The 57,671-nt window shown below is 52.1% G+C and carries 44 protein-coding genes, 1 tRNA gene and 3 pseudogenes (2 of these 48 cut by a window edge); 24 read left to right on the plus strand and 24 right to left on the minus strand.

Annotated features, from left to right (window positions below):
• Both ACP4QI_RS02140 and ACP4QI_RS02145 read left to right on the plus strand, forming a co-directional pair.
• Positions 1-738: the 3' portion of a lactonase family protein gene (locus tag ACP4QI_RS02140; protein WP_426495446.1), read on the plus strand. It extends 399 nt beyond the left edge of the window; only the last 738 of its 1,137 coding nucleotides appear in the window; its start codon lies off the left edge, out of view; the stop codon is at positions 736-738.
• Between the two features lie 19 nt (positions 739-757).
• Positions 758-2,668, plus strand: a complete 1,911-nt coding sequence (locus ACP4QI_RS02145; protein ID WP_426495447.1) for a BglG family transcription antiterminator — start codon at positions 758-760, stop codon at positions 2,666-2,668.
• 2 nt (positions 2,669-2,670) lie between these two features.
• Here ACP4QI_RS02145 and nrdG read toward each other — a convergent pair whose 3' ends face one another.
• From nrdG to treR, 5 genes are all read right to left on the minus strand, one after another.
• Positions 2,671-3,135, minus strand: a complete 465-nt coding sequence (gene nrdG, locus ACP4QI_RS02150; RefSeq protein WP_142488011.1) for an anaerobic ribonucleoside-triphosphate reductase-activating protein — start codon at positions 3,133-3,135, stop codon at positions 2,671-2,673.
• Between the two features lie 106 nt (positions 3,136-3,241).
• A complete protein-coding gene (gene nrdD, locus ACP4QI_RS02155; RefSeq protein WP_426495448.1) occupies positions 3,242-5,380 on the minus strand; it encodes an anaerobic ribonucleoside-triphosphate reductase in 2,139 nt (712 codons plus the stop codon).
• Between the two features lie 373 nt (positions 5,381-5,753).
• Positions 5,754-7,409 (minus strand): alpha,alpha-phosphotrehalase, encoded by a 1,656-nt coding sequence (treC, locus tag ACP4QI_RS02160; RefSeq protein WP_426495449.1) that lies wholly within the window; start codon positions 7,407-7,409, stop codon positions 5,754-5,756.
• Positions 7,410-7,457: 48 nt separating this feature from the next.
• Positions 7,458-8,876, minus strand: a complete 1,419-nt coding sequence (gene treB / locus ACP4QI_RS02165; RefSeq protein WP_185902406.1) for a PTS trehalose transporter subunit IIBC — start codon at positions 8,874-8,876, stop codon at positions 7,458-7,460.
• A 125-nt stretch (positions 8,877-9,001) separates the two neighbouring features.
• Positions 9,002-9,949, minus strand: a complete 948-nt coding sequence (treR, locus tag ACP4QI_RS02170; protein ID WP_156262781.1) for a trehalose operon repressor TreR — start codon at positions 9,947-9,949, stop codon at positions 9,002-9,004.
• 194 nt (positions 9,950-10,143) lie between these two features.
• Between treR and mgtL the strand changes: the two genes are divergently transcribed.
• The 3 genes from mgtL (at position 10,144) to ACP4QI_RS02185 (ending at position 15,581) form a co-directional block, all read left to right on the plus strand.
• Positions 10,144-10,197 carry a mgtA regulatory leader peptide MgtL gene (gene mgtL / locus ACP4QI_RS02175; RefSeq protein ID WP_426495585.1) on the plus strand — a complete coding sequence of 18 codons (54 nt, stop codon included), beginning with the start codon at positions 10,144-10,146 and terminating at the stop codon, positions 10,195-10,197.
• Between the two features lie 142 nt (positions 10,198-10,339).
• Positions 10,340-13,042 carry a magnesium-translocating P-type ATPase gene (gene mgtA / locus ACP4QI_RS02180; protein WP_426495450.1) on the plus strand — a complete coding sequence of 901 codons (2,703 nt, stop codon included), beginning with the start codon at positions 10,340-10,342 and terminating at the stop codon, positions 13,040-13,042.
• A gap of 154 nt (positions 13,043-13,196) precedes the next feature.
• A complete protein-coding gene (locus ACP4QI_RS02185) occupies positions 13,197-15,581 on the plus strand; it encodes a beta-N-acetylhexosaminidase (RefSeq protein ID WP_426495451.1) in 2,385 nt (794 codons plus the stop codon).
• Positions 15,582-15,707: 126 nt separating this feature from the next.
• Here ACP4QI_RS02185 and gbpA read toward each other — a convergent pair whose 3' ends face one another.
• The 5 genes from gbpA to ACP4QI_RS02210 form a co-directional block, all read right to left on the minus strand.
• The gene (gbpA, locus tag ACP4QI_RS02190; protein WP_285127516.1) at positions 15,708-17,168 is read right to left on the minus strand and encodes an N-acetylglucosamine-binding protein GbpA; all 1,461 of its coding nucleotides are present in this window, start codon (positions 17,166-17,168) and stop codon (positions 15,708-15,710) included.
• 183 nt (positions 17,169-17,351) lie between these two features.
• Positions 17,352-17,738, minus strand: a complete 387-nt coding sequence (gene ridA, locus ACP4QI_RS02195; protein ID WP_142488020.1) for a 2-iminobutanoate/2-iminopropanoate deaminase — start codon at positions 17,736-17,738, stop codon at positions 17,352-17,354.
• 72 nt (positions 17,739-17,810) lie between these two features.
• On the minus strand, positions 17,811-18,272 hold the full coding sequence (gene pyrI, locus ACP4QI_RS02200; protein ID WP_142488021.1) for an aspartate carbamoyltransferase regulatory subunit: 462 nt from the start codon (positions 18,270-18,272) through the stop codon (positions 17,811-17,813).
• 12 nt (positions 18,273-18,284) lie between these two features.
• The gene (gene pyrB / locus ACP4QI_RS02205) at positions 18,285-19,217 is read right to left on the minus strand and encodes an aspartate carbamoyltransferase (protein ID WP_142488022.1); all 933 of its coding nucleotides are present in this window, start codon (positions 19,215-19,217) and stop codon (positions 18,285-18,287) included.
• 34 nt (positions 19,218-19,251) lie between these two features.
• Positions 19,252-19,356 carry a pyrBI operon leader peptide gene (locus tag ACP4QI_RS02210; RefSeq protein ID WP_156262787.1) on the minus strand — a complete coding sequence of 35 codons (105 nt, stop codon included), beginning with the start codon at positions 19,354-19,356 and terminating at the stop codon, positions 19,252-19,254.
• Positions 19,357-19,559: 203 nt separating this feature from the next.
• Between ACP4QI_RS02210 and ACP4QI_RS02215 the strand changes: the two genes are divergently transcribed.
• The 3 genes from ACP4QI_RS02215 (at position 19,560) to ACP4QI_RS02225 (ending at position 23,092) form a co-directional block, all read left to right on the plus strand.
• Entirely contained in the window at positions 19,560-20,012 is a 453-nt protein-coding gene (locus ACP4QI_RS02215; RefSeq protein ID WP_426495452.1) for a YhcH/YjgK/YiaL family protein, read from the plus strand.
• Positions 20,013-20,201: 189 nt separating this feature from the next.
• A complete protein-coding gene (locus ACP4QI_RS02220) occupies positions 20,202-21,110 on the plus strand; it encodes a dihydrodipicolinate synthase family protein (RefSeq protein WP_426495453.1) in 909 nt (302 codons plus the stop codon).
• A gap of 14 nt (positions 21,111-21,124) precedes the next feature.
• Positions 21,125-23,092, plus strand: a complete 1,968-nt coding sequence (locus ACP4QI_RS02225; protein ID WP_426495454.1) for a YjhG/YagF family D-xylonate dehydratase — start codon at positions 21,125-21,127, stop codon at positions 23,090-23,092.
• 33 nt (positions 23,093-23,125) lie between these two features.
• Here the strand turns inward: ACP4QI_RS02225 and ACP4QI_RS02230 are convergent, their stop codons facing one another.
• Positions 23,126-23,884, minus strand: coding sequence for an IclR family transcriptional regulator (locus ACP4QI_RS02230; protein WP_426495455.1), 759 nt, complete (start codon positions 23,882-23,884; stop codon positions 23,126-23,128).
• 244 nt (positions 23,885-24,128) lie between these two features.
• On the opposite strand from ACP4QI_RS02230, the gene ACP4QI_RS02235 reads away from it, so the two are divergent.
• The gene (locus tag ACP4QI_RS02235; RefSeq protein ID WP_142488028.1) at positions 24,129-24,512 is read left to right on the plus strand and encodes a hypothetical protein; all 384 of its coding nucleotides are present in this window, start codon (positions 24,129-24,131) and stop codon (positions 24,510-24,512) included.
• A gap of 84 nt (positions 24,513-24,596) precedes the next feature.
• On the opposite strand, the gene argF is transcribed toward ACP4QI_RS02235, so the two are convergent.
• Complete coding sequence (gene argF, locus ACP4QI_RS02240; RefSeq protein WP_285111039.1) at positions 24,597-25,601, minus strand: ornithine carbamoyltransferase; 1,005 nt, start codon at positions 25,599-25,601, stop codon at positions 24,597-24,599.
• Positions 25,571-25,876, minus strand: coding sequence for a putative translational regulatory protein ArgL (gene argL / locus ACP4QI_RS02245; RefSeq protein WP_426495456.1), 306 nt, complete (start codon positions 25,874-25,876; stop codon positions 25,571-25,573). Before argL ends, argF begins: the two co-directional genes overlap by 31 nt.
• Here argL and rraB point away from each other — a divergent pair.
• From rraB to ACP4QI_RS02280, 7 genes and pseudogenes are all read left to right on the plus strand, one after another.
• On the plus strand, positions 25,766-26,188 hold the full coding sequence (rraB, locus tag ACP4QI_RS02250; RefSeq protein WP_142488030.1) for a ribonuclease E inhibitor RraB: 423 nt from the start codon (positions 25,766-25,768) through the stop codon (positions 26,186-26,188). The genes argL and rraB overlap by 111 nt on opposite strands.
• A gap of 45 nt (positions 26,189-26,233) precedes the next feature.
• A complete protein-coding gene (gene miaE / locus ACP4QI_RS02255) occupies positions 26,234-26,992 on the plus strand; it encodes a tRNA isopentenyl-2-thiomethyl-A-37 hydroxylase MiaE (protein WP_426495586.1) in 759 nt (252 codons plus the stop codon).
• A gap of 34 nt (positions 26,993-27,026) precedes the next feature.
• Entirely contained in the window at positions 27,027-27,758 is a 732-nt protein-coding gene (locus ACP4QI_RS02260) for a topoisomerase II (protein ID WP_426495457.1), read from the plus strand.
• 104 nt (positions 27,759-27,862) lie between these two features.
• Positions 27,863-27,947 (plus strand) — tRNA-Leu (locus ACP4QI_RS02265).
• 189 nt (positions 27,948-28,136) lie between these two features.
• Positions 28,137-29,387 (plus strand): annotated as a pseudogene (locus ACP4QI_RS02270) (tyrosine-type recombinase/integrase).
• Positions 29,388-29,498: 111 nt separating this feature from the next.
• A pseudogene (locus ACP4QI_RS02275) lies at positions 29,499-29,990 on the plus strand (DUF6387 family protein); the annotation flags it as partial.
• 549 nt (positions 29,991-30,539) lie between these two features.
• Complete coding sequence (locus tag ACP4QI_RS02280; protein ID WP_103826217.1) at positions 30,540-32,897, plus strand: DUF262 domain-containing protein; 2,358 nt, start codon at positions 30,540-30,542, stop codon at positions 32,895-32,897.
• A 49-nt stretch (positions 32,898-32,946) separates the two neighbouring features.
• On the opposite strand, the gene ACP4QI_RS02285 is transcribed toward ACP4QI_RS02280, so the two are convergent.
• From ACP4QI_RS02285 to ACP4QI_RS02295, 3 genes are read right to left on the minus strand one after another with little or no spacing between them, the layout of a single operon-like run.
• On the minus strand, positions 32,947-33,783 hold the full coding sequence (locus ACP4QI_RS02285; protein ID WP_045341602.1) for a phosphoadenosine phosphosulfate reductase family protein: 837 nt from the start codon (positions 33,781-33,783) through the stop codon (positions 32,947-32,949).
• 2 nt (positions 33,784-33,785) lie between these two features.
• Positions 33,786-37,085 (minus strand): ATP-binding protein, encoded by a 3,300-nt coding sequence (locus ACP4QI_RS02290; protein ID WP_426495458.1) that lies wholly within the window; start codon positions 37,083-37,085, stop codon positions 33,786-33,788.
• On the minus strand, positions 37,085-38,035 hold the full coding sequence (locus tag ACP4QI_RS02295; protein WP_045341606.1) for a DUF4007 family protein: 951 nt from the start codon (positions 38,033-38,035) through the stop codon (positions 37,085-37,087). The genes ACP4QI_RS02290 and ACP4QI_RS02295 overlap by 1 nt, the downstream gene beginning before the upstream one ends.
• A gap of 358 nt (positions 38,036-38,393) precedes the next feature.
• Between ACP4QI_RS02295 and ACP4QI_RS02300 the strand changes: the two genes are divergently transcribed.
• A complete protein-coding gene (locus ACP4QI_RS02300; RefSeq protein ID WP_045341607.1) occupies positions 38,394-40,760 on the plus strand; it encodes a sensor histidine kinase in 2,367 nt (788 codons plus the stop codon).
• Entirely contained in the window at positions 40,760-42,646 is a 1,887-nt protein-coding gene (locus ACP4QI_RS02305) for a hypothetical protein (protein ID WP_426495459.1), read from the plus strand. Before ACP4QI_RS02300 ends, ACP4QI_RS02305 begins: the two co-directional genes overlap by 1 nt.
• Positions 42,647-42,941: 295 nt before the next feature.
• Here the strand turns inward: ACP4QI_RS02305 and ACP4QI_RS02310 are convergent.
• Positions 42,942-43,811, minus strand: a pseudogene (locus ACP4QI_RS02310) (phosphorothioated DNA-binding restriction endonuclease); the annotation flags it as partial.
• Positions 43,812-44,341: 530 nt separating this feature from the next.
• Between ACP4QI_RS02310 and ACP4QI_RS02315 the strand changes: the two are divergent.
• Positions 44,342-46,009, plus strand: a complete 1,668-nt coding sequence (locus tag ACP4QI_RS02315; RefSeq protein ID WP_426495460.1) for a DnaJ-like cysteine-rich domain-containing protein — start codon at positions 44,342-44,344, stop codon at positions 46,007-46,009.
• Between the two features lie 111 nt (positions 46,010-46,120).
• On the opposite strand, the gene symE is transcribed toward ACP4QI_RS02315, so the two are convergent.
• Both symE and ACP4QI_RS02325 read right to left on the minus strand, forming a co-directional pair.
• Positions 46,121-46,453 carry an endoribonuclease SymE gene (gene symE / locus ACP4QI_RS02320; RefSeq protein WP_426495461.1) on the minus strand — a complete coding sequence of 111 codons (333 nt, stop codon included), beginning with the start codon at positions 46,451-46,453 and terminating at the stop codon, positions 46,121-46,123.
• A 212-nt stretch (positions 46,454-46,665) separates the two neighbouring features.
• On the minus strand, positions 46,666-47,037 hold the full coding sequence (locus ACP4QI_RS02325) for a hypothetical protein (protein ID WP_426495462.1): 372 nt from the start codon (positions 47,035-47,037) through the stop codon (positions 46,666-46,668).
• Positions 47,038-47,164: 127 nt separating this feature from the next.
• On the opposite strand from ACP4QI_RS02325, the gene ACP4QI_RS02330 reads away from it, so the two are divergent.
• From ACP4QI_RS02330 to ACP4QI_RS02340, 3 genes are read left to right on the plus strand one after another with little or no spacing between them, the layout of a single operon-like run.
• Entirely contained in the window at positions 47,165-47,698 is a 534-nt protein-coding gene (locus ACP4QI_RS02330) for a hypothetical protein (protein ID WP_426495463.1), read from the plus strand.
• On the plus strand, positions 47,691-48,158 hold the full coding sequence (locus ACP4QI_RS02335; protein WP_426495464.1) for a helix-turn-helix domain-containing protein: 468 nt from the start codon (positions 47,691-47,693) through the stop codon (positions 48,156-48,158). Before ACP4QI_RS02330 ends, ACP4QI_RS02335 begins: the two co-directional genes overlap by 8 nt.
• Entirely contained in the window at positions 48,142-49,488 is a 1,347-nt protein-coding gene (locus ACP4QI_RS02340; RefSeq protein WP_426495465.1) for a type II toxin-antitoxin system HipA family toxin, read from the plus strand. The genes ACP4QI_RS02335 and ACP4QI_RS02340 overlap by 17 nt, the downstream gene beginning before the upstream one ends.
• A 58-nt stretch (positions 49,489-49,546) precedes the next feature.
• On the opposite strand, the gene csiR is transcribed toward ACP4QI_RS02340, so the two are convergent.
• Genes csiR through glaH form a run of 5 tightly spaced genes read right to left on the minus strand, consistent with a single transcriptional unit; the run spans position 49,547 to position 55,303 of the window.
• Entirely contained in the window at positions 49,547-50,230 is a 684-nt protein-coding gene (csiR, locus tag ACP4QI_RS02345; RefSeq protein ID WP_426495466.1) for a DNA-binding transcriptional regulator CsiR, read from the minus strand.
• A gap of 45 nt (positions 50,231-50,275) precedes the next feature.
• Positions 50,276-51,559 (minus strand): 4-aminobutyrate--2-oxoglutarate transaminase, encoded by a 1,284-nt coding sequence (gene gabT / locus ACP4QI_RS02350; RefSeq protein WP_426495467.1) that lies wholly within the window; start codon positions 51,557-51,559, stop codon positions 50,276-50,278.
• 14 nt (positions 51,560-51,573) lie between these two features.
• Complete coding sequence (gene gabD / locus ACP4QI_RS02355) at positions 51,574-53,022, minus strand: NADP-dependent succinate-semialdehyde dehydrogenase (RefSeq protein WP_426495468.1); 1,449 nt, start codon at positions 53,020-53,022, stop codon at positions 51,574-51,576.
• 23 nt (positions 53,023-53,045) lie between these two features.
• Positions 53,046-54,314, minus strand: coding sequence for an L-2-hydroxyglutarate oxidase (gene lhgO, locus ACP4QI_RS02360; protein ID WP_426495469.1), 1,269 nt, complete (start codon positions 54,312-54,314; stop codon positions 53,046-53,048).
• Positions 54,315-54,325: 11 nt separating this feature from the next.
• The gene (gene glaH, locus ACP4QI_RS02365; protein ID WP_426495470.1) at positions 54,326-55,303 is read right to left on the minus strand and encodes a glutarate dioxygenase GlaH; all 978 of its coding nucleotides are present in this window, start codon (positions 55,301-55,303) and stop codon (positions 54,326-54,328) included.
• Positions 55,304-55,652: 349 nt separating this feature from the next.
• On the opposite strand from glaH, the gene ACP4QI_RS02370 reads away from it, so the two are divergent.
• Both ACP4QI_RS02370 and patD read left to right on the plus strand, forming a co-directional pair.
• On the plus strand, positions 55,653-57,134 hold the full coding sequence (locus tag ACP4QI_RS02370) for an APC family permease (protein WP_231313190.1): 1,482 nt from the start codon (positions 55,653-55,655) through the stop codon (positions 57,132-57,134).
• Positions 57,135-57,166: 32 nt separating this feature from the next.
• Positions 57,167-57,671, plus strand: partial view of an aminobutyraldehyde dehydrogenase gene (gene patD, locus ACP4QI_RS02375; protein ID WP_426495471.1) — the 5' portion only. Its footprint extends 920 nt past the window's final position; 505 of the gene's 1,425 nt are visible here — the first part of the coding sequence; it begins with the start codon at positions 57,167-57,169; its stop codon lies off the right edge, out of view.

Below are 57,671 nucleotides of genomic sequence, written 5' to 3' on the forward strand. Positions count from 1 at the left end.
CCGATCAATGCAGACGGCAGCCTGGGTGATGCCACCGATAGACATCAGGATCGGGGCGAGCCGGGTGCCGCAAAACCCGAAGCGGCAGCCGAAGGCAGTTTTGCCATCAGCGATCACAACGGTCCCCATGCGCACATGATCGCCGCCGATCCGAGCGGGAAATTTGTCTTTTCCACCGATCTGGGGCTGGATCGCATCTATCAGTACCGTTTTGACGATCGAAGCGGCAAGCTGACCCCGAACGATCCGCCGTTTATCAGCGCCTCCTCGAAAGGCGCCGGGCCGCGCCACTTCGTCTTTACGCCAAAAGGCGATGCCCTGTGGCTGATTAACGAAGAGGCGTCTTCGCTCACCCATTATGCCATGCAGGCCAACGGCACGCTGAAAGAGGGCAGGACGATCTCTGCGCTGCCGGAAGGGTATAAAGGCACCAGTTTTGCCGCCGGGCTGGCACTCAGTGCCGATGGAAAGCAGCTGTATGTCGCTAACCGTTTGCATAACAGCATCGGGCACTTTACCGTAACGGCGGATGGCACGCTGACGCATCGGGACGATGTCTGGACGCGTGGCGATTACCCGCGCACCCTGACGCTGGATAAACAGGGACGCTGGCTGTACGTCATGAACCAGCGCAGCGATAACATCACCCGTTTCCGCGTGGCGCAGGACGGCAAGCTGAGCTTCGAGCCAGACTATACCCCGGTCGGCAGCCCATCCCAGATGGTCATTTCACCTTAAGCAGTAAGAGGACAACCCCGTGCGATTTCCCAACCAACGTTTAGCGCAACTGTTTGAAATGTTGCAGAACGAGACGCTGCCTCAGGACGAACTGGCGCAACGGTTGTCGGTATCCACGCGTACCGTCCGGGCTGACATTACCGCGCTCAACGCGCTGCTGGCGGGGAACGGGGCGCAGTTTATCCTCAGCCGCGGGAACGGCTATCAGCTGAAAATTGACGATCAGGCCCGCTACCAGCAGCTGCAGGATTCCCACCCGCGGATGCTGCGGATCCCACGCACCGGCCCGGAGCGGGTGCACTACCTGGTGGTGCGCTTTCTCACTTCGGCGTTCTCCCTCAAGCTGGAGGATCTGGCCAACGAGTGGTTTGTCAGCCGCGCCACGCTGCAAAGCGATATGGCGGAGGTGCGCGAGTGGTTTCACCGCTATCGCCTGACGCTGGAGACCCGCCCGCGCCACGGCATGAAGCTGTTTGGCAGCGAGATGGCGATCCGCGCCTGCCTGACCGATCTGCTGTGGCAGCTGGCGCAGCAGGACAACCTCAATCCGCTGGTCACCGAAGTGGCGCTGAATGCCGGCGTGCCGGAACAGCTCGCCGCCGTGCTGCATGAGACCTTCACCCGCCACCATATTCGCCTCACCGACGAAGGCGAGCTGTTTTTACGCCTCTACGGCGCGGTGACGGTGCGGCGCATCAGCGAAGGCTATCCGCTGCCAGAATTTAACGCCGAAGAGGTGGCTGAGAACGTGCGCGATGCCGCGCGGGACATCGCCAGCGCCATCGCCCGGCTGGCGGATAAGACCCTTTCGCCTGCGGAAGAGACCTGGCTGGGGGTGCATATCGCCGCCCGCCAGGTGCAGGAGATCTCCCCCAGCGCCATCAACGCCGATGATGAAGAGGCGCTGGTGAACTACATCCTGCGCTATATCAACACCCACTTTAACTACAACCTGCTCGACGACACTCAGCTGCATGCGGATCTGCTGACCCACATAAAAACCATGATCACCCGCGTGCGCTACCAGATCATGATCCCCAATCCGCTGCTGGATAACATCAAGCAGCACTACCCGATGGCGTGGGACATGACCCTTGCGGCGGTCTCCAGCTGGGGAAAATACACCCCCTATGTGATCAGCGAAAACGAGATCGGTTTCCTGGTGCTGCACATCGGCGTCGGTCTGGAGCGCCATTACAATATTGGCTATCAGCGCCAGCCGCGGGTGATGCTGGTCTGCGACGCGGGCAACGCGATGGTGCGAATGATCGAGGCGGTATTGCAGCGTAAATACCCGCAAATCGAGGTGACGCGCACCCTGACCCTGCGGGAGTACGAGCAGTGCGAAAGCATCAGCGAAGATTTCGTGATTTCCACCGCGCGGATCGCGGAAAAAGCCAAGCCGGTGGTGCTGATCGCCCCGTTCCCGACCGACTATCAGCTGGAGCAGATCGGCAAGCTGGTGCTGGTGGACAGAACGCGCCCGTGGATGCTGGAGAAGTTCTTCGACGCCAGCCATTTCCGCGTCATCGATCGCCCCATCGACCAGCAGACGCTGTTCCGGGAGCTGTGCGACCAGCTGCAGGAGGAGGGATTTGTAGACGCGGAGTTTCTCGACTCGGTGGTGGAGCGCGAGGCCATCGTCAGCACCCTGCTCGGCGACGGTATCGCCCTGCCGCACTCCCTCGGATTGCTGGCGCAAAAAACCGTGGTCTATACCGTGCTGGCCCCGCAGGGCATCCAGTGGGGTGATGACACCGCGCACGTGATCTTCCTGCTGGCGATCAGTAAAAGCGAGTATGAGGAGGCGATGGCGATCTACGATATCTTCGTCACCTTCCTGCGCGAACGGGCGATGACCCGGCTGTGCGGCTGCCAAGACTTCGACGAGTTTAAAACCGTGGCGATGGAGTGTTTGAGCCGGTTTTGAGCTCAACGCAAATGATGCACCACCTGATTACTGCTGCCGCGCCAGATAAGCATCGGATCTTTCAGGTCCTGCACAAACTTGCCGTCGATCAGCACGTTGATCAGGTCCACTACCTGCATCTGGTCATCGTTTAATTCATCCAGCTTATAGCCGGTCCAGACCCAGATATCTTTGCCTGCGCACTCGGCGCGAATGCGCTGCACCAGCCGCAAAATATCCGGCACGTTCTGTGGATGCAGGGGATCGCCGCCGGAGAGGGAGATCCCCTGGCGTTTGATGCGTGTGTCGTTGAGATCGTCGATGATCCGCTGTTCCATATCAGCGGTGAACGGCATTCCGGAGTTCAGCCGCCAGGTGCTTTTGTTGTAGCAGCCGGGGCATTCGTGGATGCAGCCGGAGACAAACAGGGTGCAGCGGGTGCCGGGACCGTTGACGATGTCGACCGGGTAGTATTGATGGATGTTCATAGCGTGTAACCACGCCGGGTGGCGCTGCGCTTACCCGGCCTACAATGAGAGTGCGGTCCGTAGGCCCGGTAAGCGCAGCGCCACCGGGCATCAATGTGGCAGAGGATTAACCGATCTGCCCATTCCCCAGATGCTTCACGCGGCGCTTCACCTCTTCCTGCTTGCCGGCGTTGAACGGACGTGCATCCGGGCTGCCGAGGTAACCGCATACGCGGCGGGTCACGGAGACGCGGGCGGCATCGTGGTTACCGCATTTCGGGCAGGTGAAGCCTTTGCTGGTGCATTCGAACTCGCCGGTAAAGCCGCATTCGTAGCACTCGTCGATCGGCGTGTTGGTGCCGTAATAGGGCACGTGCTGATAGCTGTAATCCCACACGTCTTCCAGCGCCTTCAGGTTGTGCTGAATGTTCGGGTACTCGCCGTAACAGATAAAACCGCCGCTCGCCACCGGTGGGTAGGCCGCTTCAAAGTCGATCTTGTCATACGGGTTCACCTTCTTCTCCACGTCGAGGTGGAAGCTGTTGGTGTAGTAGCCCTTATCGGTGACACCCTCCACCACGCCAAACTCGGCGGTATCCAGGCGGCAGAAGCGGTCGCACAGGTTTTCGCTCGGGGTGCTGTAGAGGCTGAAGCCGTAGCCGGTTTCGTCTTTCCACTTATCTACCGCGCCGCGCAGATGCTGCACGATAGCGATACCTTTCGCCCGCAGGGCTTCGCTGTCATAGACGTGTTGGTCGCCAAACAGGGCGTTAATGGTTTCGTGGATCCCGATATAGCCCAGCGAAATAGACGCACGACCGTTTTTGAAGATCTCAGACACGTCATCGTCAGCCTTCAGGCGCACCCCGCAGGCCCCTTCCATATAGAGGATCGGCGCGACACGCGCTTTGACCCCTTCCAGGCGGGCGATACGGGTCATCAGCGCCTTACGCGCCAGCAGCAGGCGCTCGTCCAGCAGCGTCCAGAAGGTGGCCTCGTTGCCTTTGGCTTCCAGCGCGATGCGCGGCAGGTTCAGGCTGATCACGCCCAGGTTGTTGCGCCCGTCGTGGATCTGCTCGCCGTTTTCATCTTCGTACACGCCGAGGAAGCTGCGGCAACCCATCGGGGTTTTGAACGAGCCGGTGACTTTCACCACCTGGTCATAGTTCAGAATGTCCGGATACATGCGCTTGCTCGCGCACTCCAGCGCCAGCTGTTTGATGTCGTAGTTGGCATCGCCAAACTTGTGGTTCAGGCCATCGCGGATGGCGAACACCAGTTTCGGGAACACCGCGGTTTTACGGTTTTTGCCCAGACCGGAAATACGGTTGCGCAGAATGGACTGCTGGATCAGGCGTGATTCCCAGCTGGTGCCCAGACCAAAGCCGAAGGTGACGAACGGCGTCTGACCGTTGGCGGTGTGCAGGGTGTTCACTTCATATTCCAGCGACTGGAAGGCGTCGTAGCACTCTTTCTCGGTGCGGGAGCGGGCATAACCTTCCGCATCCGGGATCTGCCACTCTTCCGCCACCTGGCGATGCTTGGCATAGCTGGCGGCGACAAACGGGGCCAGCACTTCGTCGATGCGGTTGATGGTGGTGCCGCCGTAGATATGGCTGGCGACCTGGGCGATGATCTGCGCGGTCACCGCGGTGGCGGTGGAGATTGATTTCGGCGGCTCAATCTCGGCGTTGCCCATCTTGAAGCCCTGGGTCAGCATGCCTTTCAGGTCGATGAGCATGCAGTTGAACATCGGGAAGAACGGCGAGTAGTCGAGATCGTGATAGTGAATATCCCCGCGCTCGTGGGCCTGCACCACGTCGCGCGGCAGCAGGTGCTGACGGGCGTAGTGCTTGGCGACGATACCGGCCAGCAGGTCGCGCTGGGTGGGGATCACTTTGCTGTCTTTATTGGCGTTCTCGTTGAGCAGCGCAGAGTTGGTCTGCTCGACCAGGCCACGGATCTCCTGGTTCAGACGACCGCGTTTTTCACGTTCGATATCCCGATCGTGACGGTATTCAATATAGGCGCGCGCCAGCTGCTTATACGGGCCCGACATCAGCTGGTTTTCCACCGCGGTCTGGATCTCGTTGATGTCGACCTTGCTGCGGTCCTTCATCTGATTGCTGACGACTTCTGCGACGGTGGCGCAGTAATCTGCGTCATCGACTCCCGCTGCTTTAGCTGCACGCAGAATCGCTTCCTGGATGCGCTCTGATTTGAAAGGCACGTTACAGCCATCTCGTTTCATCACATGCGGTGTCATGACCACTCCTTTAGAAACAGGTTATCCACAGAGAAGAGGAAAGTGGGTTTTTGGCATAACAACAGTCAGCCCAGCCACTTCCCGGGTTACCAACACATGTTATCCACAATTCCGGCCAGCGTTGACGCCGTCTCATTGTTGAAATTGTAGACGTTAAATACAAGATGTTGGGTCGGCGTGCATTCTAAGCGCTACATATAGTGATTTGCATCAAACAAGTTTGCGATTTATTTGATTCAGAACAAGGTATCCAGGGAAGAGTACAGCGGGTGGGCGATTGAGGAATTGTAAAGACAACAGTTCAGTAATTGTATAATTAATAAACAAAATTAATCCGCATGCCGGGCAGCCCTCGAGCCGCCCGGCATGCCCGTTAAGACTGTAGCCACCATACCGCTTCAAACGGACGCAGGGTCATGGCGCCAGGCTGCGGCGAGACTTCAGGATAGTTGCTCATCACCACCTGCCAGTCGCCCTCAACCGCCTGCGGCTGCCACGGCTGGCACTCGCGGCTCAGGCTGGCGATCGCCATCAGCGTCTGGCCCTGCCACTGGCGGCGATAGCACCACAGGAACGGGTGATCCGGGAGCAGATCCTGATAATCCCCCCAGGTGAGCACCGGCAGGGTTTTACGCAGCTGGATCAACCTCTGGTAGGCGTAAAACACCGAGTCGGGATCGGCCAGCGCCGCCTCGACGTTGATCGTTTCCGCGTTATTACTCAGGGCGATCCACGGCTCGCCGGTGGTGAACCCGCCATTGGCTGAGGCATCCCACTGCATCGGCGTGCGGCTGTTATCGCGGGATTTGCTCGCGAGGATCGCCAGCAGCTCGTCGGCGTCCCGCCCCTGGGCGCGCAGCCCGGCGAACATGTTGTGGCTCTCCACGTCGCGGTAGTCGGTGATGCGGGTGAAGTGCGGGTTGGTCATGCCAATCTCTTCGCCCTGATAGACGTAAGGGGTGCCCTGCATCCCGTGCAGCACCATCGCCAGCATCTTCGCCGCCGGGACGCGATACTCTCCCTCATCGCCAAAGCGTGAGACGATGCGCGGCTGGTCGTGGTTACACCAGAACAGCGCGTTCCACGCCCGGTTGTGCATCCCCTGCTGCCAGTGGCTGAACAGGGCTTTCAGCGCCACGAAATCCGGTTTCGCCAGCGTCCACTTCTCGCCGTTGGGATAATCCACCTTCAGATGGTGGAAGTTAAAGGTCATCGACAGTTCCCGCCCGTCGAGCGCGGCGTACTGCTGGCAGTGCTCCAGGCGGGTGGAGGACATTTCGCCCACCGTCATCATGTTGCGCGGGGTAAAGACGTCCCGGCTCATCTCCTGCAGATAGTCGTGAATGCGCGGTCCGTCGGTATAGAAGCGGCGGCCATCGCCGATCGTATCGTCGGGGAAATCCTGGTCTTTCGATACCAGGTTAATCACGTCGAGACGCAGGCCGTCCACGCCGCGATCGGCCCAGAACTCGCACACTTTTTTCAGCTCGGCGCGCACCTGCGGGTTTTCCCAGTTGAGATCCGCCTGCTCCGGGGCAAACAGGTGCAGATAGTACTGCTCGCTTTCGGCATGCCAGCGCCAGGCGTTGCCGCCGAACTTGGAGCGCCAGTTGTTGGGCAGCTGCTCCGGGGTGCCGTCGCGCCAGATGTAGAACTCGCGGTACGGGCTCTCTTTATTGAGCGACTCGCGGAACCACGCGTGCTGGGTGGAGGTGTGGTTAAACACCATATCCAGTACGATGCGGATCCCGCGTTGATGGGCTGCGGCCACCAGCGCGTCGAAATCATCCAGCGTGCCGTAGGCCGGATCGATGCTGACGTAGTTTGCCACGTCGTAGCCGTTATCCACCTGCGGAGAGATATAGAACGGCGTCAGCCAGATAGCGTCGATGCCGAGGGTTTTGAGGTAGTCGAGACGCGAGGTCACGCCGCGCAAATCCCCGGTGCCGCGCCCGGTCGTATCCTGGAAGCTCTTGGGGTAGATCTGATAGATGACGCCGTTTTGCCACCAGTGAGGAAGGGTATTCATAGTGCGTTCCTGCAAATGCGAAGGGGCGCAACTGCGCCCCGAAAGAGATTAAACAATCTGCAACGCGCCCTGACGGAACTTGCGCTGATAGATAACGGTGGTCAGCAACATCGGGACGATAATCGCCACGGCCATCGCCAGGGAGAAGACCTGCCAGTAGCTCGTCTGGATAGAGAGGATGCCCGGCAGACCGCCGACGCCGATGCCGTTAGCCATCACGCCGTTCAGCCCGCACAGCAGGCCCGCCAGCCCGGAGCCGATCATCGCGCACAGCATCGGGAAGCGGTATTTCAGGTTGATGCCGTACATCGCCGGTTCGGTGACCCCGAGGTAGGCGGAGATCGCCGCCGGCACCGAGATTTCACGTTCGTTATGCTTACGGCTGACGATGATGATGCCGGTGACCGCCGAGGCCTGCGCAATGTTCGACAGGGCAATCAGCGGCCACACCGGGGTGCCGCCGAGGCTCTGGATCATCTGCATATCAATCGCCAGGGTGGTCTGATGCACGCCGGTGATCACCAGCGGGGCATACAGGAAGCCAAACAGCGCGGCGCCAATCGGGGCGAAGCTGCCGGTCATCAGGTGACGCACCGCATATGCCACGCCATCGCCAATCATGCGGCCGAACGGACCGATAAAGGCGTGGGCGAGGAACACCGCCAGGATCAGGGAGCAGACCGGCACCACCACCAGATAGAGGTAATCCGGCACCATGCGCTTCAGGCGGGTCTCGATCATCCCCAGCGCCAGACCGGCCAGCAGGGCCGGGATAACCTGCGCCTGATAGCCCACTTTGGCGATGGTAAAGAGGCCGAAGTTCCACACCTCAGGCACCTGCTGCCCAAGTAAGTAAGCGTTCATTAACTGTGGAGAGACCAGCGTCACGCCCAGCACGATACCCAGAATCGGCGTGCCGCCCATTTTGCGCACCGCCGACCAGCAGATCCCCACCGGCAGATAGAAGAAGATCGCCTCGCCAATCAGCCACAGGAAGTCATAGATGCTCTGCAGCGCCGGGTACATCTGGGCGAGGGTCTTGCCGTCGCTCATCGGCACATCGCCAATCAGGTTACGGAAGCCGAGGATCAGGCCCCCGCTGATCAGCGCCGGCAGCAGCGGGAAGAAAATCTCTGCGAAATGTGAAATGAGCTGTTCATGCCACTTCATGTTCTGGCGCGCGGCCTTTTTGGCCTGCTCTTTATCGGCCGACGAGTGGCCGGTGGTCGCCAGCAGCGCCTTGTAGTAATCGCCCACCTCGGTGCCAATCACCACCTGGAACTGCCCGGCGTTGGTGAAGCAGCCTTTCACCATCGACAGCTCTTCGATGGCTTTGGGGTTAGCTTTGGCCGGATCGTTTAACACAAAACGCAGGCGGGTAATGCAGTGGCTGACCGTGGCGATGTTGTCACGTCCGCCAACCAGCACGATCAGCTGGTCGATATCCGTTTGTTTTACTTTGCTCATCATGAAACCTCATGACAGATGGTAGGGGTTAGGGACTGGTGGCAAGCCTACTCTTTCAACGTAACGCGGAAAATGGGAACGTTCCCGAAACCGGGCGAGGATCACAATAAAGCGTCTTTTGACGCTCAGGAGAGGGCGGCGGGAATGACGATCTGGCGCGGTTCGCTGCGGCCGTTGATCTGCTCAATCAGCTGCATAGCGGCCTGACGGCCGGAGTCGGCGTAGCCGGGATCGACGGTAACGATCTCCGGATGGAGGAACTTCATCAGCGGCGTGTTGCCAACGCTCGCCAGCTGCAGGCTGTCGATGCGCTGTTCTTGTAAGTACTTACTAGCGCCCAGGGCCAGAGTATCCGTGGCGCAGACCAGCGCGGTCGTCTGCGGGGTCAGCACGTCAGCCACCTTCTCATAGCCCTGTTTCATCCCCAGACCGGGTAACGCGGCGACCGCAGGCAGGGCGTGCTGTTTGCAGAATTCCAGGTAGGCATTATGGCGGCGCTGGCCGGTGGTCACGTCGCTGTGCGGCACGCCAAGATAGCTGATATGCCGGTGACCACCGTCGTACAGGCGCTGCATCAGAACGTGAATTGCCCCTTCATCGTCATAGCACACCGATGCGAAGCCGCGGGCATCCCGGGCCAGCATGACCAGCGACGATTGCCACGGGGTGAGCATCTGCTCGCTGAGGCCGGTAAAGCCAAACAGCACCACGCCGTCGATGTTGCGTCGCTTCAGCATCCCGAGGTGCTCCTCGACCATCTGCGGCGAAAACTGACTCTCCATCATGATCGGATCGTAACCCTGTTCATAGAAGACGGGGAGCATGGTCTGTACCGCCAGGTTTTCCGACAGCGAATCCAGACGGGTGACGATGATCGCCACCACTTTGTCGCTCTGCCCGCGCATGGCGCGCGCCGAGCGGGACGGAGAGAAGCCGTGCTGATTCATCACCGCCTCGACGCGTTCGCGGGTGCGCTCGCTGACACCACTTTCGTTGTTCAGCACCCGTGAGACGGTGGATTTACCCACGCCGCTCAGACGCGCAATGTCTTTAATGGTGAGGCGATTCTGCATGCTTTCATTCCTGTAACGCATTGATGAAATAATCAATAAGCCTAAATCGGGTGTCCGGTTCCGCAATGGGCAAAGTCTGGTTTACGTTTGGTTTAATGCCCGGCCGGTATCATACCGCCCGAATTGTCACGAACGGTATGGCTAAAACGCTATACTGCGCGCCGACTTACCTTTTTTTACTTACCGGAGGCTGTATGGATCCCGATCCCACCCCTCTCCCGCGAGGGAGAAACCTTTCTTTCCGGTAAGCCTGTACTCACTGCCTTACCGGATGCGTAAGGCAGTAACGTTATTCAACGTTCCTGCATAACTGATACCGCCGCTCAGACGTGGCTTTGTCACGTCTGAAGGCAAGACTGCGCCCGTTTTCACGGGTGCGGGGGACGTGTTATGTTCAAAAATTTCACACAACAGCTGCTGGCCCGGCTGAGCCGCCACCTGCCGCGCCGTCTGGTGCAGCGCGACCCGATGGCAACGGGCAAAACCGATACCGTCATGCCCGGCGCGCTTGCCGCCCACTGTCTGCGGGTGGCCGCAATGGAAGAGCCCGCGCTGTGGCGGACCTTTGCCAGCCATCCGGAAGGGCTGACGGCCGCTGAGGTCGAAACCGCTCGCGCCACGCACGGCGAGAATCAGATCCCGGTGCAAAAACCGGCCCGCTGGTGGGTGCATCTGTGGGCCTGCTACCGCAACCCCTTCAACCTGCTGCTGACGGTGCTGGGCGTTATCTCCTATGCCACCGAAGACCTGTTTGCCGCCGGGGTGATCGCCCTGATGGTGGGCATCTCCACGCTGCTGAACTTTATCCAGGAGGCCCGCTCCACCCGGGCGGCGGATGCCCTGAAGGCGATGGTCAGCAACACCGCCACCGTCCTGCGCACCCTCAACGACAAAGGGGAAAGCGGCTGGCGGGAGGTACCTATTGACCAGCTGGTGCCGGGGGATCTGGTGAAGCTGGCGGCCGGGGACATGATCCCGGCGGATTTACGCATTCTCCAGGCCCGGGACCTGTTTGTGGCCCAGGCCTCGCTGACCGGCGAATCCCTGCCGGTGGAGAAGGTCGCCCACAGCCGCGATCCGCAGCAGAGCAACCCGCTGGAGTGCGACACCCTGTGCTTTATGGGCACCACGGTGGTCAGCGGCACGGCGCAGGCAATGGTGATCGCCACCGGAGGAAACACCTGGTTTGGACAGCTGGCCGGGCGCGTCAGCGAGCAGGAGAGCGAGCCCAACGCCTTCCAGCAGGGCATTGGCCGCGTCAGCATGCTGCTGATCCGCTTTATGCTGGCGATGACCCCCATCGTGCTGCTGATTAACGGCTACACCAAAGGCGACTGGTGGGAAGCGGCGCTGTTTGCGCTCTCGGTGGCGGTGGGGCTCACTCCGGAGATGCTGCCGATGATTGTCACCTCGACCCTGGCGCGCGGGGCGGTAAAACTTTCGAAGCAAAAGGTGATCGTCAAGCATCTCGACGCCATTCAGAACTTTGGCGCGATGGATATCCTCTGCACCGACAAAACCGGCACCCTGACTCAGGACAAGATCGTGCTGGAGCATCACACCGACGTGTCGGGCAAGGTCTGCGAGCGGGTGCTGAATACCGCCTGGCTGAACAGCCACTACCAGACCGGGCTGAAGAACCTGCTCGACGTCGCGGTGCTGGAAGGGGTGGATGAAGCCACAGCCCGCACCCTCTCGACCCGCTGGCAGAAAGTGGATGAGATCCCCTTTGATTTCGAGCGCCGCCGCATGTCGGTGGTGGTGAGTGAAGAGCAGGGGGTGCATCAGCTGATCTGCAAAGGGGCGCTGCAGGAGATCCTGAATGTATCTACCCAGGTGCGGCACAACGGCGAGATTGTCCCGCTGGACGACAGCATGCTGCGGCGCATCCGCCGCGTCACCGATAACCTCAACCGCCAGGGGCTGCGTGTGGTGGCGGTGGCCAGCAAGTTTCTGCCGGCCCGCGAGGGGGATTACCAGCGCGTCGACGAATCGGATCTGATCCTCGAAGGCTACATCGCCTTCCTCGATCCGCCGAAAGAGACCACCGCTCCGGCGCTCAGGGCGCTGAAAAACAGCGGCATCACGGTGAAAATCCTTACCGGCGACAGCGAGCTGGTGGCGGCGAAAGTGTGCCGCGAAGTGGGGCTGGATGCGGGCGAGGTGGTGACGGGCAGCGAGATCGAAACGCTTTCTGACGACGCGTTGGCTCTGCTTGCAAAGCGCACCACGCTGTTCGCGCGCCTGACCCCGATGCACAAAGAGCGCATTGTTACCCTGCTGAAGCGCGAGGGGCACGTGGTGGGCTTTATGGGGGATGGCATCAACGATGCGCCCGCGCTGCGTGCGGCGGATATCGGGATTTCGGTTGACGGTGCGGTGGATATTGCCCGGGAAGCGGCGGATATCATTCTGCTGGAGAAGAGCCTGATGGTGCTGGAGGAGGGGGTGATCGAAGGTCGCCGCACCTTCGCCAACATGCTCAAGTACATCAAAATGACCGCCAGCTCCAACTTCGGCAACGTCTTCAGCGTGCTGGTGGCGAGCGCGTTCCTGCCGTTCCTGCCGATGCTACCGTTGCATCTGCTGATCCAGAACCTGATGTACGACGTCTCCCAGGTGGCGATCCCCTTTGATAACGTCGACGAGGATCAGATCCGCAAGCCGCAGCGCTGGGATCCGTCAGAACTCGGCCGGTTCATGCTCTTTTTCGGCCCGATCAGCTCGATCTTCGACATTCTGACCTTCTGCCTGATGTGGTTCGTGTTCCACGCCAACACGCCGGATCAGCAGACCCTGTTCCAGTCCGGCTGGTTCGTGGTTGGGCTGCTGTCGCAAACCCTGATTGTGCATATGATCCGCACCCGCCGCATTCCTTTCCTCCAGAGCCGCGCCGCCTGGCCGCTGATCCTGATGACGGGGCTGGTGATGGTGCTTGGCATCGCGCTGCCGTTCTCGCCGCTGGCAGGGTATCTGCAGTTGCAGGCGCTGCCGCTCGGCTACTTCCCGTGGCTGGTGGCGATCCTCGCCGGGTACATGGTGCTGACGCAGCAGGTGAAAGGGTTCTATAGCCGCCGGTACGGTTGGCAGTAGGTTTGTGCCCGGTGGCGCTGCGCTTACCGGGCCTACGATCCTAACGTAGGCCGGGTAAGGCGAAGCCGCCACCCGGCAAATCGCTTGACGCTAATTTGCGCACATGTTAACAGAATGTTTTGCCTTTTTTCGGCCCGTCAAATAAGGAACATTCATGTTACGGTACAGCCTCCTGACCGCCGGGCTTATGCTCGGCTTTTCTGCGTTTGCCGCCCCGGCAGGCGATCTCCCTCTGATGCCCTGGCCTGCAAAGGTCGAACGTCCTGCCACCCAGGGCGCGCTGGTCATCAACAATAACTTCTCCGTTAGCGTCTCGGGGGACGATCTCGGTGACGCGGTGACACGCCTGCGTCAGCGGGTGGCGCTGCAAACCGGCTGGACCCTCCAGCCCCAGGCCGACAAACCCGAAAAACCGACGGTAGCCATCGCCATCGCCCGGAAGGTGGCCCCCCAGCCGAAACCGGACAGCGATGAAAGCTACACACTCACCGTGGACGCCAGCGGGGTGACTATCACCGCCAACACCCGCTTCGGCGCGCTGCGGGCGATGGAGACCCTGCTGCAGCTGATCCAGAACGGTGCGGAAAATACCTCCCTGCCGTGGGTCAGCATTGAGGATGCCCCGCGCTTCCCGTGGCGCGGCCTGCTGCTCGATTCGGCCCGCCACTTTATTCCGCTCGACGACATCAAGCGCCAGATCGACGGCATGGCGGCGGCGAAGCTCAACGTGCTGCACTGGCATTTAACCGACGATCAGGGCTGGCGTTTTGCCTCGAAGCGCTACCCGAAACTAACCGAACTCGCCAGCGACGGCCTGTTCTATACCCAGGATCAGATGCGTGACGTGGTGCGCTACGCCGCCGCGCGTGGCGTTCGCGTGGTGCCTGAAATTGACATGCCCGGCCACGCCTCGGCCATCGCGGTGGCCTATCCGGAGCTGATGAGCGCCACGGGGCCCTATGAGATGGAGCGTCACTGGGGCGTGCTCAAGCCGGTGATGGATCCCACCAAAGAGGCCACTTACGTCTTTGCCGGGGTGATGATCGCCGAACTGGCGGCGATCTTCCCGGATCCTTATCTGCACATCGGCGGCGATGAGGTGGACGACAGCCAGTGGAAAGCCAACCCCGCCATCCAGCAGTTTATGCGCGACAACAAGCTGGCCGACAGCCACGCCCTGCAGGCGTACTTCAACCGCAAGCTGGAGACGATCCTCGAGAAAAACCAGCGCCAGATGGTGGGCTGGGATGAGATCTTCCACCCGGATCTGCCGAAAAGCATTCTGATCCAGTCCTGGCAGGGGCAGGACGCGCTGGGCGAGGTGGCGAAGCAGGGCTACAAAGGAATTCTCTCCACCGGGTTTTATCTCGATCAGCCCCAGTACACCGCCTATCACTACCGCAATGAGATCGTGCCCCAGGGGCTCAACAACGTGGACGTCATCACCGATCGCGACAGCGCCCAGAGCTGGTCCTTTACCCTGCCGCGCCTGAAGGGCAAGCCGGTGGAGGGGAGCTTCACGCTGGTGAAAGGCGACGCGGGCTGGCGCGGGTTTATCGATTTCAGCGGCAAATCGCGGCGGGCGGTACAGGACATTGACTGGCGCAGCGACAACCAGGTGAGCTTCACCGTCGATACCTGGATGGGAGAAACCCGCCCGGTGGTAACGGTGAAGGACGACAAGATTGAGGGCTATTTCCTGCTGGGTAACGGCCGCTATCCGGTGACGGGTCAGCGGCTGGATGCGGTGCCGGAAGGGATCGCCCCGGCGGTGCCTGACGCCAGCCAGCAGGCGAATCTGCTGGGCGGCGAGGCGGCGCTGTGGGCGGAAAATGTGTCTGCCCCGGTGCTGGATATCAAGCTGTGGCCGCGGGCGTTTGCGGTGGCGGAGCGGCTGTGGTCGGCGCAGGACGTAACGGATGTCGATAACATGTACACCCGCCTGCAGGCAATGGACAGCTGGTCGACGGTATCGGTGGGCTTACAACAACATGCCCGTCAGCAGGTGCAGTTCACCCGTCTGGGGAACACCACCGACACGATGGCGCTGAACATCCTCGCCCAGGCGCTGGAGCCTGCCCAGTATTACACCCGCAATCATCTCAAGTTCCAGGCCGGAAACTACGATCTGTTTGAGCCGCTGAACCGCCTGGCCGACGCGCTGCCTCCGGAGAGCAACCAGGTGCGGCAGATGGACCGCTGGGCCGAGCGGCTGGTGAGCGATGCCGAAGACAGCGAAAGCGCGGAGTCCCTGCGTCATCTCTTTACCCGCTGGCAGACCAACACCCCGGACGCGCTGGCGCTGGCCGAAAACAGCTATCAGCTGAAAGCGCTGAAGCCGGTGATTCAGACGGTGGATAAGCTGGCGACGATTGGGCTGCGCTTAACGGATCTGGTGGCGCGTCAGGGAACGCTGGATGATAACGAGATTGCGTCGATTCAGGGCGAGCTGGATAAGGCGGCGCAGATTCAGGATGAAGTGGTGATTGCGGCGGTCTACCCGCTGGAGAAACTGCTGCGCGCGACGCGCAATCAGTAAAAAATGCCCGGTGGCGCTACGCTTACCGGGCCTACAAAATCCGTACGGTTCCGTTTGTCGGACAAACAAACCGCACCAACCCGTAGGCCGGGTAAGGCGAAGCCGCCACCCGGCAAACAGGACAACTTATTTCTTCAGGGTCCACGCCATGGTCCAGTGGGAACCGACACCCGGTTCGAACTGGTTAGCGCCCGCTGCGTACTGGATGCAGTAGCCGCTGTATGGCGCAGTCTTACACTTGTAAGTTTTGCCATTTTTCGGCTGCAGTACCACGGTACCGGCTTTGTAGGAGGCGATATTCTGCGGGTAGGTGTAGTCGTATTTACCTGCACTGCCGTTATCGGTGTTTGACGCTTCACCTTCCAGCATCATGTCAATCACGTCCTGCGCGAACATAACGCCATCCTTGTTGGTCGCGTAGTATTTCAGCATATGGTGACCTGGCGTCACGTCAGACAGGTTCATGGTCACGTCCTGGTTGGCGTTGTTCATGTCCTGCTTCACATAGCCTTTTTCTGCCCCGGCGTGGTTCATCACGCGTGCTTCCAGGTTGACGTTGCCCTGGGTGTTCACGTGGAAGGTCACGGTTGCCGCGCCGTTTTTGATTTTGCTGAACTGCACGTTGGTCACGGCGATATCTTCGCTGGCCTGAGTCTGTTGCTCTTCATAAGACACCGCGACAGATTTCAGGGTGCTGCCATCCTTCACGTAGACGTTGTTCGCGCCGTGAACCGGGTTCACTTCGCCGTTTGCATCTTTCATACCCACACGGACATCGCTGTGCGCGGCGTTGATCGCCTGCGCCAGATCGAATGCCCACTGGCTTGCCTGGCCCTGAGACGCAGATGAGATGGTCAGTTCGGTGCGCATAGAGGTCACTTCGCCGTTTGCGTCGAAGAAGCGAGCGATCACTTTGTCGCCTGCATTGACGTTGTTACCGGAAATCTGGCCGTCGAGGGTGTTGGCCCACTCGGACACCACCGCCGGGGTTTCATCTGGCGTAACGTTACCGCCATTACCGAAATCAACGTCGATCGCCTGATAGAAGCTATTGGTGGTATCGGCAATTTCCCAGACCGCATAAATAACCTGGTAGCCTGTACGCTGCGGAACATTACAGGTCATTTCCTGACGCTGAGCCGGTGCCTGGCCATTACCATTTACGGTACAGAATGGGGTGGATTCAAATTGATCGCGGGTCAGCGGTTTATTTGGATTCCAGTCCTGCTTAGTAATATACCAGCGCCAGTTAACGGTTTTATGTGGCGCAGTGTGGAACCAGGTAAATGTATTTTTACCCGCCGTAATAGGGGTCTTGGTCCATGCATTCAGGCTCTGGCGATCGAGCTGAGAATATTGGGAAATACCGGCGCTGGCCAGCTGTCCATCCGGTGGCAGCGCGCCAGTCGGGAATCCAGAGGTGCGTTCCACGCTCTGTGGTTCATACTGAACGCTGCCGCAGTCGATATTTTTACCGAGCTTACACATATAAGCGCGGCTGGCTGGAGATTCTACATAACCATGGGCTAAAGCGGATGACGCAACGGTGAGAGTGGCAAGTGCCAGCGCAATTTTAGACAGTTTCATTTTTTATTCCATTAAAAAGGGTTAATGCTTTTGGGCGGGTTTAGTGTTGTCCGGAATAAAAAATTAGTCATTTCACGCTGTGATGAAAAAGAATAATGAAAAGACTTGAAGGTTATTTCGCTCTGTGTATTCAGCAAATAAAAAAGGCAGCTCAGGCTGCCTTTTGCATATCAAAATCAATTATTAGCGACGCACGGCGATCGCTTCGATTTCGATCTTCACGTCTTTCGGCAGACGCGCCACTTCCACGCAGGAGCGCGCCGGGAAGCCAGCGTTGTGCTCGGTGAAGAAAGCTTCGTAGGTGGCGTTAACGGTGGCGAAATCGTTGAGATCTTTCACGAATACCGTGGTTTTGACGATATCGCCCACTTTCAGGCCAGCGGATTCGACGATCGCTTTGACGTTTTCCAGCGACTGGCGTGCCTGCGCAGAGACGTCTTCCGGCACTTCACCGGTTTTTGGGTTCACCGGGATCTGGCCGGAGGTGATGATCATGCTGCCAAGATCAACGCCCTGAACGTATGGGCCGATAGCTGCAGGTGCATTTTCCGTCGCGAGTACTTTGGTCATGATTTCTCCAGAATTACAGCGTTGTAAGTATGCCTGCCATTATAAAGAGGCAGGCATGCATTACCACCCGGATTAGTTGGCCAGCACCACATTATGCGAAAACTCTTTTTCGCAGTATTTGCATTTGAGCGCGATGTCATCGGCGCGTTTTTTCACTGCAAAACTGGAGTTAACCGGCTCAGCATGGCTGATGCAGTTGCTGTTCGGGCACACCAGCACGCCATCAATGCGTTCCGGCAGGCTCGGACGGGATTTGCCCACCACTTCGTAGTCGTCGATGCGGTTGACGGTCGCGTCCGGCGCGTACAGGGACAGCTGGTTAACCTGCTCATCGGTCAGGAAGGTGTTCTCAATTTTGATCAGATCCTTGCGGCCCATCTCGCCGGACGGCAGGTTCAGGCCGATGGTGATGCGCTGGTCGGTTTCGGTCAGTTTGAACAGGGTCAGCAGCTTAAAGCCCACCTGCGCAGGGATGTGGTCAATTACGGTGCCACGTTTGATGGCTTCGACCTGGAGTTTGTTATCGTGTGTCATGGTCATTTCCCCTTACAGAGCTAAGTCGCGATTCAGAACCAGTGCCAGTAACGCCTGGCGTGCAAAGATGCCGTTCCCGGCCTGCTGGAAGTACCAGGCGTGCGGCGTCTTATCCACGTCGGTGGTGATCTCATCGATACGCGGCAGCGGGTGCAGCACTTTCATGTTGCTGCGTGCACCTTCGAGGTCGCTGGCGCGCAGGACAAACTGCGCCTTCACGTTGGCGTACTCCGACGGATCCAGACGCTCCTTCTGCACGCGGGTCATATAGAGAATATCCACCTCGGCCATCATCTCTTCGATGCTGGCGTGCAGGCTCCACTGAATACCTTTTTCATCGAGCATATCGAGGATGTACTGCGGCATCGCCAGCGCGTCCGGAGCGACGAAGTAGAAGCGGTTGCCGTTGAACTTCGCCAGCGCCTGGGTCAGGGAGTGGACGGTGCGGCCATATTTCAGGTCGCCCACCATGGCGATGTTCAGGTTTTCCAGACGGCCCTGAGTCTCCTGAATGGTGAACAGATCCAGCAGGGTCTGGGTCGGGTGCTGGTTGGCCCCGTCACCGGCGTTCAGTACCGGAACACCGCCGGAGAACTCGGTCGCCAGACGCGCGGCGCCCTCTTGCGGGTGACGCATCACGATGGCGTCAACGTAGGTGCCGATCACCGAGATGGTGTCCGCCAGGGTCTCGCCTTTTTTGCCCAACGAGGTGTTGCTGCTGTCGGAGAAGCCCACCACGCTGGCGCCCAGACGGTGGATGGAGGTCTCGAACGACAGACGGGTGCGGGTGGAGGCTTCGAAGAAGCAGCTGGCGATCACCTTGTGCTTCAGCAGCTCCGGTTGTGGATTGGCCTTCAGTTTTGCCGCGGTTGCCAGAACCAGCTCCAGCTCTTCACGGCTGAGGTCGTTGATGGAAATGATGTGTTTTTGATAAAGCGGATTCATTTTTATCTCCTGACGCCGGGCAAAAAAAAGCCCCTCAAATGAGGGGCTTCTGGAATAGGGATTGCAATGGGAAGAAAAACGGCAGGCCAGCGTCTGTTTTAAGACGCGCAACGGCACTCTGTCGAACATGTTTGAGCATGCTTCCTCCTGGCAAATTGTGGGGCATTATACGCAGCCTGAATCGCGGATCAAGCGAATAATGCACACTTTAAGCAACGTAAAGGTTTCCGCGTGCATGGTTATGCGCAAGAGCAAATCCCCACCAAAAAGTGGTGGTATGGCAGCTGAATTTCTCGTATAAAAGTTGAAAATGAAACGATGTTTTATATTGAGGATTTCACTATGATCGTTGGCAACATTCACAACCTCCAGTCCTGGCTGCCGCAGGCGCTGCGTCAGGCGATCGAACACGTTAAAGTAAACGTGACTGACGCGACCCCAACCGGCAAACATGATATCGACGGCAACAACCTGTTTTATCTGGTTTCCGAAGACATGACCCAGCCGTTCGCCGAGCGCCGTGCGGAGTATCACGCCCGTTATCTGGACATCCAGATCCTGCTGAAAGGCCAGGAAGGGATGACCTTCAGCACCCTGCCAAACGGCACGCCGGACACCGACTGGCTGGCGGATAAAGACATCGCCTTCCTGCCGGAAGGTGAGCAGGAGAAAACCGTAGTGCTGAACGAAGGCGACTTCGTGGTCTTCTACCCGGGCGAAGTGCACAAACCGCTGTGCGCGGTGGGCAACCCGGCCCAGGTGCGCAAGGTGGTGGTGAAGATGTTAGTGGGATAATTTCCCCTCGCCCTGACCCTCTCCCCCAGGGAGAGGGAACACGCCTCCCATTCTGTGATCCAGCTTAAAAAACACGCACTCCCTCCTTTTTCCGCATTGTCCTTCGCTTTCCCCACGTTCTAGTATGATCGTTAAATAAACGAACGCTGTTCTATAATGTAGAACAAAATGATTCAGCAAGGAGATCGCATGCAGCAGACTCTACAGTTCTCGGGGATTATTCCCCCCGTCTCCACTATCTTCACCGCCGATGGCGCACTGGATAAAGCCGGTACCGCCGCGCTGATCGACAGCATGATCGACGCAGGCGTCAATGGCCTGTTCTTTCTCGGCAGCGGCGGGGAGTTTTCCCAGCTCAACACCCAGGAGCGTAAAGCGATCGCCGAATTTGCCATCGCCCATGTGAATCGCCGCGTGCCGGTGCTGATCGGCACCGGGGGCACCAACGCCCGGGAGACCATCGAGCTGAGCCAGCACGCGCAGCAGGCGGGGGCAGACGGCATCGTGGTGATTAACCCCTACTACTGGAAAGTGTCGGAAGCGAACCTGATCCGCTACTTCGGGCAGGTGGCCGACAGCGTCACCCTGCCGGTGATCCTCTATAACTTCCCGGCCCTGACCGGACAGGATCTGACCCCGCAGTTGGTCAAAACCCTGGCGGACTCCCGCCGCAATATCGTGGGGATCAAAGACACCATCGACTCTGTGGCCCACCTGCGCAGCATGATCCTCACCGTTAAGGCGGCGCACCCGCACTTTGTGGTGCTCTGCGGCTATGACGATCACCTGTTCAATACCCTGCTGCTGGGCGGCGATGGGGCGATCTCGGCCAGCGGCAACTTCGCCCCGCAGATCTCGGTCAAACTGCTGCAGGCCTTCCGCGACGGCGATCTGGCGCAGGCCGCGCACTATCATCAGACCATGCTGCAAATCCCACAGATGTATCAGCTGGACGCCCCGTTCGTGAACGTGATTAAAGAGGCGATTGCCCTCTGCGTGCGTCCGGTGTCCACCCACGTGCTGCCGCCAGCCGGGCCGCTGGATGAACCGCGCAAGGCGCAGCTGAAAGCGCTGCTGCAACAGCTCAAGCTCTGCTGAACCGGAAGGTGACGATGTCGATAGAGACGATTTTTACCCCGCAGGATGACGCCTTCTACTCGGTGATCACCCACGCGGCCGGGCCGCAGGGGGCACTGCCCCTGACCCCGCAGATGCTGATGGAATCCCCTAGCGGCAATCTGTTTGGCATGACCCAGAACGCCGGAATGGGCTGGGATGCCAATAAACTCACCGGCAAAGAGGTGCTGATTATCGGCACCCAGGGCGGGATCCGCGCGGGCGATGGCCGCCCGGTGGCGCTGGGCTACCACACCGGACACTGGGAGATTGGCCTGCAGATGCAGGCCGCGGCAAAAGAGATCACCCGCAACGGTGGGATCCCCTTTGCCGCCTTTGTCAGCGACCCCTGCGACGGGCGCTCCCAGGGTACGCACGGGATGTTTGACTCCCTGCCGTACCGCAACGATGCGGCGATCGTCTTTCGGCGGCTGATCCGCTCCCTGCCCACGCGCCGGGCGGTGATTGGCGTCGCCACCTGCGACAAAGGCCTCCCCGCCACCATGATTGCGCTGGCGTCTATGCACAACCTGCCGACCATTCTGGTGCCGGGCGGCGCCACGCTGCCACCCACCTTCGGCGAGGACGCCGGCAAGGTGCAGACCATCGGGGCGCGTTACGCTAACCATGAACTCTCCCTGCAGGAGGCCGCCGAGCTGGGCTGCCGCGCCTGCGCCTCACCGGGGGGCGGCTGCCAGTTCCTCGGTACCGCAGGCACCTCGCAGGTGGTGGCCGAAGCCTTAGGCCTGGCGCTGCCGCACTCGGCGCTGGCCCCGTCCGGACAGGACGTGTGGCTGGAGATTTCCCGCCAGTCGGCGCGGGCGGTGATCGAGCTGGATAACCGCGGCATCACCACCCGCGATATTCTCACCGACAAGGCCATTGAGAACGCGATGGTGATCCACGCCGCGTTCGGCGGCTCCACCAACCTGCTGCTGCACATCCCGGCCATTGCTCACGCGGCGGGCTGCACCATTCCTGACGTCGACCACTGGACCCGCGTCAACCGTAAGGTGCCGCGGCTGGTGAGCGTATTACCGAACGGGCCGGATTATCACCCGACGGTGCGGGCGTTCCTCGCGGGCGGCGTGCCGGAGGTGATGCTCCATCTGCGCGATCTTGGCCTGCTGCATCTGGATGCCATGACCGTCACCGGCCAGACCGTCGGGGAAAACCTCGACTGGTGGCAGGCCTCGGAACGCCGGGAGCGCTTCCGCCAGTGCCTGCGCGAGCAGGACGGGGTGGATCCTGACAACGTGATCCTGCCCCCGGAACGCGCCAACGCCCGCGGGCTTACCTCCACGGTGGCGTTCCCGGTGGGCAACATCGCCCCGGAAGGATCGGTGATCAAGGCCACGGCGATCGACCCGTCGGTGGTGGGTGAGGATGGCGTTTACCGCCACACCGGTCGGGCGCGGGTGTTTGTCTCGGAAGCCCGGGCGATCAAGGCGATCAAAAGCGGCGAGATCGAGCAGGGCGACATCATGGTGGTGATCGGCGGCGGGCCGTCCGGTACCGGGATGGAAGAGACCTATCAGCTGACCTCGGCGCTCAAGCATGTCTCCTGGGGAAAAACCGTATCGCTGATCACCGATGCCCGCTTCTCGGGGGTCTCGACCGGAGCCTGTTTTGGTCATGTGGCGCCTGAAGCGCTGGCGGGTGGGCCGATTGGCAAACTGCGCGATAACGACATCATCGAAATTGTGGTGGATCGCCTCTCCCTGACTGGCAGCGTCAACTTTATCGGCACGCCGCTGGCACCGCTCACCCCGGAAGAGGGGGCTACAGAGCTGGCGCGTCGTCAGCCGCATCCGGAACTTCACGCCCATGATTTTTTACCCGACGATACGCGCCTGTGGGCGGCCTTACAGTCGGTGAGCGGCGGGACCTGGAAAGGCTGTATTTACGACACGGATAAAATTATCGAGGTCATTAACGCCGGTAAAAAAGCGCTCGGTTTATAAGCCCTTCAGCCAGATACCGGGAGCAGATTAACCTCAGACCGGGTAGCCCAGGGCGCGTGAGAGCTGGCGCCCGGCCTCCTGCAACTGCTCGCGAAAATGCGCCAGTTCATCGTCGTCGACGCGGGAGGTCAGGGTCGACAGGCTCAGGGCGGCGATAACCCGGGATTCATGGTTACGCACCGGGACCGACACGCAGCGCACCCCCTGCTCGTTCTCTTCGCTGTCGAGGGCATAACCCTGCTCGCGGGTCTGTGCCAGCGCGGCCAGCAGCGCCTCGCGTGAGGCCAGGGTCGCGGGGGTATAAGTGGTGTACTGATAACCGTCGAGCAGCGTGTTCAGCTCGGCGTCGCTCAGCCAGGCGATCAGCACTTTGCCGATGGCGGTGGCATGCACCGGCAGGCGACGGCCAATGCGCGAGTAGGCGATGGCCGCCAGCTTGCCTTCAATCTTCTCGATATAAACCCCTTCGCGTCCGTCCAGAATGCCCAGATGGGTGGTCTGCCCGGTGCGCTCCGACAGCTCCGTCAGCCAGTGCTTCGCTTTCTGGCGAATATCCATGGTGCTCACCACGAAGTGGCCGCGCTCGACCAGCTTCATGCCCGGGCGATATTTGCCGTTCTCCGGATTCTGATCGATATAGCCGTGCAGCTGCAGGGTTTTAAGCAGCGAGTGGAGGGTGCTCTTGCTCAGGCCCATCTGTTTACTGATGTCGGTGATTTTGAGTTCCGTCGCCTGTTCGTTAAACAGATCGAGGATCTGTAAGGCACGTTCAACAGATTGAATAATAGGCATAAGTTCGGCACATCCGCGCTGGAATTAAGGCGAAAACGTACCCTGTTTACGCTGAAAAATCAATCGACAAGGGAGGCGGGGGCTTTGACGATCCTGGTACCGTCACAGGCAATCATGGCGGAAAAATTTGACATAAGTCATTCCTGATACTTATGGATTCAAGTTAAAAAGATAGGCTGTGCCTATTACTCACATTTTCATTGTTCTTTTACACTCATTAACCGTAAGGCTTTCTGCATTTTTTATGGCTCGTTTAAAAGGTATTTTAATGACTGCTTCTAAAACTTGGGTTTCTTTAGGCACCATTGCCAGTCCGGCCACAGGGACGTTATTTTCAAAAATTCTGACTCAACATAATCATAAATATATTCTGTGGTATAACGGCGAGCAGCTTTTTAAACCCGGCGATCGGATAAAAGTCATTTATAATCGTTTATTTATTAACGACGAGCCCTGCGATATTAATATTCTGCAGATCGACAAATACAGCCACACCCTGTGGCGCGTAATGAATAAGATGTCCAGCTGCCCCGGCCATCGCGACCCGGAGAGCAAGACGTGCGATGCTCCGGTAAAATGTATTTTTAAACAATGCCCGTTCGGCAAGATGAGGGTGAGGGCAAATTAATAAGCCGGTAAACTATTCTGTCGACAAGTAAATAATATAAATATCAGGAGGGCGGCAACCCTCCCGTCATTTTAAAAGCAGGCGTTATTCACCCAGAGTGGCGACCATCACCGCTTTAATGGTGTGCATCCGGTTCTCTGCCTGGTCAAATACCACGCTCGCCGCCGACTCAAACACCTCGTCCGTCACTTCCATTCCGCCGTGCAGATCGAACTCCTTCGCCATCTGCTGGCCCAGCGTGGTCTGGTCGTCGTGGAATGCCGGCAGACAGTGCAGGAACTTGACGTCCGGGTTCCCTGTCAGGGCCATCATCTGGCTGTTCACCTGATAGCCACGCAGCAGCGCAATCCGCTCGGCCCACTTCTCTTTGGCTTCGCCCATCGACACCCACACGTCGGTGTAGATGAAATCGGCGTCCTTCACGCCCGCCGCCACGTCTTCGGTGAGGGTGATTTTGCCGCCGTTCTTCTCTGCCAGCGCGCTGCACTCCGCCACCAGGCTCTCTTCCGGCCAGCAGGCTTTTGGGGCCACCAGACGCAGATCCAGCCCGGTGAGCGCCGCCGCTTCCAGCATTGAGTTACCCATGTTGTTACGCGCGTCGCCGGTGTAGACCAGCACCATCTCGTTAAAGGCCTTGCCCGGCAAATGCTCCTGCATGGTGAGTAAATCAGCCAGCAGCTGGGTTGGATGGAACTCGTTGGTCAGCCCGTTCCACACCGGCACACCGGCAAATTCCGCCAGCGTTTCGACCACTTCCTGACCATGGCCGCGATACTGAATGCCGTCGTACATCCGGCCCAGCACGCGGGCGGTATCTTTAATTGATTCTTTATGCCCAATCTGGCTGCCGCTCGGCCCGAGATACGTGACGCGCGCGCCCTGGTCAAATGCGGCAACTTCGAAAGAGCATCTGGTACGGGTAGAGTCTTTTTCGAAGATGAGCGCGATGTTTTTGCCAGTAAGTTTCTGTACTTCAGTCCCTTTTTTCTTATCGGCTTTCAGCTGTGCCGAGAGGGCAAGCAGAGAGGTGAGCTGTGCAGGCGTAAAATCGAGCAATTTCAGGAAATGTTTTTTATACAGTTCAGACATTTTATCCTCACATGGCAAAGGCCACTTATTGAATTAAAATTCACTTTATCTGTATCAATATTCACTTGCAACCCCGATTCACAAATCTTTCTTACAAAGGTGGAGGCAAACACATCCGTGTGTGAAAATAGAAGTATCTGCCGCACTTTAAAGAGGAACGAGCCATGGCAAACCCAGAACTGCTGGAAGAACAGCGCGAAGAGACGCGACTGATTATTGAAGAACTGCTGGAAGACGGCAGCGATCCGGATGCACTGTACACCATCGAGCACCATTTCTCTGCGGATGATTTCGAAGCGCTGGAAAAGCTGGCGGTTGAAGCCTTCCGTCTGGGTTACGAAGTAACTGAGCCAGAAGAGCTGGAAGTGGAAGAGGGCGACACCGTCATCTGCTGCGACATCCTGAGCGAAGGCGCGCTGAAAGCTGAGCTGATCGACGCCCAGGTTGAACAGCTGATGGACCTGGCCGAACGTTTTGAAGTGGAATACGACGGCTGGGGCACCTACTTCGAAGATCCGAACGGCGAAGAAGGTGACGACGAAGACGACGAAGATTTTGACGAAGACGACGACGGCGTGCGTCACTAAGTATGATTTGCGGCAGCTTCGGCTGCCGCTTTGCAAGGTTCAATGATGGATTACCCGCAGATACTCGCCCCTGTTCTCAACTTCCTCCAGTGCCCGACCCCGCAAGCGTGGATTGATAGAGCCCGCGACCCGGCCAACCTGCCGCTGCTGCTCACCGACCATATGGTGTGCGAGCTCAAAGCCGCCCAGACCGCGCTGTTATTAGTGCGCAAATACGTTGCCGACGAGAGCGGTGCCAACGCGCTACTCGAGTGGCTCAAGCCCTACGAAGCCTTCACCTTCCGCGAAGGCCCGGAACCGGATTTTGTCGCCCTGCACAAGCAGATTGGCAAAAGCGTGATGCCGAAGACCGACGACCCCTGGGGTCAGGCGCTGATTGACAGCATGGTGCTGCTGATCAAAGAGGAGCTGCACCACTTCTGGCAGGTGCGCGAGGCGATGTTGGCCCACAACATCCCCTACGTCAAAATCACCGCCAGCCGCTACGCCAAAGGGATGCTGAAAGCCGTGCGCACCCACGAGCCGCTGACGCTGATCGACAAGCTGATCTGCGGCGCCTACATCGAAGCACGCTCCTGCGAACGCTTCGCCGCGCTGGCACCGTTCCTCGACGAGGAGTTGCAGAAGTTTTATCTGTCGCTGCTGCGCTCCGAAGCACGGCATTACCAGGATTATCTGACGCTTGCCCAACAGGTCAGCGATGAGGATATCTCTCCTCGCATACAGCTTTTTGGTGAAATTGAAGCCACACTGATCTCAACACCGGACAACGAGTTTCGCTTCCATAGCGGCGTGCCGGTGTAAACCGGCATAGCTAAAGGATCAAGGATGCGTAACGATGAGAAGAGCGTGGACTCGTATAGCAGTGGTAGCGGTTATCTCCGCAGCAGTGGCCTTCTGGGTTTATTACGACAAGCAGCGCCTGCAAAACACCCCCGAACATCGACTTGATACCGTCCTTAACGCCATGCCCTCCTGGCAGGTACTGAAAGAGCAGGCCCCCCGGTTTGTGGCACGTATCCGCGAGCAGATCCTCACCATGCAGAAAGCGGGGGAGTCTGAGCAGGAGATCATCGACGTGGTCCAGCCGCAGATCCTGGAGCTGCAGATGTCGCGCCTGCAATATGCCCCCGACGCGAATACGGTGGCCTGGATGACAATCAACATGGAGCAGACCGCCGCCATTAAGAAGGTGAGTGACGATGCCTGTTTCCGTTTCTTATTCCCTGCCGTGAAGGGCGGCGTCAACCCGATGCGGGTGCTGGATAAAGGAATGATGCAGCGCCGCCTGCAGGCCGACGCCGACATGATGCGCGCGGGCTGGGGTAAAGATCGCCATACCGTTACCCCGGAGGAACACGCCGCCGCGGTGGAAGATGTGCGCCCGATTATGCAGTCCCTCGCCAGCCAGTACGGGGTGGCGATCCAGCTGCTGGTGATGCCGGAGAACGCGGTGGGCAAAGAGAAGCTCACCTGCGAGTTGGTGCAGGCGATGTGGGGGAAGGTGCTGAAGCTGCCGGAGCAGAAGGCGGCGAGGGTGATTCGGATGGCGGTGACGGAACTGGATTGATAGGGGCGCTGGTTTTTTGGGCACTTAGCGCGGTTTAGCGCGTCGCCGCTTGCATGGCGGCGCGCGACAGGTATAATCCACAACGTTTCCGCATCCCCTTCAGTGCCGAAGTGGCGAAATCGGTAGACGCAGTTGATTCAAAATCAACCGTAGAAATACGTGCCGGTTCGAGTCCGGCCTTCGGCACCATACAAAGCTTTTTTCAAGTCTACCAACGTCTATTTTAGTCCATAAAAACAGTAAGTTAAGCAGAGTTTTGGCTTTTCTTAGTCTGTCCACGTCTACTTACTTCTATCCACATATACCAACGAATGATGGTATAACTGGTGGTATCTTCGGTTCGATTGATTTTGATACCAACAGCGGAGGTATCAACTGATGGCACTCACTGATATCAAAGTTAGGACTACCAAGCCCTCCGAAAAACCTTTCAAACTCACAGATGGGCAGGGTATGCACCTGCTGATCAACCCCAATGGTTCAAAATACTGGCGACTCCAATACCGTTTCGATGGCAAACAGAAAGTTTTAGCATTGGGTGTTTATCCAATGGTCTCTCTTGGTGAAGCTCGCAGGAAACGAGATGAGGCCAAAAAGTTGGTATCTGTTGGTATTGATCCTTCTGAGAAGAAAAAAGCCGACAAGATCGAGCAAAGTGAAGCCCTGACTTTCGAGGCTGTCGCAAGGGACTGGCATACTGCCTGTAAAAGGAAATGGTCTGATTCCCACAGCGAGAGAGTTCTAAAAAGCATGGAAGATGGTCTCTTTACTACTATTGGTAAAAGAAAAATATCCGAGCTTAATACCAGAGATCTTCTTGCCCCTATCAAGGCTGTTGAAGCTTCCGGGCGACTGGAAGTTGCTTCCCGACTACAGCAAAGGACGACGGCAGTAATGCGATATGCCGTCCAGAATGGGCTGATAGATTACAACCCTGCTTAGGAGATGGCAGGAGCTATTGCCGTAGCCAAAAGAACCCACAGGCCAGCTTTGCCATTCGAACGATTCTCAGAACTCTTAGAACGAATTGATAACTTCAAAGGTAGGAAACTCACGAAGTTAGCCGTGAAACTCACATTGCTCATTTTCATTCGTTCAAGTGAACTCAGGTTTGCTCGTTGGTCAGAGATAGATTTCGACAATGCCATGTGGACTATCCCTGCAGAGCGAGAGCCATTACCCGGAGTGAAACATTCACATCGTGGTTCGAAAATGCGAACTCCACACCTTGTTCCTTTGAGTTGTCAGGCATTGGCTGTGTTGACGGAAATTAAAGAGATCAGCGGTGATCATGAACTCGTGTTCATTGGCGACCATGATTTCAGAAAGCCTATGAGTGAAAATACGGTAAACAAGGCTTTGAGGTCTATGGGCTATGACACAACCGTGGAGGTCTGTGGACATGGATTCAGGGCCATGGCTTGTAGTGCCTTAATTGAATCCGGTTTGTGGTCGAAAGATGCTGTTGAACGGCAAATGAGCCATCAGGAGCGGAACTCAGTTCGTGCTGCCTACATACATAAAGCAGAGCACCTTGATGAGAGAAAGCTTATGTTGCAGTGGTGGGCCGATTACCTTGACCTTCTTAGAATACGACAAGTTTCACCATTTGATTTTAAAAGGATTTAACTATGAATAAGTAGTTAAGCAATCACTCTCCCTTATCAACCTTGTTAAGGGAGAATTAATTCAAATAAGCAGTGCTAACTCATTCAAGCTTTGAATACAGTGGTGGGATTAATGAAAGTAGTAAGCCCTTATGAAGAATTAAAAAGCTGGTTTAGTCTCGAAAACTATGAGCAGTTAAAATCACTTACAATCAAAGAACTGCATACTGAGCTTGCCTTTAGAGAAGCGATTTTCGACAGTGTAAATTTTGGATGGGAAGATGATAATCAAAATTTAAGGTCTATCCTTGAAGGTAATCCTATTTTAAGCAGACAAGATAATAATCATGATCATTTTGGCAAGGGCCAAACACATGTTGCGCAGGTTAGCTTTGGTGATATAAAAAAATTAGAGTACAAGTTAATAATGTTTAGCATGGATTTTTTTGAAGAAAATGGCGATATCAAAAAAGAGTTGAAAAAGAAACCAATAACAAAAACTATGAGAGATTTTTTTCTTAACCAAAATAGCAGCAAGATGTATGTTTCATTTGATTTAGGAATGTCCAGCGATGAAGAAATTATAACAGCCTTACAAACGATGCTACCCATTCTCAGGAAAGAATGTTATTTGCCCCATGTATGGGGATACTGGAAAGGCTACTATTTGGTAGCTTTTCGTCTATTTAAACAGCAACAGTCTGAATATCCTATCCCACTACCGCACGAGTCTTACTCGTTTGGTTATATATTCCGAATACATAATAAGCTACGATATTTTCGTCTATGAGATGTTCTTAGTTTTACATTTCATTGACCAAATATTGCATTCAGCAACTCTGTCAGGCTGTCCATAGCGGAAGTAACTTCCTATCATAACGTGATTACAATGCTTTAAACAAAATTTCGCAACGGGTTTCTGACTTGGATTCGCTTCTAAATGACACGGTGTGCTGTCAGTGAAAAGACATTTCTCATAGAAGCTCCTCTATACTGGACATGATAAATTGTGATATTTCGGTTCTTGCAAGAAGATAAAATACCGTGGAAGATTAATGAAATTCAATGTACTTGCATAGGATCGTTGCTATGTGCTGGATAGTTGGTAAAATCATGTATTCATTGATTACCTATCAAAATAAAAATTAGTAAGCCAATAAAATCAAGGGGTTATATGGAAATCAAAGACGTTTTCGGAGCGCAGCCCAAAAGTGTTTGGGAGTATCTATGTGAGAATGGTCAAGGATTGTATGTCCCAGCATATCAGAGGCAATATTCTTGGGATACACCTAAAATAACACGATTAATTGAAGATATCTGTCATGGTTTCACCACTCTCACGAATAGGGATGATGCTATAACTTTTTTAGGGACGATTATAGCTATTCATGACACAAATTTAGTTACAGTAGATCCAATTGTTAAAGGTGATGTTCCTTCAAGAGTTATGACAATAATTGATGGGCAGCAAAGGTTAACGACATTATTATTGGTCAATACAGTACTTCACGAAGAAATAAAGTTAAGATTAGTTAAAAAAATAAATAAATATAGCGAAGAAGATGCGGATGTATGGTTAGTCGAAGAATGCATGAAAGTTATTGGGAGATTAGCTAAAACATTCGAGGAAAATAAGGATTACGGAGATCTGGATTTTCAATATTATCCTAGAATGATTAGGGCATATGATGATTCGTGGTCACGTAAGAAAGATAAAGCGAGTTATAAATCTGCCATTGGCCATTATTTGCATACCTACGGAAAATATGGACGGGAGGAAATAAAAAAGAATTTCAAATATGAACCTCCTGAAAGTGAACAAGAAAACAGTAGCAAATACAAGCCTCTTTCTGAAGGCCGAAAAACAGTTTATAAACTAATAAAGAACATAAGTAAATGTATTGATTTTGGAGGAAAAACAACTGCTAAATCGGAACAAACGGAATTAGAGTTACCAGATATCTCTGATATTCTTGATAATGATAAATTTCAAAATCTTCTACTCAAATCTGAATTTCCAGAATCTGTAAAAGCTAAACTTTCTGAACTTGGTGATCATTCTTTTGAGGAATTAACTCGCCTAGTCCTATTTGCTAATTTCGTTCTTGATCGCGTTGCCATAACTATTGTTACTGCTAAAAATGAAGATTATGCATTTGACATGTTTGAGTCATTAAATACGACCGGTGAACCACTGACGGCATTTGAGACTTTCAAACCAAAAATTATAAATGCAGAAAAACTCAGCGGGTATGAAAAATCGCAATCTCATCTTTATGTTAAAGCGATTGAAGATTATCTTGAAAGTACCGGCAAATCAAATGATAAACAAGATACAACGAGTCGGTTAATTGTTACTTTTGCCTTGGCAGAAAAAGGTGAAAAGCTGTCTAAAAGACTAAGTGATCAAAGGAGATTCCTTAAAGACAGTTTTGAAAGTCTTCCTGATTTGGAGCAGCAGCAAGAATATGTTAGATATCTTTCTCATGCAGCCTTATTTATTAGGTATTCTTGGCCTGAAGACAAGTCGCAAGCCACAACTATTTCCTCTGCTGAAGAAGCGCAGACAGATGAAGTCATTTTATGTATAGATTTACTTCGGAAATTTAATCATACAATAACACTGGGACCTTTGATCCGCTTCTATTCCGAAATAAGACGAGTTGCACCAGAGAATAGGGAACAAGCAATAAAAAATTTCATTGAGGCAGTTAAAGCTATCACTGCTTTTTCTGTCCTCTGGAGATCTTCTCGCCGTTCAACTGAGAACATAGATTCACACTACCGTAAATTAATGCTTAATGGTCAACCGGATGTTGGGTTGAAACCATTGGCAAGAAGTAAGAATGATTTTGGATCAGACATTACTTTAAATGTCATTCAGCTAAAAAGAGCGTTTTTATCTATACTTGAACAAGAAGGTAAGGTAGGTAGTAAGGAAGATTGGGTAAAAGCAATTTCTAAGATACCGGCATATTCAAATCAAAAAGAAATTACTCGTTTTATTTTACTCGCTGCAGCTCATGATAGTGTAGAGGACAAAGCAAATCCTGGCCTGACGGTAGCTGGTAGGAACGGTATTTTACCTCTCCTTGATGTAAAAAATTGGACAGGGGATCAGTCTAAAACAATTGAGCATATTGCACCTCAAGAAAGAACTTCAGAGGGCTGGTTAGACGATATCTATGAGGAACCGGAATTAATAGATCGATTAGGTAATTTAACACTGCTACCAATTAGAGAAAACTCATCTCTAAAAAATGGTAGTTGGGCAAAGAAAAAATTATTTTATAAGATTCTGTCCGCAATGACTCCGGATGAGCTTGATCCATTACAGGAACAAGGTAAGGCGCAGGGGATAAATTTAGCTCAATCAACAAATGATTTATTGACTGAATCGAAATATTTACCACTTGTTAAATCTGTTGCTACTGTTGAAGGTGATTGGACGAAAGAACTTATAGAGAAACGCAGTGTAAGAATTGCAGAGTTAGCATGGAGTCGTATTCATGCTTGGTTAGCTGTTGAATAAGTTCGATGTCCAAATAAATTGTGCACCCTAAGGGGTGCACTTATTTATACTATTTATGACATATATTGCATGAACCGTTTCCTTCATCATCACCATATATATCATCAATATCGTCTATTTCAACCGGGCGTAAAGGGTTTTGAGGTTTTTTAGCTGCAACTCTTGCCTTTCTCTCATCATAATCTTTAAAAATTTGAATTAATCTTTCTGGTTTTTCAAGTTCAGAAAGAGATTCGCCTTGAGACCATGTAAATGGCGAACCGTGCTCCATTGCATTTTTTTCGTAAGCTTTTGCTTCTTCGAATGCTTCAGGATGATTTTCTTTTAACCTTGCCCATTCAACTTTTTGTTGAAAAAAGCAAAAAGTACAGCCGGATCTGCTACGCCATTTGTAATATTCAGGCCAGCCGACGCCTGATGCTTCCAGAATATCGCCTACGGCAGCCTTATCTATACCATTTTCGCGAAAAGGGAGCGCTATTTTTAGATTTTTATGCTTCGAAGCATAACCTTCGCGATATTCCTCATCCGCTCTTATCGCAACGTAGCTGGTAACGGAATCACCAGCTGCAAGCATAGGCCGCACCCATAGCTCGAACGGCCTTAATTTCAATTGACGAGTACACCATCTTGTTTGTGGTGAAGGAAGAAAATGATTGTATTCTTTCAACCAAAAATCGAAATCTCGATCAGGATTTAAATACTCAATTTTTTTACCAAGGAATCCTTCAAGCTTACCGAGGAATTCATAAACCTCAGGTAACTCTTTTCCTGTATCAGTGAAAAAATACTCAATGTGTAGTTCAGGATGGTGCTGCCGCATGTAAATCGCCAAGGCTGCGCTATCTTTGCCACCTGAGATACCTAAAACATGTCGTTCTGCCATAATTAATCATCCTTACCATTCACAATTGCAATGCTAACTTTTGCAAGGGCTGCTAATAAAATGCTTTTGCTAAGTTCATTATTATGTATTTGACTAAGAATTTTTTGTGAAATATTTTCAACTATTTTTATGTCAGATGATTTAATGTCATACTCAGCTTGCACTGTTCCATTTTCTTGATCATCGAAAATAAATGCAAAAGCCTCTCTTGTTGGTTTTCTATTCTTAATTGAAGATAAAATTTCAATTCTTTTGAATTTTTTAGACCACGCTGCGATTTCTATCAATGCGATATCAATATCATTATCAGACCATAGTCTTGTTGGTTTATTTGCCGCTAAGCTTAATATGCTTTCAATACTTTCGTTTGTTTCATCTAATTCTTTGAGTCGGGTCGAAAAGGCATCAAACCGGAAATCACCAGATATCCCTGAAACTGTATTTGCTCTCTCTTTAATCTCAGTATAATCACTGTTAATTGCATCTAGTGCTATTAACATCTTATTACGGATATTTTCCAAAAGACTGTCGTAAGAATGAACTAATTCTTTAATGGAACATTCAATCTTTTCCAAAAGTTCACGTTCATTCTTTGAAAGGAATGTAAATGGTAAATCGACAAATAGCAGTTTGTGTGGATCTGACGCTCTTAGCAAAAGATCTCTCATTTTCTTGCTATCTTCAGATAATGTTGAAGTTCGTTTAGACCATTCAGGAAGGGCATAAACCATGCCAACAAGCGATCTTGCAATCTCCAAAGGTTCTTCGCCAGTAGAAGGAATATTAAGCTGAATCAATATTTCTCTAATTTTAGAAAGAAGATTATTTTTGTTTTCATCAATGATGATTTTCTTCATATGGAAACGTGAAGAGTCCTGTAGAAGTTCATCTATTTCACTATCTGTTATCTTTGATATAAAGTAATTATCTTTATATAAAGCCATCGTATCTTTTTTGGCTAAAATATATACTAAAAAGAGAACGGGATGAACCCCATTCTTTACACCAAAGGGTGGTTTGCCCCACAGTGAAAACAGTTGTTGTACTGATACAAGCTTGTTTTCATCTGCAAAAAGTTTATCGGTGAATTTAAATAGAGGTGTCAAGACTGCAACATCATCGTTAAGTTTTGGAATAGTAAATCCAAATTCCCCATTTGTAGATTTATGTATTTTGGGAATTACTAATAATGTCTCATGTAAGCCTCTTTCGGCTGGCCAACCTGACAGCCCTAAGTTTTCTTGATTTTCAGCATAGAGCATTTTGTAGAGTAGGTCTTTACGTGCTTTAACAGCATTAGGTGAAAGACTGTTGCGATTTATTAATTCGCTTTTTAGGCATGGGGCATCATTAAATATTTTATCTGCAAATGTAGATACAATAGATGAATAATTATCTATATTTACCCATGAACCATTAACTAACCATTCTGAATAGCGTAATGCCTCTCTTAATAGTTCTTCAATAATGTTTTTTAGAACCGTTATTCGTGCATAAATTTCTCTCCTGGCTACGGAATCACTTATGATTTCATGATTACTTTCCAAGATTCTATATAAAGCCATAAGCTCACACCCATTCTCGACGATTTTATCTGTCTTAATAGGTACACCAGGAATAATGTTTTCAGGTATGATATTGCTACTTTTATTAATTTCTATTTTGAGTTGAGCATTAGTCATTCCTTTTTCTGGGAATATGACAAAAAGTTCGCCAAATTTATCAGAAGTAATAGGGGATAAGTTTTTTAGTTTCCCTTTAAATACCTCTGAGGAACAAAGAGATATATCCATCCAGCGTAATGAGCCCGTTTGGTAATAATGCTTTTTAGCCACGACAGGGCGAATACCTGCTGCTTTAGACAACAGTTCGAAATCAAGAGATGATATATTATTCAATTCATTCTTGATTTCCTCATCTATATCAAAATCACTTCCTTCAAAAACAGCCCAAGATTCAAGATGTTTCCTGTAAACGATAATATTTGATTTCTTTAATTCACTTAATAATGTCTCTAAATCATAATTTATATTACCTTGATAAATACTTTTAATTACTTCATTAGATGCAGGTAGCCCAGTGCTGTTTCTGAAGAAATCCAATATTGCAATATTTTTTATCAGGCTAACTTTTAACTTGTCAGAACCAGCTTCCACGCGCTCAACGGCTTCTACAGACTGAGCCCATCGATGACCGTCCGGTGAAGATAGGATTGCTGGCTCAAGGTTTGTACGCAAAAAATTCCAATAATGCTCTGGAGTGTATGTTTGATCTTCGCTATGTTTTGTTGATTTCAGAAAATCATGGAACGCATGAGGTTCTGGAGAGCTCAGGAAACCAAAAATACTCCTTTCGTTTTGACCGAAATGTCTTCTTGATGCTGGTCCTAAAATAATCGCCATTGTTGGATGTAATGGCCAACATTTTATTAAAGAGTCTACTAACTGTGTACTGATTGAAGGTCTTCTCTTTCTAACTTCATCAGCTACTATATGAGCAGCATTTACATTAATATTATTTTTTGACTCTTCGCTAATTGAAATCGCTTTAGACAATAGTTCAATGGTTTCATCACTTGATGAAATTAATGGTATATCTGCATACCGCCCTTGCACTTTAGCCCATTCGTTTTGTATCTCATGACCTAATTTTGATGAGTATTGTCTAAATGCTTGATGCAGAATTCCAATAACAATTAACTTGCCGTTACTCCTTGAAGCTGCCTCAGCAAGATCTTGGTAGAAATGTATATCGTTTTCCTCTTGAGCCGAATACTCAAGGAATTTTCCCATTTCATCGATGACTATAATTAAACCGTCATATGTTGAAGAATTACTAAGAGCTTTTAGCCGATCAATGAGATCAGCACCTGTTGGCTTAATTTCTTTCTTGTTGTTAGATTTTGTCTGTTTATCCAACGAGTTGTCTATTTCTTGTACGATGTTGGTTCTTTTACCCGTAATTGGTAAAATATTCCAACCGTTAGTGATAGGAAAAGCTTTTTTAAATAATGGCGAAATACTTTTATCTAAACGAGTATAAGCTTTTTTTCTTATTTCTTTATTAGGATGTAACGTAGAAAGAAGCGTGATGGCAAGAGATGATTTCCCGCTACCATATGGGCCAGTTAAAGTAAAAGCTCTTTGTTCAGAGTTGATGATTTGAGTGCAAAAATTATTGAAAACACTCTGTGCTGATTTATTACAAATATATCCATCTAATGAATCCAGACGTCCCATATCTGTATCAATTCGGACAGAGCGTTGGTATTGTTGAGTAATTTTAACTTTGTCCATTAACATTATAAATCACCATAAGCCATATTAATTTGTTCAATTTTTAAGTTAGCTAACTGCTTTTCAGATGTATTTGATATTACAACTTGTCTAATTCCTGAAGAATCAGACCACTTTAAGAAACCATTTGTTTTTTCTTCAAGAGTTGAAAGTCTGTCCGCGACAGAATCTTCATCAAGCTTAAATACTCTTCCTGGGGATGACGGACCATATGCTATGGTTTCAAAAGATAACGTGTTAGCTTCGGAATATAGAGACTCCCAAAACTCAATGAGAGAAAAAATAAAAATATGATCGCTGAGAGAGTATTTTTGGCCTCTCTTGAAGGAAAATAGCCCTCGGCTTTCCTCTTGAATCAAACCTAATTCTGATAACAGAGGTTCTGCATTTTCCTCTATATTATTATCTGATTTTGGGCAGTATGATCTAATGCATGCCTCAACATCTCTCTTTAATGTTGCCTCTGAGATTTTTACATTTCTTTCAGATGCGTAATCTCTAATACGCTCTACAAGATTGTCTCGTGAAAATGACGAAGACGTTATATTGTTAAAAAGATAGCTCCATGTTGTAGAGCGATGTTTACTATTAGCAGCCGGTAAACCGGCTAAACGCCAATGAGCAAGCCAAGCAGTGCAGGGGTTTTCACAAAAAGGATCTAATCCTTTATCCTGAAGGATCATATCCCATTCTTTTGGAATAATAAAAACTCCCTTACTGTTATTGGACTCCTCCAATAGCCCACATGCTAGAGACCAATGCTTGATGGAGGACACCATGTTTTTACCTACGCCAAACACACCGATTGCTTCATCACGGGTAAAAATAGATTTGTCAAGGGTGTTATCACTGTTTTTTTGGTCATAAGACTTTTTCAACCACATCTGCTTCAGTGGGAAAGTCTCATGGCCTGAGAAATGTGGAACATATGTAGGTTGAGTGAGTAAGTTTTCCATCGCCTATCTCTACTGGATTAAATTGCCAGTGAGAATAGCACATTGCTGGGGAAGTTATCCAGTAAGGAAAGGTTTTTTACTGTTTTTATAAACAGTACTTAGAGGAAGTTACTTGCTATTTATCATATGAGAGTCCGACGAACACAGAGCTACATAGAGCATTAAAAAATTATATGCTACTGATATTTAATATGATAAAGTTATAAAGCATGTTTCTCAACTACTGATGTTAAAAGAGTGTCTTCATAGCATCCCATAAGTGAAGATGAATCATTTACATGTGAAGGTGAACCCATCATATCAGTAGATAAGGATTATTTTTCATTATAAAAGACTAATTCATATACGAGGTCAGCTCATGGCAGAGTTTGCAGTTGCGGCGAGAACATTGCTCCATCTTGGTTCTGAATTGATTACTTCTGATGAGGTAGCAATCTACGAATTGATTAAAAATGCATTCGATTCTGGCTCAAGCCGAGTCTCTATAAAGTTTTTCTGTCCCATTTCATCTCATATAGTTTCGGAGTGCAATGAGATGATTGATGATTCGGTCGATAATCTCATTTCTTTAAGTGATATTAAATCCTTAATATTAAATAAATTAAAAAATAACTGGCGAATTTTAAATGAAAATGACGAAATCTTAGATTTTGATTCGTCAGTTGAGCTAGTAAGAAATTCAACTGATTTGAGCTCACTAAAAGGTGGGCTAAACAAAATTAATTATATTGAATTTGAAGATTCTGGTTCAGGAATGAATTCATTAAGTTTAAAGAAAGCATTTCTAACTATAGGTACCTCGTATAAAAAAGTTTTTGACACAAAAGATGATGGTTCTCCAGTTTTAGGAAATAAAGGGATTGGACGACTTTCAATGATGAGATTGGGAGCTATAGCACATGTTGAAACATGGACAAAAAATGAAGAGAATGCCCATAGGATTGAGTTTGATTGGAATGCTTTTGATTCATCTGAGCTATTGATAGGGCAAATAAATTTTCCTATAAATGAAGTTGTTAAAAATGGAAAAACTGAAAGTGGTACTAGAATATCTATATATTCTTTAACTTCAGATTGGTCAGAAAAGAGAATATTAAATGATATAGTAAATGGTTTTTTACGACGTTTAAATAATCCATTTCAAACTGATTTACGTCGTTTTCCAATTGACCTCTATTATAATAATTCAAAACGTATCCCCATCAAACCAATTGATACAAAACTAATTGAGCTTGCTGATAGAGATTTAGTATTAAAGTTTACTCCAAAAAAAAACGCAGAGCTTTCATCTGAAATCTTGAAGACTGTGATCAGTATTCCTGGGTTAGAAAACTCTTCGGTTCCTCAATCGAGAACGGTGAGGGATCTTTGTAGTAAGTATGAGTGTAGTATAAAAGATTTAGATTCCATAGGCCCATTTACACTAAGAATAAAATGGTTTAACAGATCAAAATTAATGCAAAGAAAGCTTGGTCCTGAACTTAAATCCATTAGAGCTGAATTAGACCTTTGGAATGGTGGTGTCGCTATTTATCGTGACGGATTCCGAGTCGGGTTGTCTGGCTCTACTAAAGATGGAGATTGGCTAGACATTGATAACAAAGCATTAAGAGGGAGAGGGTTAACTTTAAATAGAATTCAGACTGTTGGAGCTCTTGAGATAACAAAAATATCTAATCCACTTCTTATTGATCGATCTAATCGCGAGGGCCTAATCGATAGTGCAACAATAGATCTCTTGAGAGGTATAATTCAAGATTTTGCCTTATCAGAGCTTCGTTCCCATGTTCAAGCAGAGGAAAAAGTTCAGAAAAAAGAAACTGAAAACCAGCTTCTTGATGAAGGAATTGATTCTATTGAATCAAGACTTAAAGAGTCTGAAAAAATTATTCATGAAATACAAACTAAATCACCGGAATGTAAAACACAAATTGTATCATTGCATCAAAACATGCAGTTTATAACTAATAGCGTCAAGGGTTTTCGTGATGCTATAAATACACTTCAAGAGCAAAGGGAAGATATCTTAGAGTTAGCAGGTGTAGGTAATGTCATGAGAAGTGTAATGCATGAATTAACTAGAACCACATCTCAAACACGTTCTCTACTAAGTAAAATCGCTAAAAATGCTGATGACGAAACTTCCGATTTACTAAATAAGCTCGAAGTCGAAATTAAAACATTGAATACAAGATTGAGACAGTTAGATCCACTAAGCACAAGCGGACGCAATCGAAAAGGTCAGTTTGAATTGGTCGGTTTGATAAAAACAATAATAAATGGGTATAAGGCCCGATTTTTAAGGCATAATATAAAATTTGTTCTTACATTTAACAGTATACCCATTACCAACCAAACTTTTTTGGTTAAAATGGTTAAAGGTTTTGTTAGTTTAACTATTGAAAACATTATATTGAATTCTGTACACTGGCTTAAAACAGGTTTCATCATGCCTGGTGATGATTCTGCCACTATATATATTAATATCGACTCGGATGCCAGTGTCATTGAAATTTATGACAATGGTCCAGGCATTTCTCCTTCAGATCGTGAACGTATATTCAGTCCGGGTTTTTCTCTGAGAAAAGACGGACATGGCTACGGACTATACATTGCTAAGGAAGTTTCTGCTAATTATGATTCTGATATTTACTTAGACTCAGAACCATTCCCGGACGGTCGCCTAAGACGTTTTGTTATCGAACTTCCAAAGAGGGATGATTAATGAATTTCAAAATTGCGATTATAGATGACGATCTTAATAACTCAGTAAATGAGGATGATTTACATCGAGTTGACAAGGATAATATCTTAGAAGCTTTGATGGACTCAACGTCTCCAGAGTATGAAGAATTGTCTAATAACCTAAATGATTTGTCATTATCTTTTAATAATATTGAGGATTTGGTTAAATATATTAATGATGAATCTGTATGTCTGAAACTACCTCTTTATCTTCAAAAATTAAAGGTTGAGGCCCTTTCAAGAAGAAATGCTTTAATAGGGCCTGTGCGTAATGTTATTGAATGGTTATGTGAGGGAGAGTATGGTTTAGAGCCAAAGGATATTAATGAGTTTCATAACACACAAGATTTTCTTCTATCAATCGAATCCGAATGCTACGATCTAATTCTTGTAGACTATCTTTTAGTCGATGATAATCAAAAGTTGACCATCCCTTTCCTGAAGGAAATAAAAGAGCGGTTGGATAAAAAAAGCTGCTTTTGCTCTTTTATTTTAATGTCATCTTATAGTCAACAATTATCAGATGATTTTTTGGAAATAAAATCAAGAGTAGAAATGACAAGCTCAAGATTTCGTATTCTTAGTAAACCAAATTTAACTGATCTTAATGAGGAAATAATCTGGAAAACTACGTTCCAACAAATATTTAAGCAAAAACTATTCATTCAGCCTATCGAAAACTTTTTGCATGAATGGATTAATAATTTCAATAATGCTACGCATAATTTGTCGAGAACATTATGGACTTTAGATGCTCATACTTTAGACATTATTTACAGAACATCCAAAAGCGATAATCTAAGTTTTTACGAATATTTTTCAGATGTTATTTTTAAAAAAATATCGTCAGAATTTGAAAGCTCACTTAATCCTCATAATTCTAAAGTGAGAGAATTTGGAGATGTGTTGATAGATGCGCTTGAGTCGAATGATAAAATAACACCCGGTAATGAAGTGGCTGATTCACGTCTATTCTTAAAAAATTTATTCAAAGATGTTAATTGGCATCAAGAACATTGGTTTAAACCAAGTGAACCTTTTCCTATTGAAGATAATGTTTCTTTGATAAGCGATCATGCTTTCCCGTATCTTCACTTTCTTCGTTTTTCTTGGCTGAAGAGGAATTTAAGATTTGGTACAGTTTTAAAGAGAAAGGATTCAGAGCAGTTTTTAGTTAATCTTACCCAGCCTTGTGATATAGCTCATCTAACTTTATCTAAAAGTCTTGATGTGCATTTGCTTTTCATTTGTGGCAGTGTCGTACATATGAGCCAGTATGACGTAAATGATAAACAGGCTTTATCTTCCTCTCTTTATTATCAAGACGAATGGAAAAATATATATTGGAATTTGTCTAAGCCCTTAACTCCTCCTATTTGTGAGTTTAAAGAGCTTCTTAGTGATTATGTTATAGTTGCACAATTAAGAAATGAACAAGCGCAATATATACTTAATCGCTATGTATCTAAAATAAGTCGCGTGGCGCAAATAAAAACACCATTTCTATATGAATTGAAATATGTTACTGTTGCTTTGGATACAAATAAAAATATTATTACCAAAAAATCAGGTAGTTGCCATGCGCTGGAGGAGAATAAGAAGTTAGTAATAAATTTTGATCCTGAGAATGCAAAGATTATAGTTAAGGAACTATCTCTTAACAGTAACGTTTTAGAGTCTCTCATATCCGGAATTTCGCTGCCTAAAAGTAATAAAGTGAGATTATTTAGCGGTTCAAAAAATGAACACATGATATTTTTGAAAAATGCTTTTTCTGAAGGGTCTGTAATTGAAATTATTAGTGATGAATACCGGGAAAAATTAGATAAAGTTCCTGAGGGAATGATTTTTATTTATCCTGAATGATGTTGTAGAAAAAGCCTGTTTGCAAAGACAGGCTATTTTTTTTGATAAGCGGAAAAGATATATTGGTTTATATTTTCTATTTTTTCGCAAACCTTGCTTAAGAATTTTATAGATAATATCATATATTTCATGTATGCGAATGTTTTTTGTTACAATGCGGTTGAATATCATGTTATCTTGTATCAATGCTATTATCATTGTTGGTACTTATGATGGTACTAAAGCGTTTACAATATTTTTTTTCATTTAAAAGCATAGGGTTGTTTGCGATGTTCGAGTCCGGCCTTCGCACTCGTCCACTAAACACTTCTCGCCTATGCCATTCCACAAACCCCTCCCGTGGAAAATCCCCCTTCATTATCGGCAGTGCAATTTGCTTCCCAGCAAAATCCCAGAACAGTTTCCCAACGATTCCATTCCCATTTACGCCTTTCGACACCAACACCCGCATTTCCTCATCCAACCCAATCGACCCCTTATCAAACGCCTTATGGTGAATCGCACACAGCGCCAGACCATTCGGAATTTCACACGGCCCGCCGTGCTGCTTCCATTTGATATGTGCCGCCTCAAGCGCAACGGAAGAATGATCGTGCCGCATGTTGAATCCACATATAGCGCATTGGTAGTTATAAGCTCGGAGCACCTGCTGACGGAACTGCGGGTCGCGAACCTTGCGGATCTGCCTGATATCAAACCCCATCTCGTCAGCGATTTCTTCTTGGATGCTTTCTGGAAAATGGGCTTCCAGAATCTGCTGCGCAAGTGAGCCAATAAGGTTTTTGTTCTTACCCAGCAGCGCATAGTGTTGTTCATCAAACCCGCCCGCGACGTTATGCTTTACCAGTTCTCCAGCAGGTGGCTGTCTGCTGCTACCCGTCGTTGAACAAAACTCATCATTCTGAAGTTCCCAGAACCCATCGCCTTTAAGCCGCCAGAACGGCATATCGGGGCGGTACTGCGCGCGTTGCGGACCAAAACGTTCCAGCAGGCTATGCAGCTGATCGCGGATTTCCATACCGTAATTGAACAGGCGAGCGTGCCCCTGCTGATAGTTCGCCAGCACATACAGAAGCAGTAAAGGCTTATGCGGCGCACGCTGATCGCCTTTGCGCCAGATGGTGATGTCGGTAATTGCTTGTTCGAGAGTTTTGCTGGAAGCCATCGTTTTACGCAAGAAGGTAAATAATTGCGATGATGCTCGCAAAACCCCACTCGATCAACTTACAAGTTTTTCACAAGTAACAAAAAAGGTTCCCATTGGCACCCTCACATCAATCTTCATTCCGGTACTGAATCTGATTCCATTCAATCACTGGTCTTTCAGAAGGAACGCTAGGACGCAGGTATAATCCCCATAACACGTCACTTAGCTCTTGGTAAATGCAGATTATCAGTAGGTCTTAGACAAAATTCGCGAACTTTTTAACCACGTCATGAGATAGCCGAAGGTATCAGGATTCAATTAAACCATTTAAAATTAGTAGTCTTTTTTATCCTACCCAAACACCGCACTAAATAAAAAAATTAACCATCAACGCTAATCAAGGAATTACGTCAGGCTCAATACATCGCATTTTATATACGCCAAATACCCCGCATTTACTCCCCTCAAACTCCGTTTATTAGTAGTTGCCTAACCTGGGCAAAGCCATATCATTCTGCCGATAACAAATCTCAATTTAGGGAATGAAGATGAAAGACGCGTGGCTGGATACGTGCTCTACAACCATTCAAAACTTCGTGGAACGCTCGACGAGGCTACAGCCAGATAATCTTGAACTGGACCTGGTCGAAAAAATCGATTTTGACTACCAGATTAACTTAAGTCTCCATTTTCGTGTTGAGACAACAGATCACACTCAGGTAGGAAGAGTCAGCGCCGGGAGCGGCACCCGCGTTTTTACCAGTACTTTCCAGTACGCCGAGGCTCTCCAGGCTGAAACCAGCGCTGTCTTATCTCGCGCAGAAACTCTTCGTGAAGCACAAGCACTGGTGCTTTCCCACCCTTACGGTGCGCTTCAAAAAGAGCAAGAAATCTATTCCCATCCAACACGCCTCTGTTTAATTGAAAACTGCACTAGCTGCAATGGACGCGGACAGGTCAACTGCTCCTGGTGCTATGGTTCTGGTCGCGTGAGCTGCACCACCTGTGGAGGAAGTGGGCAGGTACTGGAACAGCGAAGCCATTTCGATCACTACACCAATCAGTATCGCACGGAGAGCCACTACCGGATGTGCTACACCTGCACAGGCGGTAAGGTGAACTGCGGCCACTGTAGCGGCTCGGGAAACCAGCGCTGTTCCCCCTGCGACGGAACAGGCGAAACAACCCGCATTACCCGGCTTGCCAGCGTTGCCGTGCCTCGTTACCAGTTGATCTACCATCGTGAAGATGTGCCGACGTTCATTAAAGATGGCCTCTACAAAGCGGGCATCCCACAACTGGCAAGTTATGGCGCCGTTGAGCTCGCAGAGTCCAGTATTGATGAGGATTTACGTAACGTTAATTTTATCTACAACGCCAGCGTACCCTTTGCCCGATTTACGAGCCAGTTACGACAGGCTCAGCTTACGGAACAGCCCGTTAACTGGATCGTTTACGGTCGTCATCCGCAGATACTCGATGCGGGGCATGTTGTTGAGTTGATGCTTAAAAACGATCTTAATGAGCTTGTTTATTGCTCCACCAAAGGAAAACTGCTGAATCCGCTTGTTGCGGCGTGTAGCCGTAAAACGGTGGCCACCTTTATGGAGTCGGAAGCTCACCAGGATATGCTGGATGCAAATCGCACGGGTAAATCCGGGGAGATGCTCCGCGAAGCGATGAATCGTGGAGTGACTACAACCTATATTGACGAGGCCCTGACCAGCCTGAAAGCCATTACGCAGGCTGTGCATAACTGGTCGGTGGTAAAGTGGGCAATCTTCAGCGCTGTCATTATTTATCTGTTGATGCCGCTTTATACCGCCTATAGCAACATCTGGTTCAACGACATGGCAGGACGGGTTTATCTTACGCCGTTCCTGCGCTGGGATAACCAGCAGAATTTACTCGCTTCCCTGGAGGTACTGGCGCGTTACTGTGGCTTGTTTATTGCCATCGCTGCCGTTGTTATCGCTTTCCTGGGGTATTTATGGCGCAGGGGCTGGGTCCGCTGGCGAATGGGTCAACATCTGGCTAAATGGGCGGTTAATAAGAAGATTTTACGTAGCGGCTGGTTCATGAGTTTTATTCTGACAAGCCTGTTCGCAACTTGCCTGTTACTGTTTTTCCCGATCTGGGTGACAAATGAGGGCGAACTCTTTGGGCAGTATTCTTTAATTGAATTACTTCGCTGGGTTGCTGAGTTAGTAAGATAATACGATCAGGACTCCCGGTAGGTTTGCAGGGAGTCGGTCTTTTTATCTGCCAGCCTCTAATAACCAGTATAAAAGGCGCCGCACTGGCGCCTTTCTCATTCCATCGCTGGCTTAAGCCTTTCGCAGCTTCCCGGAGATCACCCCAACAAAGTCCATCACCTGCTGTTGTTTCTGCTCCGACAGTTGGCTCACCTCGCGCATCAGCGTCTCTATCTCCGGCTCTCCCTGCCGGGACGTCAGGATCATGCAGCCCTTCATGACCTTTACGTCGACCTTCGTTCCGGTGCTGAACCCGGCTTCATTGAGCCAAAGACCTTTCATAATAAATGCAGGGATGCGGGTATAATCTCCATACCGCGTCGCATAACTCACGGTAAATACCCGGTCGTCAGCTTCAAATACTTCTGGTTGCAGTGATTCTGCAATACAATCGATATCAGTCATGGTTACTATTCTCAGTCAATAGTGATTGTGATGAGCGATACGGGCATGTTGGCGCATGCCCGTATTGCGTTAAATAACACCTGTAAATTTACCCAGTAAATAAAATTAAGTCCAGAGTAATATAAAACGTAATAAGCGCGATTAGACTGCTTTTAAATTATAATATAATGAATGGATTGAGGCTGTATTAATGATAATGAATTTATATATGTTCAATCCTGTTTGGTTTGTTCTCTAACAGCTTCAACTATTACGTGATGCAGCTTACCTACCGTGACATCCCGAATAACCGGCTTCGGTATGCCGCGTAGCCAGTCAACAAACCGACATATGCCAAAAAGATCAAGTCCTTCACTGGTAAAAAGGTATTCATCCTCGGCGAGGGAGAACCTGTTACGGAAACTATTATCCTCAGTATCAAATGAAATATTAAATGCTTGTTCACAGACCTCTAAAAGGTCTGTGCCATCGTCGCCACAGATATGCAGGTCCTCTTCAACTCGTGAGTTTTTGTCGATAGGTTTGCGATAAGGCCCGAAGTTTTCCTGAATGATCTCAATAATCTGCTCAAGTGTTGGCTCCATAAATACATCTCCCTTTAATCAATCACCCTGGTACTGAAATAAGAATCTATCCAGACGGTTAATATGGAGTGATCAATATAAACCTTTTACCATAGCGTGCATATTATTCAGAGGCGTCAGGTGACGTATGTTTTTACAAGGAATGTGGACATCAATCAGGATCGTACTTTTGTTTATTGTCATGCTAGTTGTCGCATGGGTGGTGCCCTATGAAGATCTCGTGGATAGCTTCATCTATACGCACATTAGCTACACTGATGCCGGGAAGATAGCGAAAAAGGTATTGGGCGAACCCGATCCTGAACCCTATGATTCAATCAGCAGTTATATAAGCCTTGTCATCAACACGTTAATTAGCGTTCCTTTAATGGGTGTGATTATTAGCGCTTATAACGCTATTACTCGTAACACAAAGCCTGCTGAGCTTCCAAAAGAGTGGGCGTTATCCACATTAAGGCGGTTCGGGAAAATAGCTCTTTTCACCTTTTTGTTTTGGGCGCTGCTCCGTTTGCTGCCTTGGCAAACTCTCTCTCCCAATAATCAAACTTTTACAGCCTTTACTGCAGTCGCGTTTTTAGTTTTTAACCTGTTTTTGACGTCAATTTGCTACCGGTTTATCACGAAGAATGTCACCAATCAAAGGCGCTTTTACCATGGCTGATCCTGCTTATATGTGGCTTAAGGGTAGTAGGGAGGCTGCCAACAAATCCTGTTTGAAAAACGAACAAATGCACCTTAAAATTAGCATTAACTCTTTAGTGCGTGTTTTAAGGTGCAAAATGAAGCGTACGCAACAGGATTTACTCACTTCGGAATTAAGCCGCCAGCTATCTGACCTGGGCTATGGGCTGGCGCAAAGTCGTATTGCGCGAAAAATTCCGCAGTCAGAAGTCGCGGTACGCGCCAACATCAGCCGTAACACAGTCAGTCGTATCGAGAATGGCGACCCCGGTGTCGCTATCGGCCAGATTTTGCGTTATCTCGATGTGGTTCGTCCCGGTGCAACGCTTGCGGATGTCATCACGAAGGAGGATAACGCCGTACAGGCCGTGGAGAGCCTTCGTCGTCCCCGTCGCGCACGGCCATTAAGTGACAAGGAGTTGGATGAATATGATTTCTGAGAACACGTTGCTGATACATGCATTTTTACCCGGGGCAACAGAGTCTGTCCCGGCCGGAAAATTGAATTTACAGGAGGAGGGGACTGACCTTCGGTCATCACGTTTTATCTATGGTCTTAAATACCTGAAACGAAACGGTGCGATAGAAGTTGATCCTGTTGGGCTGGGTATGTTGCAGGGCCAGCAGGTCGCAAGGCAGGCGTTATTTGCGCAGGAGTCGACGTTGTTTGGCGGGATTCGGGATGCAGCGCCAGATGCCTGGGGACGACGGGTTATTGAAGCTAAAAAGCGGGTTCCGGCGAATTCATTACCTGAGTCTGTCTACCTGCTTGAGGCTGGGCCAAACCGAACGGGTGCCCTGGATATCACCTATGATGGACAGCCATCCAGAAATCTGGAGGCATCGGCGGATATAAAGTCTCTGGGGTATCTGTTTGATGCCGCGGAGAGAATCGAGAACGGCGCGCCTTTACCTGCCAATCTGCATGGCATATTTGACGCAGGTTCCAGCATGGGCGGTATGCGACCAAAAGCGACGGTGGTTGTGGAGGATGGTAGTCACTGGCTAGCGAAATTTTCTTCGCGTACCGATCGTGGATTCTGTTATCCGGCTATAGAACACGCCACGTTACGACTTGCAAACGCGGCAGGACTTCAGGTTCCTGAGACCCGCCTTGAGGAGATAGGGCCCGGGCGCTTTGCGATGTTGATTAAACGTTTTGATCGCGTGGGCCGGGGCGAAAATACCGGGCGGCGCCATTTTGTCTCTGCACTTACCTTAATGAATATTCACGAAATGGCATCTATAGAAAGCAGCTATGCGGACCTGGCGGATGCCATGCGTCGACACCTTGGCGCAGCCCATCTTTCAGACGACCTGAGGGAGCTGTACCGCCGAATGGTATTTAATATCCTGGTGAACAACGATGACGATCACCTGCGTAACCATGGTTTTGTTTTGATGGAATCGCCTGCGCAGGCCCCTGTGAAAGGGAAGCAGGAGCCGCAGGAGAAAATGACGCTGGCGTGGCGAATCAGTCCGCTCTATGACGTGGTGCCTCGCCCGGTGCATTCCCATCATCGTCGTCTGCACTTAGGAGTTGGTGCATATGGTAAAGAGGCCACGCTGGGTAATGCAGTTTCCTGGTGTGAGCGCTTTGGAGTAAGCCGTGCTGATGCAATTGCCGAGATTGATCGCATCTGGCGCGTGGTCAGGGAGTGGCGTAACCATTTTGAGGAATTCGGTGTAGCAGGCGAGGATATCGATGCCATGAGTTCGGCATTTTTGCATGCCCGTTACTTGGGCGGCGCGGATATTGGGGTGGCTTAACTGCCTCTGAAAATGCACCTTAACCCGATAACGCCTGTTTTAAGGTGCACTTTCCTCATCAGGTCCCCAAACCCACCCCCATCGCCCCCCTAATTATCGGAATCGGCGTCAGCAAGTGCTGATACATCAATTCCCCTGCCAGCACCCCATCCCGCGCCAGCACCGCATCCATCAGCTTCTGATGCTCCACATGCTTCTCTTCTAACATCGCCACCGACAGCACAGTCTTCCGCAGCCACACATACCGATACCGTGCCGCCAGGTCAAACAGCCGCTCCCGCATCTGCATCAAATACCGCGACCCACACCCCACCACAATCGCCGTATGAAACGCCTGATGACGCTGATCCCACTCGTCCAGCATCGTCTCGCTGGCGTCACGGGATTCGAGCTTGTTCAGCAGATGCATCCGGGCGAGAAGGTCGGCTTCCCACTCTTCGCCGCCGCGCTCTATAGCGAGGCGCACCAGCATCGCCTCCATATTGGCGCGTGCGTCAAAGATATCGAGCAGCTCCTGTTCGGACATGGGTGCCACCCGGTAGCCCTTCTGGTTAATGACCGTGACCAGCCCCTCGGCAACCAGCTGCGAGAGCGCTTCGCGCAGCGGGCCGACGCCCAGTTCATACCGGGAGGTCAGCAGGCTCATCCGCAGCTTCTCATCCGGGTGATACACGCCGCGGATAATGTCGTTCTTCAGCCAGCGGTAGCCGTCGATGGCCGTTGCCTGGGAAATGATGGTCATGGTCGTGCTCCTTGAATACGGCCCGGCCTGCACCGGGCGTAAAGATTAACCCTGCTTCGCCTCGTCAAAACATTCGGCGATAATCGCCAGCCCCTGCTGAAGCTGCGCCTCTTCCACGGTCAGCGGCACCAGGATGCGCAGCACGTTGTAGTACGGGCCGCAGGAGAGCAGGATCAGCCCTTTGTCCCGCGCCCGGGCCACAATCTGCGCCGTCAGGGCGGCGTTCGGCTTATGGTGGTCACCCTCTTCAAACAGCTCGATGGCGATCATCGCCCCCAGGCCGCGAACGTCGCCGATCTCAGGGTGTTTTTCGGCGATAGCCAGCAGGCCTTCGCGCAGGGTGTTACCCAGCTTGTTGGCTTTGCCCAGCAGATCCTCCTGCTCGAAGACCTTGATTACCGCCAGCGCGGCGGCGCAGGCGATCGGGCTCCCGGCGTAAGTGCCGCCCAGTCCGCCCGGGGCGATGGCGTCCATCACTTCGGCGCGTCCGGTGACGCCCGCCAGCGGGAAGCCGCCAGCAATGGATTTGGCGAAGGTGGTGATATCCGCCGCGACGCCCATCTGCTCCATGGCGAAGAAGGTCCCGGTGCGGCCCGCGCCGCTCTGCACTTCATCGGCGATCAGCATGATGCCGTGCTCGTCGCACAGGTCGCGCAGACGCTGCATAAAGGCCGGGGAGGTGGCGTAGAAGCCGCCTTCACCCTGCACGGGTTCGATCACGATGGCGGCGATATCTTCCGGCGCGGCATCGTTCTTGAAGATGCGATGGATGCTGGCGATGGCGTCGTCATCGCTGATGCCGTGCAGGGCGCAGGGATAGAGCGCGCGATAGACGTGGCCCGGCATCAGCCCCATGCCCGCTGAGTAAGGATTCACTTTCCCGGTGAGCGACAGGGTGTAGTGGGTGCGGCCATGATAGGCCCCGGTAAAGGCGATGGTGCCGTTGCGTTTGGTGGCCGCGCGGGCAATTTTCACCGCGTTCTCGACCGCTTCGGAGCCGGTAGTTACCAGCAGGGTCTTTTTCGGGAAATCGCCCGGCACTTTCTGGTTCAGGGTTTCGCAAAGCTCCAGATAGGGTTCATAGGCCAGCACCTGGAAGCAGGTGTGCGACAGCTTTTTCAGCTGCGCTTCCACGGCGCTGACCACCTCCGGGTGCAGATGCCCGGTGTTCAGCACCGCAATCCCTCCGGCGAAATCAAGATACTCACGGCCTTCGACGTCCCATACCCGGCAGTTCTCGGCGCGGGCGGCAAAAATCGGGTGGATCTGACCCACGCCGCGGGGTACGGCATTGCTACGACGCTGCATTAACTCTTTGTTGGTGCTCATTGGATGCTCCTGAATTAAAGGCCGATGCACATATATTTGATTTCTAAGTAATCTTCGATGCCGTATTTGGAACCTTCCCGACCCAGGCCGGAGGCTTTAATGCCGCCAAACGGGGCCACTTCGTTGGAGATAATCCCGGTGTTGATCCCGACGATGCCGTACTCCAGCGCCTCGCCGACGCGGAACACGCGGCTCAAATCACGGGCATAGAAGTAGGCGGCGAGGCCGAACTCGGTGTCGTTAGCCATATGGATAACATCGGCTTCATCTTTAAAGCGGAACAGCGGCGCCAGCGGGCCGAAGGTCTCCTCTTTTGCCACTTTCGCATCACCGGGTACATCTACCAGAATAGTCGGTTGGAAGAAGTTGCCGCCGAGTTTATGCTGCGATCCGCCGGTAATAATCCGCGCGCCTTTCTCCACCGCGTCGGCAATGTGTTCTTCGACCTTATCCACCGCCTTGCTGTCGATCAGCGGCCCGATGGTCACGCCCTGGGTCAGGCCGTCGCCGATCTGCATCTTCTCCACCGCCTGCTGGAGTTTTTCGGCAAAGCGATCGTAGACGCCGTCCTGCACGTACAGGCGGTTGGCGCAGACGCAGGTCTGCCCGGCGTTGCGGAACTTCGAGGCCAGCGCCCCTTCCACGGCCTTATCGAGGTCGGCATCGTCAAAGACAATAAAGGGCGCGTTGCCCCCCAGCTCCAGCGAGACCTTTTTGATGTCCTTCGCGCACTGGGCCATCAGCTGGCGGCCTATCCCGGTCGAGCCGGTAAAGGAGAGCTTGCGCACCAGCGGGTTGCCGGTCAGCTCGTTGCCGATATCGGACGCCGAACCGGTCACCACGTTAAACACCCCTGCCGGGATCCCGGCGCGTTGCGCCAGTTCGGCCAGCGCCAGCGCGGAGTAGGGGGTCTGGCTGGCGGGTTTGAGGACCATGGTGCAGCCTGCCGCCAGGGCCGGACCGGCCTTGCGGGTGATCATCGCCGCCGGGAAGTTCCACGGAGTGATGGCAGCGGTCACGCCAATCGGCTGCTTAATCACGATCAGCCGCTTGTCCGCCTGATGGCCCGGAATGGTATCCCCATAGACGCGTTTCCCCTCTTCGGCGAACCACTCTATAAAAGAGGCGGCATAGCTGATCTCGCCCTTGGCTTCCGCCAGGGGTTTGCCCTGCTCGAGGGTCATCAGCTGAGCCAGATCGTCCTGGTTCGCCATCATCAAATCGAACCAGCGGCGCAGAATGTTGGCGCGCTCTTTGGCGGTGAGGGCTCGCCAGGCGGGCAGGCCGCGGTTCGCCGCCTCAATCGCCTCGCGGGTCTCGTCGGCACCCATTTTCGGCACGCTGCCCAGAGTCTGGCCGTTCGCCGGGTTGGTCACGGCGAGGGTCTCACCACTGTGGGCGTCGCACCACTCTCCTTCTATATAAGCCTGCTGGCGGAATAAGCTGGGATCGTTGAGTTGCATGGTGGCTTCCTGTCTCAGAATGATTAACGGGTAAACGCGGCATGTAAGGTCTCCACACTACCGGCAGCCCGCAGTGAACGCCCGGGGTTGTGCTGGCTGGCGAGCAGGGTCTGAACCTTGCTCACAATATGCGCCCCGATGGGGATCGCCGAGGTCGCCGCCGGGGAGGGGGCATTACAGGTATGGATGGTGCGCGGCGTGGTGACAAATAAAAAGTCGTCGATCAGCTTACCTTCTGGCGAAACTGCCTGCGCCCTCACACCCGCAGGCCAGGGGTGCAGATCCTTCACCGTCAGCCCCGGGCAGTACTTCTGCACCAGCTTCAGATAGCCGCTTTTGCACAGCGAATTTTTCATCTCGCCCAGGCCCGAGCGCAGGTTGTTCTGCACTACCCGGCGAATGCCCGTCGAGCCCATAATTTCCAGCATATCGGACAAGGAGAAATCGCCCTTGCGGTAGCCCTCGCGCTTGAAGGCCAGCACCGCGTTCGGCCCCACCGTCACGCTGCCGTCGATCATCCGGGTGAGATGCACGCCGAGAAACGGCATCGCGGGGTCGGGGATGGGGTAGATAAGGTGGTTGACGATCCGGTCGTGCTCCGGCGCGAGGCGGAAATACTCCCCGCGGAACGGGCAGATGATAAACCCGGGGTCGATGCCGAGCATCTTCACCAGCCGGTCGGCCATCAGCCCGGAGCAGCTGATTAATGTGGTGGCTGCAAAATCGCGTCCGTCGTGGGTGTGGATCACCACCCGGTCGGCGTGCTCTTTCAGGGCGCTGACCTCGGCGCGATAAATCACTTCTCCGCCCTTCGCCTGGAAGCGGCTTGCCATCGCCGCCGCCACCTCGCGATAGCTGACGATCCCGCTGGAGGGGACAAAAATCCCGCCCAGCCCGGTGATGTTGGGCTCGCGCTCGCGCAGTTCGGCGGCGCTGAGCCATTCGCGCTCGATGCCGTTGGCGGCGGTGCGGTCCCACAGGGCCCGCATGCGCTCCATCTCCAGCGGAGAAGTGGCTACCAGCATCTTGCCGCAGGTGTCGTAGCGGATGTTGTGTTGATCGCAGAAGGCTTTGGTCGCCCGGTTGCCCGCCAGGCAGAACTGCGCCTTCAGGCTGCCGGGGGTGTAATAGACCCCGGCGTGGATCACCCCGCTGTTGTGCCCGGTCTGGTGGCAGGCCGGGCCCGCCTCCTTCTCCAGCAGGGCGATGCGGGCGTCCGGGTAGAGTTCAATCAGCTGCATGGCGGTCGACATGCCGATAATGCCGCCGCCGATAATCACGAAGTCATACATCCGCTCAATTCCTACTGATGAGTCTGATAGTGGGTGGTGGCGTAGCTGATATACCCGCGCTGGCGCATCAGCTCCCGGCGCAGATCCGGATGCGGGGTGAAGCGATCCCGGCCGTGCAGCCAGAACATATTGTTGATCAGCAGGAATTTACCCACCGGTACCGGAATGGAGACGATGTTTTTGCTGCCCTCCAGCGCGTCAGAAAGTTCGCTTAACCAGACGCCCTCTTCAAAATCTTTCGGCTGGACGAACTGATCGATATAGCGCATCACCGGGCGGCCCTGCTGGTCGACGTCAAACACCGGGTGGAACACATCGGCGGCGACGTTTTTGCTCGGCGGCGCGGTCCAGCGCAGCGGGCGACGGGCCAGCGGATGGCTGAAGAAGGTATCCAGCGACTCCCAGTCGTCGAGGTGCAGCAGCAGGGAGTTGCCGCCCTGCATGTTCTGCTCGTCGATCTTCATCATCAGCACGTAGTCGGTGACTTCGTCGACGAAGGTGCCGTCGTTGTGCAGCTCCAGCACGCGGTGGGGCTGGCGCAGATAGCTGTCGGAGTTATCAACGTTTTTTACCGTAAAGCGGGCGTAGTACTGGCCGCTCATGGCGTCGTAATTGGAGCGACCGATCAGGTGCGCGACCGCGGTGGCGATCTTCACCATCTCGTCGGCCTGAGTGACGTTATCCACCCCCTCGGCGGAAATCAGCAGCGCGCCCTGGTCACGGCTGAGCATCGTGTTCAGCAGCAGGGGCTGGAGCTGGTTGCCGCACAGGTCATCGAGGATCTTCGCCACCCGAAAGCGCAGGAAGGATTTGTACTCCAGGGCCTGAACGGGCCACTGCTCCACCTCCCGCAGGAACTGCTGGGTAACCTCCGCTGAGAACGTCAGCTCCAGCAAACGCGGAGACTGCACGGATGTCGTGATGCTGAAACCGGTGATGGTCCGGGACAACGCCTCGTCGGGCTGTTTTACGGCGGTAAGTGCATTCATCAGAATCAATCCTCTCAGAAAGTTTCAGGAGCAGGGCAGTGCATTTCGTAGCCATAAATTAAAAATATCTACATTTTGACGAAATGGGCCTGTTCATGAGTGATTGTTTGAATTTTGTGATGCAGGCGTGAAAAACAGCGAAATGGCGGGGAAAATGCGTCTCCAGGGCGGGATCTTAAAACCTCACGTGATGCGGCTCACGGAAAATGCCGGTTATCCTTAACAAAAACGTGACATATCCATACAAATCTTAACAAATCGCGAGGGCAACGCTGTACGGCCTTGAGGCGCTCTTCTATACCTTGATTCGTGTTACCTGCGACTCAACCCCATCACAGAGAATAAACGTATGGAACAGACTTCTGGCAAGAAAAGTGAAGCAATTCATAGCGATAATACACAGCAATTTCACCGCTCCATCGGCCTTATCTCTAACTTCTCGCTCGGGTTCACCTACCTCTCGCCGCTGACGGCGGTCTACTCCCTGTTTGCGCTGGCTGTGACGCTGGCGGGGCCGCCGGCCATCTGGTGGATCCCGATTGTGGCCTGCGGACAGCTGCTGGTGGCGCTGGTGTTTGGCGAAGTGGCGTCGCAGTATCCGATTACCGGCGGTCTCTATCCCTGGGCGCGTCGCCTGTGGGGCCGGAAATATGCGTGGATCGCCGCCTGGATCTACCTCTGGGCGCTGGTGGTGACCATCACCTCGGTGGCGGAATATACCGCCACCTTCGTCGGATCGCTGTTCGGCTTTGAAACTTCGGCCGGCAACATGCTGATCACCTCGGTGGTGCTGCTGCTGATGATGATGGCCATCAACATGTCGGGGACCAAAAACCTCGCCCGGGTCGCCCGGATTGGCTTCTGGTGTGAAATTGTCAGCGTGATTGCGCTGGGGATTTATCTGCTGCTGTTCCATCGCGCGCAGCCCTTCTCGGTAGTCTTCGACTCGATGGGGGTGATCGCCAAAGACGGCAGCTACCAGCCGGCATTTATGGCGGCGGCGCTGATCGGCCTGTTTATGTTCTTCGGCTTTGAAGCCTGCGGCAACGTGGCGGAAGAGGTGAAAAACCCGAGCAAAAAGATCCCGATTGCGATGATCCTCAGCATCGTGTTTGGCGCCCTCTCGGCGATGGTCTCGATCCTCGGCTACCTGCTGGCCTCCCCGAACCTGATGAATATCGTTAACGGCCAAATTGCCGATCCGATCCCGGCGATCCTCAACGAAGCCCTCGGCGAGACTGGCGCCACGGTGTTTATCATCATCGCGGTGATCGCCATGCTGTCGTGCATTCTCTCCCTGCAGGCCGCCTTAAGCCGCCTGATCTTCTCCTTCTCCCGCGATCAGATGCTGCCGGGTAGCGCCTGGATGTCGAAGCTGTCGAAAAACAGCGTCCCGGATAACGCGATGATCGTCAGCTGCCTGCTGCCGGTGCTCATCTGCGTGTGGGTCTACTTCCAGCCGGATAACCTGGCGCGCATCACCGCCTTTGCGGTTATCGGCATCTACATCTCCTTCCAGATGGTGGTGCTGGCGGCGCTGCGCCAGCGGCTGAAGGGCTGGAAACCGGCCGGGGAGTGGAGCGTCGGCGGCTGGGGCATGCTGGTCAATATCCTGGCGCTGGCCTACGGCCTGTGCGGGATCTGGCTGCTGGCGCAACCGGCCGAGAGCGCCAGCTTTATCGACCGCTGGACGGTGCTGGTGGGGCTGGCGGTAGTGGTGATCTCCGGTCTGATTTACATGGCGCTGGCCCGTCCGTTCGGGCGCTCAAACGCGCCGGAAAATGACGCGATCGAGCATGCAAAACGGCTTAACGCAGGACAACCTCTGTAATTTCCCGGAACATAAAAACAATGGAGTCGGCTATGCAAGACAACTTATTGATCAATGGCGAACTGATTGCGGGTTCAGGTGAGAAGCAGCCCGTCTACAACCCGGCCACCGGCGAGGTGCTGCTCGAAATTGCCGAAGCCAGCCCGGAGCAGGTGGACGCCGCGGTGCAGGCCGCCGATCGCGCCTTCCGCCAGTGGGGCCAGACCACGCCGAAAGCGCGCGCGGAGTGCCTGCTGAAGCTGGCGGATGTGATTGAGCAGAACGCTGACACCTTCGCCAGACTGGAGTCGCTGAACTGCGGCAAACCGCTGCACTGCGTGCTGAACGACGAGATCCCGGCCATTGTCGATGTGTTCCGCTTCTTTGCGGGTGCCACCCGCTGCCTGAACGGCCTCGCCGCCGGAGAGTACATGGAAGGGCACACCTCAATGATCCGCCGCGATCCGGTGGGCGTGGTGGCCTCCATCGCCCCCTGGAACTACCCGCTGATGATGGCGGCGTGGAAGCTGGGCCCGGCGCTGGCGGCCGGGAACTGCG

Source organism: Leclercia sp. TB492 (genome assembly GCF_049974505.2).
In the GTDB taxonomy this organism is placed as follows: Bacteria; Pseudomonadota; Gammaproteobacteria; order Enterobacterales; family Enterobacteriaceae; genus Enterobacter; species Enterobacter adecarboxylatus_C.

Bases quoted from the DNA above. Each gene is read 5' to 3' on its own strand.
- nrdG (WP_142488011.1), bottom strand. From the start codon at position 3,135: ATGAACATCCATCAATACTACCCGGTCGACATCGTCAACGGTCCCGGC.
- nrdD (WP_426495448.1), bottom strand. From the start codon at position 5,380: ATGACACCGCATGTGATGAAACGAGATGGCTGTAACGTGCCTTTCAAA.
- treC (WP_426495449.1), bottom strand. From the start codon at position 7,409: ATGAATACCCTTCCTCACTGGTGGCAAAACGGCGTCATCTATCAGATC.
- treB (WP_185902406.1), bottom strand. From the start codon at position 8,876: ATGAGCAAAGTAAAACAAACGGATATCGACCAGCTGATCGTGCTGGTT.
- treR (WP_156262781.1), bottom strand. From the start codon at position 9,949: ATGCAGAATCGCCTCACCATTAAAGACATTGCGCGTCTGAGCGGCGTG.
- mgtA (WP_426495450.1), top strand. From the start codon at position 10,340: ATGTTCAAAAATTTCACACAACAGCTGCTGGCCCGGCTGAGCCGCCAC.
- ACP4QI_RS02185 (WP_426495451.1), top strand. From the start codon at position 13,197: ATGTTACGGTACAGCCTCCTGACCGCCGGGCTTATGCTCGGCTTTTCT.
- gbpA (WP_285127516.1), bottom strand. From the start codon at position 17,168: ATGAAACTGTCTAAAATTGCGCTGGCACTTGCCACTCTCACCGTTGCG.
- ridA (WP_142488020.1), bottom strand. From the start codon at position 17,738: ATGACCAAAGTACTCGCGACGGAAAATGCACCTGCAGCTATCGGCCCA.
- pyrI (WP_142488021.1), bottom strand. From the start codon at position 18,272: ATGACACACGATAACAAACTCCAGGTCGAAGCCATCAAACGTGGCACC.
- pyrB (WP_142488022.1), bottom strand. From the start codon at position 19,217: ATGAATCCGCTTTATCAAAAACACATCATTTCCATCAACGACCTCAGC.
- ACP4QI_RS02210 (WP_156262787.1), bottom strand. From the start codon at position 19,356: ATGCTCAAACATGTTCGACAGAGTGCCGTTGCGCGTCTTAAAACAGAC.
- ACP4QI_RS02215 (WP_426495452.1), top strand. From the start codon at position 19,560: ATGATCGTTGGCAACATTCACAACCTCCAGTCCTGGCTGCCGCAGGCG.
- ACP4QI_RS02220 (WP_426495453.1), top strand. From the start codon at position 20,202: ATGCAGCAGACTCTACAGTTCTCGGGGATTATTCCCCCCGTCTCCACT.
- ACP4QI_RS02225 (WP_426495454.1), top strand. From the start codon at position 21,125: ATGTCGATAGAGACGATTTTTACCCCGCAGGATGACGCCTTCTACTCG.
- ACP4QI_RS02230 (WP_426495455.1), bottom strand. From the start codon at position 23,884: ATGCCTATTATTCAATCTGTTGAACGTGCCTTACAGATCCTCGATCTG.
- ACP4QI_RS02235 (WP_142488028.1), top strand. From the start codon at position 24,129: ATGGCTCGTTTAAAAGGTATTTTAATGACTGCTTCTAAAACTTGGGTT.
- argF (WP_285111039.1), bottom strand. From the start codon at position 25,601: ATGTCTGAACTGTATAAAAAACATTTCCTGAAATTGCTCGATTTTACG.
- rraB (WP_142488030.1), top strand. From the start codon at position 25,766: ATGGCAAACCCAGAACTGCTGGAAGAACAGCGCGAAGAGACGCGACTG.
- argL (WP_426495456.1), bottom strand. From the start codon at position 25,876: ATGGTGCTCGATGGTGTACAGTGCATCCGGATCGCTGCCGTCTTCCAG.
- miaE (WP_426495586.1), top strand. From the start codon at position 26,234: ATGGATTACCCGCAGATACTCGCCCCTGTTCTCAACTTCCTCCAGTGC.
- ACP4QI_RS02260 (WP_426495457.1), top strand. From the start codon at position 27,027: ATGAGAAGAGCGTGGACTCGTATAGCAGTGGTAGCGGTTATCTCCGCA.
- ACP4QI_RS02280 (WP_103826217.1), top strand. From the start codon at position 30,540: ATGGAAATCAAAGACGTTTTCGGAGCGCAGCCCAAAAGTGTTTGGGAG.
- ACP4QI_RS02285 (WP_045341602.1), bottom strand. From the start codon at position 33,783: ATGGCAGAACGACATGTTTTAGGTATCTCAGGTGGCAAAGATAGCGCA.
- ACP4QI_RS02290 (WP_426495458.1), bottom strand. From the start codon at position 37,085: ATGTTAATGGACAAAGTTAAAATTACTCAACAATACCAACGCTCTGTC.
- ACP4QI_RS02295 (WP_045341606.1), bottom strand. From the start codon at position 38,035: ATGGAAAACTTACTCACTCAACCTACATATGTTCCACATTTCTCAGGC.
- ACP4QI_RS02300 (WP_045341607.1), top strand. From the start codon at position 38,394: ATGGCAGAGTTTGCAGTTGCGGCGAGAACATTGCTCCATCTTGGTTCT.
- ACP4QI_RS02305 (WP_426495459.1), top strand. From the start codon at position 40,760: ATGAATTTCAAAATTGCGATTATAGATGACGATCTTAATAACTCAGTA.
- ACP4QI_RS02315 (WP_426495460.1), top strand. From the start codon at position 44,342: ATGAAAGACGCGTGGCTGGATACGTGCTCTACAACCATTCAAAACTTC.
- symE (WP_426495461.1), bottom strand. From the start codon at position 46,453: ATGACTGATATCGATTGTATTGCAGAATCACTGCAACCAGAAGTATTT.
- ACP4QI_RS02325 (WP_426495462.1), bottom strand. From the start codon at position 47,037: ATGGAGCCAACACTTGAGCAGATTATTGAGATCATTCAGGAAAACTTC.
- ACP4QI_RS02330 (WP_426495463.1), top strand. From the start codon at position 47,165: ATGTTTTTACAAGGAATGTGGACATCAATCAGGATCGTACTTTTGTTT.
- ACP4QI_RS02335 (WP_426495464.1), top strand. From the start codon at position 47,691: ATGGCTGATCCTGCTTATATGTGGCTTAAGGGTAGTAGGGAGGCTGCC.
- ACP4QI_RS02340 (WP_426495465.1), top strand. From the start codon at position 48,142: ATGAATATGATTTCTGAGAACACGTTGCTGATACATGCATTTTTACCC.
- csiR (WP_426495466.1), bottom strand. From the start codon at position 50,230: ATGACCATCATTTCCCAGGCAACGGCCATCGACGGCTACCGCTGGCTG.
- gabT (WP_426495467.1), bottom strand. From the start codon at position 51,559: ATGAGCACCAACAAAGAGTTAATGCAGCGTCGTAGCAATGCCGTACCC.
- gabD (WP_426495468.1), bottom strand. From the start codon at position 53,022: ATGCAACTCAACGATCCCAGCTTATTCCGCCAGCAGGCTTATATAGAA.
- lhgO (WP_426495469.1), bottom strand. From the start codon at position 54,314: ATGTATGACTTCGTGATTATCGGCGGCGGCATTATCGGCATGTCGACC.
- glaH (WP_426495470.1), bottom strand. From the start codon at position 55,303: ATGAATGCACTTACCGCCGTAAAACAGCCCGACGAGGCGTTGTCCCGG.
- ACP4QI_RS02370 (WP_231313190.1), top strand. From the start codon at position 55,653: ATGGAACAGACTTCTGGCAAGAAAAGTGAAGCAATTCATAGCGATAAT.